The organism is Nocardia suismassiliense, assembly GCF_900269665.1.
GTDB lineage: Bacteria > Actinomycetota > Actinomycetes > Mycobacteriales > Mycobacteriaceae > Nocardia > Nocardia suismassiliense.
In genome coordinates, this window is the sequence record NZ_LT985362.1 from 1 (window position 1) to 57,671 (window position 57,671).

39 protein-coding genes and 1 pseudogene (1 of these 40 running past the window's edge) are annotated in these 57,671 nt (G+C 65.8%); 24 read left to right on the top strand and 16 right to left on the bottom strand.

What is annotated here, in order from left to right:
- The 3 genes and pseudogenes from DBO33_RS41010 to DBO33_RS41020 all read right to left on the bottom strand — a co-directional run.
- Positions 1 to 10,911 (bottom strand): annotated as a pseudogene (locus DBO33_RS41010) (hypothetical protein); the annotation flags it as partial.
- A 29-nt stretch (positions 10,912 to 10,940) separates the two neighbouring features.
- Positions 10,941 to 11,279 (bottom strand): hypothetical protein, encoded by a 339-nt coding sequence (locus DBO33_RS41015; RefSeq protein WP_159080756.1) that lies wholly within the window; start codon positions 11,277 to 11,279, stop codon positions 10,941 to 10,943.
- Positions 11,280 to 11,514: 235 nt separating this feature from the next.
- Positions 11,515 to 11,694: a hypothetical protein gene (locus DBO33_RS41020; RefSeq protein WP_107661038.1), complete on the bottom strand. Its 180-nt coding sequence runs from the start codon at positions 11,692 to 11,694 to the stop codon at positions 11,515 to 11,517.
- A 186-nt stretch (positions 11,695 to 11,880) separates the two neighbouring features.
- Between DBO33_RS41020 and DBO33_RS41025 the strand changes: the two genes are divergently transcribed.
- The 4 genes from DBO33_RS41025 (at position 11,881) to DBO33_RS41035 (ending at position 18,155) form a co-directional block, all read left to right on the top strand.
- Positions 11,881 to 12,639 (top strand): hypothetical protein, encoded by a 759-nt coding sequence (locus tag DBO33_RS41025; protein WP_107661039.1) that lies wholly within the window; start codon positions 11,881 to 11,883, stop codon positions 12,637 to 12,639.
- A 476-nt stretch (positions 12,640 to 13,115) separates the two neighbouring features.
- Positions 13,116 to 15,071, top strand: coding sequence for a hypothetical protein (locus DBO33_RS43335; RefSeq protein WP_159080757.1), 1,956 nt, complete (start codon positions 13,116 to 13,118; stop codon positions 15,069 to 15,071).
- 1,465 nt (positions 15,072 to 16,536) lie between these two features.
- Positions 16,537 to 17,547 carry a ParA family protein gene (locus DBO33_RS41030; RefSeq protein ID WP_107661040.1) on the top strand — a complete coding sequence of 337 codons (1,011 nt, stop codon included), beginning with the start codon at positions 16,537 to 16,539 and terminating at the stop codon, positions 17,545 to 17,547.
- Positions 17,544 to 18,155 carry a hypothetical protein gene (locus DBO33_RS41035; RefSeq protein WP_159080758.1) on the top strand — a complete coding sequence of 204 codons (612 nt, stop codon included), beginning with the start codon at positions 17,544 to 17,546 and terminating at the stop codon, positions 18,153 to 18,155. The genes DBO33_RS41030 and DBO33_RS41035 overlap by 4 nt, the downstream gene beginning before the upstream one ends.
- A 580-nt stretch (positions 18,156 to 18,735) precedes the next feature.
- Here DBO33_RS41035 and DBO33_RS41040 read toward each other — a convergent pair.
- A complete protein-coding gene (locus DBO33_RS41040) occupies positions 18,736 to 19,716 on the bottom strand; it encodes a replication protein RepA (protein ID WP_159080759.1) in 981 nt (326 codons plus the stop codon).
- Positions 19,717 to 20,563: 847 nt separating this feature from the next.
- On the opposite strand from DBO33_RS41040, the gene DBO33_RS41045 reads away from it, so the two are divergent.
- Both DBO33_RS41045 and DBO33_RS43340 read left to right on the top strand, forming a co-directional pair.
- A complete protein-coding gene (locus DBO33_RS41045) occupies positions 20,564 to 20,920 on the top strand; it encodes a hypothetical protein (protein WP_159080760.1) in 357 nt (118 codons plus the stop codon).
- 571 nt (positions 20,921 to 21,491) lie between these two features.
- Positions 21,492 to 23,129, top strand: coding sequence for a hypothetical protein (locus DBO33_RS43340; protein WP_159080761.1), 1,638 nt, complete (start codon positions 21,492 to 21,494; stop codon positions 23,127 to 23,129).
- Between the two features lie 291 nt (positions 23,130 to 23,420).
- On the opposite strand, the gene DBO33_RS41050 is transcribed toward DBO33_RS43340, so the two are convergent.
- A complete protein-coding gene (locus tag DBO33_RS41050) occupies positions 23,421 to 24,965 on the bottom strand; it encodes a hypothetical protein (protein WP_107661044.1) in 1,545 nt (514 codons plus the stop codon).
- A gap of 326 nt (positions 24,966 to 25,291) precedes the next feature.
- Entirely contained in the window at positions 25,292 to 26,335 is a 1,044-nt protein-coding gene (locus DBO33_RS41055) for an alpha/beta hydrolase (RefSeq protein ID WP_234391478.1), read from the bottom strand.
- A 533-nt stretch (positions 26,336 to 26,868) separates the two neighbouring features.
- On the opposite strand from DBO33_RS41055, the gene DBO33_RS41060 reads away from it, so the two are divergent.
- Entirely contained in the window at positions 26,869 to 27,129 is a 261-nt protein-coding gene (locus DBO33_RS41060) for a hypothetical protein (RefSeq protein WP_107661046.1), read from the top strand.
- Between the two features lie 59 nt (positions 27,130 to 27,188).
- Here DBO33_RS41060 and DBO33_RS41065 read toward each other — a convergent pair whose 3' ends face one another.
- Together DBO33_RS41065 and mobF are read right to left on the bottom strand one after the other, a co-directional pair.
- Positions 27,189 to 27,629, bottom strand: coding sequence for a hypothetical protein (locus DBO33_RS41065; RefSeq protein ID WP_107661047.1), 441 nt, complete (start codon positions 27,627 to 27,629; stop codon positions 27,189 to 27,191).
- 166 nt (positions 27,630 to 27,795) lie between these two features.
- Entirely contained in the window at positions 27,796 to 33,747 is a 5,952-nt protein-coding gene (gene mobF / locus DBO33_RS41070; protein ID WP_107661048.1) for a MobF family relaxase, read from the bottom strand.
- Between the two features lie 471 nt (positions 33,748 to 34,218).
- On the opposite strand from mobF, the gene DBO33_RS41075 reads away from it, so the two are divergent.
- A complete protein-coding gene (locus DBO33_RS41075; RefSeq protein WP_107661049.1) occupies positions 34,219 to 34,620 on the top strand; it encodes a hypothetical protein in 402 nt (133 codons plus the stop codon).
- 63 nt (positions 34,621 to 34,683) lie between these two features.
- On the opposite strand, the gene DBO33_RS41080 is transcribed toward DBO33_RS41075, so the two are convergent.
- The gene (locus DBO33_RS41080; protein WP_159080762.1) at positions 34,684 to 35,163 is read right to left on the bottom strand and encodes a hypothetical protein; all 480 of its coding nucleotides are present in this window, start codon (positions 35,161 to 35,163) and stop codon (positions 34,684 to 34,686) included.
- 10 nt (positions 35,164 to 35,173) lie between these two features.
- Positions 35,174 to 35,686 (bottom strand): hypothetical protein, encoded by a 513-nt coding sequence (locus DBO33_RS43345; protein ID WP_159080763.1) that lies wholly within the window; start codon positions 35,684 to 35,686, stop codon positions 35,174 to 35,176.
- A gap of 192 nt (positions 35,687 to 35,878) precedes the next feature.
- On the opposite strand from DBO33_RS43345, the gene DBO33_RS41085 reads away from it, so the two are divergent.
- From DBO33_RS41085 to DBO33_RS41105, 4 genes are all read left to right on the top strand, one after another.
- A complete protein-coding gene (locus DBO33_RS41085) occupies positions 35,879 to 37,120 on the top strand; it encodes a DUF1173 family protein (RefSeq protein ID WP_159080764.1) in 1,242 nt (413 codons plus the stop codon).
- 631 nt (positions 37,121 to 37,751) lie between these two features.
- Complete coding sequence (locus tag DBO33_RS41090; RefSeq protein ID WP_159080765.1) at positions 37,752 to 39,461, top strand: hypothetical protein; 1,710 nt, start codon at positions 37,752 to 37,754, stop codon at positions 39,459 to 39,461.
- 572 nt (positions 39,462 to 40,033) lie between these two features.
- Positions 40,034 to 40,456 carry a hypothetical protein gene (locus DBO33_RS41100; RefSeq protein WP_159080766.1) on the top strand — a complete coding sequence of 141 codons (423 nt, stop codon included), beginning with the start codon at positions 40,034 to 40,036 and terminating at the stop codon, positions 40,454 to 40,456.
- Positions 40,457 to 40,623: 167 nt separating this feature from the next.
- Entirely contained in the window at positions 40,624 to 41,031 is a 408-nt protein-coding gene (locus DBO33_RS41105) for a hypothetical protein (protein ID WP_107661055.1), read from the top strand.
- Between the two features lie 249 nt (positions 41,032 to 41,280).
- Here the strand turns inward: DBO33_RS41105 and DBO33_RS41110 are convergent, their stop codons facing one another.
- The 6 genes from DBO33_RS41110 to DBO33_RS41135 all read right to left on the bottom strand — a co-directional run bounded on the left by DBO33_RS41110 (position 41,281) and on the right by DBO33_RS41135 (position 48,252).
- Positions 41,281 to 42,729, bottom strand: a complete 1,449-nt coding sequence (locus DBO33_RS41110) for a hypothetical protein (RefSeq protein ID WP_199857083.1) — start codon at positions 42,727 to 42,729, stop codon at positions 41,281 to 41,283.
- A 297-nt stretch (positions 42,730 to 43,026) separates the two neighbouring features.
- The gene (locus DBO33_RS41115; protein ID WP_159080767.1) at positions 43,027 to 44,259 is read right to left on the bottom strand and encodes a hypothetical protein; all 1,233 of its coding nucleotides are present in this window, start codon (positions 44,257 to 44,259) and stop codon (positions 43,027 to 43,029) included.
- 71 nt (positions 44,260 to 44,330) lie between these two features.
- Entirely contained in the window at positions 44,331 to 45,278 is a 948-nt protein-coding gene (locus tag DBO33_RS41120; RefSeq protein WP_107661057.1) for a hypothetical protein, read from the bottom strand.
- Between the two features lie 20 nt (positions 45,279 to 45,298).
- Positions 45,299 to 47,116, bottom strand: coding sequence for a zeta toxin family protein (locus DBO33_RS41125; RefSeq protein ID WP_107661058.1), 1,818 nt, complete (start codon positions 47,114 to 47,116; stop codon positions 45,299 to 45,301).
- Positions 47,113 to 47,349, bottom strand: a complete 237-nt coding sequence (locus DBO33_RS41130) for a hypothetical protein (RefSeq protein WP_159080768.1) — start codon at positions 47,347 to 47,349, stop codon at positions 47,113 to 47,115. The genes DBO33_RS41125 and DBO33_RS41130 overlap by 4 nt, the downstream gene beginning before the upstream one ends.
- Before the next feature lie 159 nt (positions 47,350 to 47,508).
- Positions 47,509 to 48,252, bottom strand: coding sequence for a helix-turn-helix domain-containing protein (locus DBO33_RS41135; RefSeq protein ID WP_107661060.1), 744 nt, complete (start codon positions 48,250 to 48,252; stop codon positions 47,509 to 47,511).
- Between the two features lie 1,177 nt (positions 48,253 to 49,429).
- On the opposite strand from DBO33_RS41135, the gene DBO33_RS43350 reads away from it, so the two are divergent.
- From DBO33_RS43350 to DBO33_RS41190, 12 genes are all read left to right on the top strand, one after another.
- Positions 49,430 to 49,606 (top strand): hypothetical protein, encoded by a 177-nt coding sequence (locus tag DBO33_RS43350; RefSeq protein WP_159080770.1) that lies wholly within the window; start codon positions 49,430 to 49,432, stop codon positions 49,604 to 49,606.
- On the top strand, positions 49,603 to 50,538 hold the full coding sequence (locus DBO33_RS41140) for an alpha/beta fold hydrolase (RefSeq protein ID WP_107661061.1): 936 nt from the start codon (positions 49,603 to 49,605) through the stop codon (positions 50,536 to 50,538). The genes DBO33_RS43350 and DBO33_RS41140 overlap by 4 nt, the downstream gene beginning before the upstream one ends.
- Positions 50,535 to 50,996, top strand: a complete 462-nt coding sequence (locus DBO33_RS41145) for a hypothetical protein (protein ID WP_107661062.1) — start codon at positions 50,535 to 50,537, stop codon at positions 50,994 to 50,996. The genes DBO33_RS41140 and DBO33_RS41145 overlap by 4 nt, the downstream gene beginning before the upstream one ends.
- 113 nt (positions 50,997 to 51,109) lie before the next feature.
- On the top strand, positions 51,110 to 52,291 hold the full coding sequence (locus DBO33_RS41150) for a hypothetical protein (protein ID WP_107661063.1): 1,182 nt from the start codon (positions 51,110 to 51,112) through the stop codon (positions 52,289 to 52,291).
- A 3-nt stretch (positions 52,292 to 52,294) separates the two neighbouring features.
- Positions 52,295 to 53,140, top strand: a complete 846-nt coding sequence (locus DBO33_RS41155) for a hypothetical protein (protein ID WP_234391480.1) — start codon at positions 52,295 to 52,297, stop codon at positions 53,138 to 53,140.
- Positions 53,137 to 53,844, top strand: a complete 708-nt coding sequence (locus DBO33_RS41160; RefSeq protein ID WP_107661064.1) for a hypothetical protein — start codon at positions 53,137 to 53,139, stop codon at positions 53,842 to 53,844. The genes DBO33_RS41155 and DBO33_RS41160 overlap by 4 nt, the downstream gene beginning before the upstream one ends.
- Positions 53,844 to 55,319, top strand: a complete 1,476-nt coding sequence (locus tag DBO33_RS41165; protein WP_107661065.1) for a cutinase family protein — start codon at positions 53,844 to 53,846, stop codon at positions 55,317 to 55,319. The genes DBO33_RS41160 and DBO33_RS41165 overlap by 1 nt, the downstream gene beginning before the upstream one ends.
- 81 nt (positions 55,320 to 55,400) lie before the next feature.
- Positions 55,401 to 56,036 (top strand): DUF6668 family protein, encoded by a 636-nt coding sequence (locus tag DBO33_RS41170; protein WP_107661124.1) that lies wholly within the window; start codon positions 55,401 to 55,403, stop codon positions 56,034 to 56,036.
- A 7-nt stretch (positions 56,037 to 56,043) separates the two neighbouring features.
- Positions 56,044 to 56,337: a hypothetical protein gene (locus DBO33_RS41175; RefSeq protein ID WP_107661066.1), complete on the top strand. Its 294-nt coding sequence runs from the start codon at positions 56,044 to 56,046 to the stop codon at positions 56,335 to 56,337.
- Positions 56,338 to 56,344: 7 nt separating this feature from the next.
- Positions 56,345 to 56,611 (top strand): hypothetical protein, encoded by a 267-nt coding sequence (locus tag DBO33_RS41180; protein ID WP_107661067.1) that lies wholly within the window; start codon positions 56,345 to 56,347, stop codon positions 56,609 to 56,611.
- Between the two features lie 19 nt (positions 56,612 to 56,630).
- Positions 56,631 to 57,257, top strand: coding sequence for a hypothetical protein (locus DBO33_RS41185; RefSeq protein WP_107661068.1), 627 nt, complete (start codon positions 56,631 to 56,633; stop codon positions 57,255 to 57,257).
- Between the two features lie 2 nt (positions 57,258 to 57,259).
- A protein-coding gene (locus tag DBO33_RS41190; protein ID WP_107661069.1) for a hypothetical protein crosses the window boundary here: on the top strand, positions 57,260 to 57,671 show its 5' portion. The gene runs 401 nt beyond the window's last position; 412 of the gene's 813 nt are visible here — the first part of the coding sequence; the start codon lies at positions 57,260 to 57,262; its stop codon lies off the right edge, out of view.

Below are 57,671 nucleotides of genomic sequence, written 5' to 3' on the forward strand. Positions count from 1 at the left end.
GGATCGGTTGCCCAGCGCGGTCCTCGCCAACTCCAGCGCCCACCGGCCCGCCGGATCGGTGCAGTTCTCGGCCGCGTCGCCGAGCGCACGCGCCAGAGCGCCTTTGCTCTGCCCGAGCGCGGTGATCCGCGGTTGCGGCAGCTGCCATCGCTGCAGCACTGCCGGCGCGGGCACCGCGTCGATTTCGACCACCGCCGCCGCACTGATCGCGGAATCGACAGATTCTGCCGAAATGCCGAGGGCTGCAACAGATTCTGTGAGGATCGCGGCGGCGGTGTCGCCGCGTGCAATGGCGGTGGCGGCAGTGTTGAGCGCGCCGTCCAATGCGGCAGCGGCGGTGCCGGTCAGTTGGGGGGCAGCGTCGGTGAGGCTGGCGTGCAAGGCGGCCCGGATCGCGACAGCACGCTCGGCGATGGCGAGTTCTTCCAGCGCGCGCCGGTGCTGGCGGGTGATGATCGCGGCAGCGGGCGTTCCAACGACCAGAAGTTTCTCACTGACCAGGCGATCGGCGACCGCTCGCCGGTAGGTCAGTTCGCGTTCCAGCGCGTCGGCGGCGTCAGCGGGCTGGTGAAATATTGCGGCGTGAGCGTGGAGTTCGGTGGCCACACTCTGCCATACGCCGGGATAGAGGGGCGCGAACTCGCCGTGGAAGCTGAGCTGGGCGGGGATCGCGTCGATCGCCAGTGCGGCGCGCACCCAGTCGGCGACCTGGTCCGCGGCGAGCAGGATGTCGGTGCGTGCCGCGTCGAGTATCGCGTGCAGTTCCTCGCGCAGCACCAGTACGGGCTCGACCCCGAAGGGCAGGCGGTTCCCGGCACCGGTCAAGGCGATCGCGTCCCGGGTGGCCATGATCGAACAGCCCTCCCAGCGGGGCCGCCAGGCCAGGACGTGGGAGGGGACGGTGCCGCTGAACTCCGCGCCGAGCAGTTGCTCGACCTTCGTCGGGTCGCCGAGGGCGTCGGCGAAGCGCGTCGAAGCCACCGACGCCGCCGCGTACACCAGCAGCATTTCCTCGGCGTCGAGCTGACCCGACCCGGAAAGAGCTGCCGCGCGCACACGGTCCGGCCGCTCACCAGCCACCTCGACCGATGGAGCCGACACGTTCGGTTCCGTTGCGGCCGTGCTGGATTCGATACCGGCCTCTGGTGCTCGGTCAGCCTCGTGGGATGCGTTGTGGCCCGGTCGCAGGGCGGCGACGGCGTGGACGAGGTTGAACGCGGTGGTGACCTCCGGCAACCGGGCATCCAGCAGGATCAGCTGGTTGTCGTGGTCGGTCTCGATCTGGGGCAGACGCCGTTGGCGGCCCCACCCCTGACCGCGGGACTGCACACGGTAGCCCAGCCGGCCCAGCTCGGTGGTGGCGCGATCGACCCACCACTGCCCCACCCGCTTGAACTCTGATTGCTGCGTCGCACGGTAGGCGATACCGGTACGTGGATCTGTTTGCAGCATCGTGGCCAGTTCCAGCCACTGGCCGGAGACTGTTTCCCCGCCGGTCGCCTCTGCTGCGCGCTGGGCTTCGGCAACCGCCCGCTCGAAGATCTCGTCGAAACCATCGCCAGCCTCGCCCGGGCCCACCGTTGCACCATCGGCCTGCTCCGGCAGGGGAACCTGGTGTGCTGCACCATGTTCCGGCTCCAGCCCACTGCGTACGGCGGGTACCGCAGGCGGGTCCAGTGCAGCGGTCGCGTCGGCGGACACGGCTGGCGAGGTGTCAGGGTCGGGTTGGGCCGACACGACTGCCCGCTCGACATGGATCGTGAATCCGCCCTCGTCGAGGGTGGTGCGATAGGACGCGGCACGCCCGCGCGTCATCAGAATCCGGGTGCCGGGCGGGTGCAGGGTGTCCTTGATTCTGAACGCGTAGTGCTGGCCGTCGCCGTCGACTGCGAGGTGGGGAAACCCGAGCGGCTCGCCGTCGAATGTCGGCAGCGTCCAGCTGCGGGTAACCGTCATCGCGCACGGCAGCTCGAGTGAGGACTTCGTGCTGACCGGGCGGGTCTGGACCGCGGTGACCAGTCCGCTCAGGTCGGCGGTCTTGGTGAGCGAATAGGTGCCGCTGGTGCCGCTGGTGCGGCGTGCGAGGTGGTATGGCGTGGTGGGGCTGCCGGTGATGGTCAGGGTGGATTTGCCTGCGCTGGTGTCGATGTCGATGTCGGCGAGCGCGGTCTTCGTGCGGGCGGGGATGCAGATTTCGATGCGGTCGGTGGCCGGGTTGGTCCAGAACTGCAGCGTTTGCGGGTAGTCCGGTGTCGGCTGCCGTTTCGGTTTGGTGAGCATCCGGGCCTGGAAAGCGCGCGCCCATACCTGCAATGCCACCCTGGTGGCGAGGCGTTCGGCGTGCTCGGGGTGTGCGCGCTCGACCGTGTCGAGGATTTGGCGTGTCTGCGGGTCGTCGGCCGCGGAGCGGCGCCAGTGGTCGATGACTGCGGGGATCACCTGGTGGGCGGTGATCGGTCCGGCGAATTGCAGATAGGTGTCGAGGCGCCCGAGCTCGGCGAGCTGGAGTAGCGGATGATCCGCTGCGAGGGTGTCGATGATCGCGGCGCTCACCGCGCGCTCGAGGTGCGTGTCGGCGTCGATGTCGGTGGCCAGCGGTGCACCGTCGTCGTCGAAGGTGGTCAGCTCCGGGGCGGTGCCGTCATCGAGGTGTGCAGGTGGCTGGCTGGCAGCGGCCCGCACCTGGGCGAGGTCGGTGAGGACGTGGGTGTCGCGCCCGAAGCTGTGCCAATGCGATTGGAACGGATTGAACTCGACCCGACCATCCGCGCCCGGTGTCCAGCGTGCAGTGAACCCCGGCTCCAGGCCTGCGGTGGCCACGTATTTCATGCACAGGCTGTGGCTGCCGTCGTCGCTGGGGCTGGAGTACCACAGGCTCCATCCGGCGGCGGACATTAGTCGCTCGAGGTCGGCGGCTTCTGGCGGGGGGCTCGAGGTCGGGTGGGGTGGTGTCTTCGGGTCCTCGCCCGGGCCCGCGGTTGTGCCGTCGGCCTGCTCGGATGGTAGAAGTTGTTGGGCGCCATCATGTTCCGGTCCGCTGGTTGCGGTGGGCGACGGGGAAGGTTGACGGGCGGCGGTCGAGTCGGTGGGTTCGACCGGCGGTGTGCCGGGATCGGGTTGCGCCGACACTGCTGCTTGCTCGATATGGAGCGTGGTTCCGCCTTCGAGGCGGCGGGTGCGGTATGCCCCGCGCCCTTCAGTCAGCAGGACGCGGGCTCCGGCCTCGTGCAGGACGTCGGTGGTTGTGAACGCATACGATTGGCCGTCGTCGCCAACAGCCCTGTGAGAGCACGTGGTTGGCTGGCCTTCGGACGTCGGCAGGGTCCAGCTGCGGGTGATCGTCATCGCGCACGGCAGCTCGAGTGCGAGCTTCCCTCTGGTCGGCGGCGTTGCTGCGTCGCCACTGTCCCGGGCTTGTGCGGTGGTGTCGGCGTCGTGGGGGGCCGAGCGGTCCTCGTCGGCCGGGACAGGCTCGGTGGGATGTATTGGAGTGAGCAGGTTTTCGGTGTCAGCGAGCTCTTCGGTGAGCTGGTGGGCCAGGGCAGCGGGGTCGCGGTGCGGCAGCGGGGTCGCCAGCGCCTGTTCGGCGCGCAGCCGGTCACGGCGCGTGCTCAGGTAGCGCTGCGCGCGGGAGGTGAACTCGGTTACCTGGGGTGTTGAGGTGATCAGCTGGTCGCGGGCGGCGGCTTCGTCGGCCAGCAGGTCAACGAGCGGCTGGGGCGCACCGCCAGGGGCGACAGTGACCGGTGTCGGGAACTGCGGTAGCGGTCCGGCGGGGTCGAGATGGGCTGCCCGCCAACGCGATAGGGCGACAGCGTGTGCTAGATCGTGGTGCAGGAGGTGGTGGGCGGCGAGTTGCCGGTAGGTGTGGGCGCGGTCGCTGTCGGGATCGGCGTCCGCGAGGTGCGCGGCGACGGTTTCGGTGATGACGTGGTGGGTGCGGGCGGTGACGAGGTCGGCGAACAGGGTGGGCGGGTAGGCGAGGAACTGTTCGAGGTGGGTGTCCTCGATCGCCGCGGTCACTGCGGCCTCGACGAGGTCGTTGCCGCCGGCGGGCCGGTCGATGACGGTGGCCGCCTCGACCCAGCGCCGCACCATCTCCAGACTCGGCCGAGTGCGTTCGATGCCGCCGTCGCCGCGGATCCACACTCGTGTCGCCGCGTCGGGGCTGTAGCGGTAGTGCCCGGTCGTGGTGTCGAGGTTCCAGGGCAGGGTGAAATAGTGCCGCCCCGAGCTTGCTTGGACCCGCAGCTGCAGTTCCCACCGTGGCTGCGGTTCGCCGGTGAGATCGGCCAGGATGGTGTCCCATCCGGCGTCGACGGCGGCATCGACCAGTTCGGCCAGGCCCTCGAAGCGCTCGGGTTGCGGCGGCAGCACCGGCGCGGGCGGTGCGATGATCGGGCCCCACAGCGTCTGGAACCGCGACAGCACCGGCGTGGCGTCGCTCGACGCCGCAGCGGGTGCGGGTTGGGGTGGTGGGACCTCGGCCGGTTCGTCGCCCTCGTGTGGGACGGTGAGCTCGGGCTCGGCGCTGGCGGGTTCGGGTTCGGGTTCGGGGTCCGGTGTTTCCGCGAGCAGGTGCAGGCCGAGCAGCAGGTTTTCCAGGTTCCGGGTCACGACGTAGGGGGTGTCGCGGCTGCCCAGGTGGGTGCGCAGGATCGGGTCCACCTCCGCGGCCGCCGCGGCCAGGGTCTTGCGCGGCAACCTCACCCGTTGCTCGGACTTCGGTGCCGGACCCAATGATTCGGACAGCTGGATATCGTTGCGAGTGACGAGATAATGCAGTGGCCGCCATTCGGGCCGCAGCGTGGTCACACGCGAATAGATGGAGCCGCCGCGGTGGCTGTTGAAGAACGTGTCGAGGCCTGATTCACCGCCGGCGAGGGCCATGTCTGCCCATCCGGCGGTGGACAGCAGCAGCCGCTGGTCCTCGGACATGTGCTCGGCGAGCGCGGTTCTGGTGGACTCCAGGATGGCGTAGGCGTGATCTGCGACCTGGCCGGCCAGGCGCTGCCGCAGCAGTGTGCGTTCGGCGAGCGCGGTGGCGGCGTGCGCCAGCTCCGGGTCCGCCGTCGAGGTCTGCAGCTGGTTGAGGACGGTGTCCCACCGGTGCGCGATGTGGGTGGTGGCGGCCTGGCGGTGGGCGAGGCGGTCGGTGGCGTCGAGGCCGAACAGCGTCGGGTCGGCCAATGCCCGCCCGACCAGCACATCCAACGCGATCTCGATCCCCGCGGGGATCGGAGTCACCGGCGTATTCAGCGCTTCGGCGATGTCAGCGGGAAATGAGGTGAATCGGCGGCCCCCGCAGGTGCCGTAGGTGTGGTCGCGGTCGCGCACCCACCCGTGCGGGGTATTGCGCCATTGCAACCGCAACCAGGTCGGGTCAGGCTGCGTCTCCCCGGCCAACTCCAGTCGGTAGGTGTTGCGATCCGGGCCGTAACCGGCGTCGATCAGCCAGCCGCGCGCAGCCACAAACTCCACATACCTGCGAACGGGAGCGAGTTCCTCGGGGACCCGCGGAACCGCGCCGGGCAGCACCGGCCGCCACACCGCCTCGAACCGCCATCGTGGCGCGACCGGCCGCGCGATGTCGGGGTCGACCTCGAACAACGCCTGCGCCGCGGCAGCTTGTTCACCGAGCCCAGGGTTGAGAGTGTCCAGGTCCGTATGGCCGACAGCGATGTCGTCGGGCTCGTCGCCGTGGTTCTCGGCGCGGGAGGAGCGTCGGTAGTGCTGCACGGCGTCGTGGACCGTCATCGCCGCCGGTGCGACGGTGAGCAGCAGTTCGGGCAATGGATTGTCGGTCAACCAGTGAGGACGATCGGCGGTGTCGAGGGCGACCAACGCGCGCCGCCAGAGCTTCGGCGGGTGTTCGTAGCCGCCGACGATGCCCGTGCGGCCGCTGACCAACGACACCACTCGGTCCCCCACCGCGGGTTCGCCGCGGCGCGAACGCATCAGCGCCGACGTGCGCGCCCGACCTGGTGAGGTCAGGCGCAGCCTCGGGGAGGCCGCGGCGGGTTCGAGGTCGCCGTAGCCGATCAGTCGCTGCACGAGACCGGGGTCCAGGCGGGCGGTCGGTGTCTCATGCGGTGGCCCGACCAAATACAGCGGCTCGTCGGTCGTGCCTGAGTCCACGATCAACGAGTGGCTCGCCATGTACAGGATCGCGGCCTCGTCGCCGATCTCGGGAAGGGCACCGACCTCCAGGGCTGGCTCCTGGGCAGCCAACTGCGAACCCAGCGCGTCGGTATCGGCGAGTTCGATCCGTAGACGTTCCGGGTCGACGTGCTGTCGAGGGTGCGGCTGGGCCAGCTCGGTGCGCAGACGCTCAGTCCGTACTTCCAGATACCGCCGCGCACGTAGCCCGAGCGGTTCGCGCATCGCGTTATACATGTGCTCGGGTTCGACCAGTTGCCGACGCGCGCCGATCTCTGCGCCAAGGCGCTCGTCGAGATCGCTGGGCCGACCGAAGAACTTCACCGCCGTGCTGTCACTGCTCAGCACGCTCAAATCGGCGCCGGGATGAGTTGCCAGCCAACGGGTTTCGGCCGCCGCACGTGCCAGTTGCGCGATCAGCAGCCGGTCATCGACCACCGCGCGCGCCGCCTCTTTGAGGTCAGGGACGTCGCTGGACACAGCCACGTACAAGCTGAGGCGGAGGGCGAACTCGGCGCGGCTCGCGACGATCTCCGCGAACATGCTCGCCGGATACGCCAGGAACCGCCCGAGCAGTTCATCTTCCATCGCCATCGCGACGGCGGTGTCGATGACTCGGCGCTGCGTCGCGGTGCCTGCGACCGTGGGCCGGGGTTCGAGCCATCGGCGAACCAGCTCGGGATTGCTGGGATCGACATGGCCGAGCCCAATAGCCGAATGAAACACCGCTCGCGACAGGTCTTCCCGGAACTCGAATGCGTCGGCGGGGTGGCCGCGGGTCCAGCACAGCAAGTCCTCGCGTCGCCCGCCGCGCGGGTAGCCACGTACCCGCAGTTCCAACCGCAACCGGTCCGGGTCGCAGATGAGCTCCACCAGGCGGCCAGCCGCGACCGCCTCGGCGAGCAGATCACTGAGCCCTTCGGCCTCGGAAACCTCCGGAGCCACGACGGGTTCCGCCGGCTCGAGCAGTGACCGCCACAGATGCTCGTACCGGTAAGCATTCGACGGTGTCGGTTCGGCGGCGAGCTCGACCGGCCGATTCACCTCCGTGGCCGGATGCGGGGTTTCGTTCTTTTCTGCGGCGGCGGACGGGTGAGGTTCGGTGGCCGTGCGAGGATGGCCAGCGGCGTCGGTCGCGGGCGCGACGGGAATAGCGCCGATGTCCAAGGCGAAGCGAATCAGCATCTCACGCTCGGCGTCGGCCAGGCCGTCGGATTCCGCGAGCTGCGCGCGCAGGCCCGGGTCCAGTGATTGGGCGAACGCGGCGATCTGTTGGCGGGTGAGCTTAACCGCCGGCTTGGTGTGTTGAGTCTGATCACCGCTGCGCGCGACGAGCGCGGAATTCTCCTTGTGCCAGCTCCAGCCTTCCCAGTCCGGTCGCCGCGACCGCACCACCGGCGGAAAGCTGCCCTGATCCCCCGAGTATTGGAACATCCTGTCCAGCCCAGCGTCGCTGCCCAGGGCGCTATCGAGCCCGCCATGGGCGTAGAGCAACAATCGCTGATCCGCCGACAGCGTCACGGGATGGGGTGGGCGTCGCGGCCGACTCGCCGGTTCATCCAGGATCGGCAGGCCCAGTGCTGGCATCGCGTCGCCGGGCGCAGCGACATCGTCGGCTACCAGCACCGAGCTATCGACAGCTCCGGCGTCACTGGCGTGAGGATCTACTCCCTCGGCAGACGCGTGGTCCTGTTCCGCCGGTTCGGCGTCGGTGATGAGAAAGTTGGCCCTGCTGCTGGCCGTGGAGTCGACTCCCGCGGCGGGGATCAGGGCGTCGATGTCGAGCAGCTCCCGCATGACCCGCGCACGCGCGAGCCCGCTGTCGGGGCTTTCCAGGGCGATTCGCTGGGCGTCGGTGAGCGAGTCAGCGAATGTGACGAGTTCGGTGCGGGTGAGCACGATCTCGGCGCCGTCACCGGGCTCGAGGGAGAACTGGCCCGCGGGGCGCAGTTCGATCAGGTCACCGTCGACCACCCCCGGATAGGTAGTGATACCGATGTTCAGGTGCTGGCCGATCAGGTCGGGGCGCAGCTGTGCGAGGGCGTCTTTGGGTGCGGGCCCGAACGACGGCGCTTTGAACAGGTGGTCGATCCACTGGCCGGGGTCGGCGATCGCGCGGGTCAGGGCGAGGCTGCCGGGGCATAATGTGGCCGCCCACAACAGGATTCGCTGATCTGGGCTCAGCGCGGTCCGCCGGGCGGTGTCGTCACCGGCGGGCAGGGGCGGTAGTGGCTGGCCGGCGGTCTCGGCGATGACGCGCCGGACCAGGCTCAGCGGGACGCTGCGATCGCTGCGCGTGAGGTCGTCGCCCAGGCGGCTGATGCGTGAATGTTGCGGCGCATACGCCGGTGAGCCGTCCTCGCCGCGATCCCAGACCAGGCGCAGGTCATAGCCTGTGCCGGTCTCGGGGTCGCGGTGGCGCAACACGATCACCTCGGCATGCGCCGGATCGTCGAGACGTTCGCTGATCCACCCGGCTTCACCGGCGCTGGCGAGGATTTCGAGCGCGGTGATCGGCAGCACCGTGCCCCACCCGTCGCTGCCGCGCTCATTGGGCCACGGCCGCCGCGCAGCAGGCTGGAGGGGATGGCCGTCGGTGGCGGGTTCGGTGGTGGTGACCTCTGGTTGTGGTTCAGGTGGGCCCGGCATCGCGGCGGTGCGCGATTCCCGCTGGTCGGCGGGGGCGGTGGCTGCCTCGTCGGCGCCTGGGTCGAACAGTGACATCTGCGACGATGGCGTGGCGTCGGCAGCGGTGTTCGACAGCTCGTTGGTGGGAGTGAACGGGGTGTGTAGCGGTGGGGCGGTCGCCGGGTCGACGTCGAGTATTTCGAGATGATCGAGCAGGTCGTCGATCTCGCCTAGCAGTGGACCGCGGCTGGTGCCCGTGGGGGTGAGCAGCCGGGACGCGGTGCGGTTGTAGACGTACTTTCCCGAGTTGGGAACGAGATGCCAGCACAGTTCCGCCCGGAACAAGCCTTCGTCGGTGAATGCTTGGATCGTCAGCCGATAGGAGTCGGGCTCACCTGGAAGCCCGGACGTGCGAGCCAACACCATCCACCGGTTGCGTTCGGCTTTGTCGGCCAACCGCGAACCACTCTGAGGGGGAGACGGAGTCGATGCTGGTGGCACCAGATCTGGGTCATCGGGGACCGAGGCAGACGTCGCGGGTGTCGGATCGGAGCTTGACGGCGGCGCTGCACGCTCGTCGACCTTCTTCGCGGGGTCTTCGTCCGTCCGCGTTCTGGCTTCACCGGCGTGTGGGGTTTCGGTGGTGATGGTGACTCGGGCAGCTGACGGTTCCTCCGCGACCGGCGAGCGTGGCGGCACTTCGGTTCGCGCGTCGTGATGATGCTCGGGCTCTGTCGCTGCAGGTTCCTGGTACTCGTCGGCTCCGGCGAGCTGTACACCTTCGCTGGCAATCGCGACGTCGCTCGTCGACAGCGCCTCCGAATCTTCCCGCTGACGGTGGTCCTGCTCGTTCTCGGCCGCTACGGCGTAAGCGGCCTCGGGATCGCCGAGATCTTCCGTGGCACCGACACTCTGGGTGCGGCCCTCGTTCCATCCCGTGGCGAAGTCCTGCCGGATCACTCCGGCGGCTGCAGTGTCACCGCACAATGCCAGGGCATGTGCGACAACGGGATTGGCGTCGGGGTCAGCAGCGACGTCGGCCTGGTCCGATGATGCGGAAGCACCGCGGCCGAGCTCGCGGTAGTCAACGCTGGTCGCCGTGGTGGTGATGTCCAGTGCGGCTTGGACGACTGTTTGCCGCTCAGGCTCTGGCAGGCCCGTGAGGATGGGGGCGTGGTCGATGACCTCTTGCACCGCAGCGGCCGGGGCAGCCAAGCCTGCGTCAGCAGCGACCAGGTCAGCGAGCTCGCCGATAAGCCGTCGATGAGGGCCGTGCGTACGCGAACGATGGTGCCACGCCTGTTCAGCGGCTTCATGCGCTACCCATCGGTATGAGTCGATGCTGGCGAGGATCCCGCCGGCGATGCGATGCGTCTGATCCGCACTGGTCCCGATGCTGCCTTGGTGGATCTGGCGCAGATGCGCGGCGAACGCAGTTGTTGCGACCTGGTGGGTTCGTGCGAGGAATTGCTCACGGTCAGTGGAGGTTTCGGCGTGGTCGAGGATCTCGGTCCCGACCTCAGCGACGATGCGTACGAGCATCTGCGTGCGGACCACCTCGTCCGTCGCGAGCGGGTCCTCCGCGGTAGCAGGCGCTGTCTCGAAGGCGCGATTGAGCGGCGGCGCTGCCCAACCGCCGCCGGTCAAACGTCGGCGAGGCAGGGGCCCGCTGTCGATATCGCGGTCGACGACCGGTGTCGGACCCGACTCATCCCGGATATGTTTGCTGATGTCCAGCGCAAGCGCGGCTTGTGCGGTGGCGGGTGCCACTGCTCCCCGGTCGCCTGTCATCGCCCTTGCGGTGCCGCGGCCAACCGTGCTGCTACGCAGCCTGCTCGGCTGTGCTCGATGGCCCGCCCCCGCAATGGCGAGAGGGTGCGGGTTCCCCATGTTCAGGACTACGTCGTGGTTGATGTGCCCGGGGTCGACCCCGGCCGCGCGCAGTTGGTCCTCGAGGGAGCGAATCTTCGTGTGCAGGCCAGCCCATTGACCGCGTAGTGCATCCAGGTCGGGGTTTGGTGCCGTGGCAAGGCCGCTCGGTCCGCCGGGCTGACCGAGCGTCGCGACGGTGGTCGCTAGTGCGCCGGCCATCACGGTGTGCCCCTCGGCGCGGACCCAATCCATCTCCCGCACGGTCTGTGACCAGCGGTAGATCAAGTCGTTGAGTTCGCCGCCCGGTTCAGCGTATGGAAGGCCTCGTCGATCAAGGCTTTCAGTTCTGCTGCCAGTGGATCGGCGGCCGTCGTCGGCGTCGGGGCGTGATCCTCCAGGCGCTGAGCGATCAGCACGATCGCCAGGACCTGCCATTCCAGATCCGGTGCCCTCCCCCAGACCCGCGTGACGATCTGCTCGGCCAGCGGACTGGCCGCCACCTGACAGGACTTCCATCGGTCCGGATCCGGCACCGGCGGCCCGGTCGGGATTGCGTTCGTCGACAAACGCTTGCTGTCCATGCCGTGCTGTGCTCCCTGCCTCGGCGTCACGCCGGTCACCGGTGAGGTTGACCCTCCGCGACCCCGGCCCCTCGTCGACGATCCGCGGGCGTGGTTCCACCTCGGCCACGGATCACTCCCTTCGAACACCCTTGGCCGACGACATCGGAACGATGTCTCGGCACATCAGTGCCCGAACGATAAGGAGCTCAGCGCGCCCGATTCAGTGCTCAACCCACAGCAGGTGTGCCACCAGGACCGGCAGGACGCTGCCGGCCCCAGCCTCCGGCACTGATCAGGATGATCCGATACCCACCGCGATCGCGCCCAGGAACGCCAGCGCGATCACGCAGAGGAATTTTGCGAGCCACAGCAGTACTAGCCAATAGCTCTTCAGGCCGCTTTTCACACTTCGTGTGCGAATTCCCTCGAACAGCCCAATTAGAGCCGCGAGCAGCAAGAACGCCGACAGCATCGCTCACCTCCTAATCCCTTTCGTTATCCAGATCCGTTGCGTTGCAGACGATCTGGCACAGGCTACAGCACCTGATCTGCTGCATGCCACTTCATTGAATTGCCCACGAGGATTAGCACATGGTGTGTGAGCAGAGTTATCTCGTAGATTAATGCCATAACGAAAGGATGTGCATATAATGCGCGGGTGACCTACACCGAGCAGGAAACTCTGCTGTCAGCCGGGGAAGCCGCCGCGCTAGCCTCCGAGATCGCTGGTGTGCATATCGGCGTGGTCACATTTCGCTCAGCGATGAACCGAGCAAAGGATCAACGGTTCAAGGGCGTCAGCGGCCCCGACAAGCTGTTGAAATGGCCCAGCGCCGTGGCCCGCGCGTTCGGTATGTCCAAGTGGCCCGCCGCACTACTGGAACCCGATGCCGCTCGGTGGGGTCAGCGACACGGATTGATGACCGAACAGCAGTGCGTCGCGGCGGCCCGCCACCGCGACGACCAAGCTCGAGCCGCCCGCAACGAACCGGAACTGCCGGAATCGGAGAAGTACTCGGTCAACGCGTTCCGGATCGCGGTCTCCCGCAAGACCCGTGCGAATCCCGCACCCGACCCACTATCCCCCGCCGAAATGACCGCAGCCGACGTGCCGCTGCAATTCGTGCACCTGCGGTGGTTCCGAGCCCACGAGTACCAGCAGTGGCTGACGAACAAGCCAGGCAGCGGTAATCGGGCACTGGTGCGCAACGCACAGCTCGGACCTGACGACTGGACCGCGCGACGCTGCGCCAAGGAGGCCGGGATGCGCGACGCTGCCGAATGGCACCGTCATTGCCGCACCCATCCACGAGCTCGATCACTGGCAGTAACTCAACTCGGCGACACCTTCATTTGGCACGGGCCGACAGTCCAAACCTATTTGACATCAACAGGTCTCACTGGCGGATCCGTATGACTGTCACCCGGCGGATCAACCGCAAGCACGGGCCTAGGACTTTGCCGCAGTGCGCCCTGCACGTCCCGACGCGCCGCGCTAGTCCAATCACCCGCCGATGGCCAACCATCTTCCGTACTCCGATTCCAAGGTCGGTAGACAACTGCCGGTACGACCGAAAGGAGAAGGTGCCGACGACTTAGGCCAAAGGGCGGAAATCAAGGCTCCGCACACGACAACCGAATAAAGAGGGAAACCCCCGGAGGTGGTGGTCCGAGGGCTTTCCCAAAACCCCAGAAGAGGGATCACAGTCCTTGACAGACAGATCTCAGGGTAGCGCACGGCCTGCATCAGACGCATCCTCGTGCGCATCTTCCCCTGCGCGCATCAGCCTCCACGCCAATGGCGGGAGACCCACCACCCCAACCGAACCCGAGCCCAGTAACGATCGCACCGCGGTCTGGCGATTGGCGTCACTGATCGCTGGACGTCGATCTATGCGGATCTTCGACGCCGTGAGCAGCAAATACACTCGCGCCCGGCGACTGACGAAGGCACCACCGGTACAGCCGGCCGCCGTGACCCTCTACGACCGCTTCGGCCGCACCAGGGTCATATCGCTCGATTTCGATGCCAAATCCCATGGCGCCGCAGCAGTGACCGCTGATGTCGAACGGGTTCGGCAGTGGTTTAGTGGGTGCGGCGGCCGCATCATCGCTGACGCCAGCACCAGCGGAGGTGCACACCTCTATGTTCCACTCGCCCACGGCGAATCAGCGACACCGCGGTTGCTGGAGCCATTGCTGCGGCTGCTGGCCTCACGTTGCCCCACACTCGACATCACCCCCGCTCTCAACCCCTCTACAGGCTGCCTCACCGTCCCCGGATCGGCCTGCCGCGAGGGCGGGTACCGAATCCTGCGGGGGAGCCTCGCCGACGCCGAGCGGGCCTTTCAGGACCGCAGTCACCCCCGGCTGATATCCCGGCTGATCGCCCACCTCGGTGGCCTCGACGATCCGGCCAGCTCGAACCATCCAATGGATCGTCGGGGAACCCCAGCGACCAGCGAAGGACGCCAACTCTGGCAGGGCCAGGGAGACACCGCACGCTTGCGTCCCCAGTGGCAGCTGCGCTCCCCGATCCCCAAGGACCAGCAGTTGTTCGCAACCACTGGCGCACTTCCGTCAGAAGGGCGCTGGCCATCACGAAGCGAGGCTCGCCAAAGCCTCCTGACCGCCGCCGCCCTGCGCGGGTTCTCTCTAGCCGACATCCGCACCCAGTTCACGCTCGCCGGTGGTAGCTGGCACGGTCTCACCGACTCCTACTCCAAGTACGGCACCAGCGACCACAGCCAACTACAGCGCGACTGGAACACCGCCTGCCGCTGGGTATCACGAAACGCACACAAATTCCGAGTTACCGGACACAAGATCAAGCACACAGGGGGGACACCCGTCGGATCCGAACCCACTGAACGACCATCCCTCTACGGTCGCTGGCTTGCCCAGGCGACCGCCTGGGCAGACACCCATCCGTTCAAACCCGCGCACCGCTCCACCGTGCTCGCAGTACTGCAAGCACTCGCATACACCGCGTCGCTGACTGGCCGCCCCTCCTCCAACGGGACACCCACAGTCGAATTCGGCGTCAGATCCCTGGCACTAGCCGCCGGACTCATGCCCCGCACGACCGTCGCGCAAACCCTCGCCGAACTACGCGATCTTCCAGGCTCACCTCTACTACGTATCCGCCGCGCGAATGGCACCCTCGCCGACCGATATGCACTGGTCAAACCCTATCTCGACGGGCGCAGCTACTCCCCCGACCCGGTTTCGCGAGTGCAGGTCGCACCGATTCATGACGCCTGGCAGGTCGTGGGCCTTCGCTGCCGACGGATATACGACCTCGCCACAAACGCTGGACTCACCAGGCCCGCAGATCTCTTCGCCGCAGCGCGCATCAACCTCAGCACCGGCTATGAAATCCTCGACACACTCGCCAACGCGGGATTGATAACCCGAGCTCACGGCGACGTCCAGCCTGGCCCAATCAGCCTCGATGACATCGCCTCAGCACACAGCCTCGACGAAGAGCGCGCCGAACGAGTCCTCCGCTATCGCCGCGATCGCATTAACTGGGGGAACTGGCTGCAGGCTAGGGCTGCGATCCCGCCTGACTACTCCTCGGGAATCACCCTACAGTCTGAGATGGGCGCCCCGCCGTGGCACGAATGGCCAGGCGAATACGACGCAATGTGGCGATCGATCCTAATCACCGGCCCGCCAGCGCGGCAGGCCCTTGATGACCGACGCCGACAGCAGTCCACTTCTACACCGTCACCGAGCTCTTCTCCTGGCGGATGCACGGACTGCGCCTTCGCGGAACTGCCCGATGCCAGTCACATGCCTCCTTTGGCCACAGATCCGCCTCTAAGAGATGCACTAACGGGTTAGGCAATAAGAGACACCCATGCGTTTCGTCACAGTGACGCCGAAATCGGGCATTCCTAGGCCGATCCCTTGTCGACGCCCTATGTACCCATGAATGCTGTAGACAACGCGTCGGCAGGCGGATCGGCTCGTTGTGCATCAGGTGCGTGCCGTTGCCGACCATCACATCTACCGAGCACTGACCGCACGCATACGGCCAGGAGTTCAGGCACGATCTTACTTGGCAACAGACCAGAGAATACAATGGTTGATGATGGCCCGTAGTGCGTCGGCAATGACGAGCGAACCTAACCGCGTCGGACATCGGCAGATTCGTCGGGCAATGCATGGGAGACCTCACCTATGCATCCGATCGTATACGAACACGCAGATCGCGCCGACAGCACGGCGCTTTATTGTTGCGGCAACTGGCCGGATCATAAGTCGAATCGTATGTACGCGCGCGGTCCGGTTTGACACTTGGCAGATTACGTGTTTGATGTCGGGCCAGGTTCGCATGACAACCGTTTTGCGAACATCCTGGGCAATGCCTGGCCTGTGGTACGGGGTAGCAGCGGGAAAGACTTGTCGCCGAACGACCACACAGCTGTGGACGGTGGTGTGCAGTGCTACTTGACAGACGATTTGGCACTACACCACCTAGCACGCTTGTCGATACGGTTATCGAGGGGCATTCCAGAGTATTACCCGCACGGTCGTCCGACGAACTTCCGCACTTATTATCTGGCTCAGTAACGGAACAATGCCCGGCGACCCGTCCTGAGATACCTCGATAAAAGCGGCCCATTAAACCTCTGCGAGAATAAGCGAATTTGCCCGCCGGGCAACCTTGACCTGTACATCCATATGTACTCATACATATACGGCACCACCAATCGACAGCACAATTGCCCGGTTGATGTACTGAACAACTGCTACAGCAATCCGTGCACAGGTCTATATGGCTGCTCATCGGTCGACTAGCCCAACGCTTTACGGCAGAATCTACCGCACCGTCTGCGAGTCTACTGTCGTCAGGACCTTCAGGCACACCATGCTGATGGCCTCGTGGCCTATCACCAAGTCTATATGCCGGTAGTCGCGGTGGTATATACGATTGCGTGCCTTGACCTGCATGGATCGGCGCGGTTATCTGTGAAGTCGTGCGCGGCTTCGCGCCGCAATCAGGCATCGCATCGGCACAGCCACTCTTCGAGGCATCGCTCGGAACGCCTTCAGCGACCTTGACGGAAAGGTGCTCGGAGTCGCGCGTTGATCGACCGCCTGGTGCGCGATGTGCGCTACGATCCATCCTGCCGTCCGGCACCTTTCGGCCTTTCTTGAATCTCGCAGGTAGAGACGAATATTGGAGCTCAGGCAATGATAGTTCACAACTCCCAGGTCAGCCGCACAGACCGACAGCAACGCCTCAGCGCGCCGCCCGCGTGCGAGCCACGAACCTGACACGGAAGAGACATCGGAAGAAGTCATGGGACATCCACTGAGCGGGGTTGCTCCGACGATCAATTGGTCGGCGCTGGGTAACGTCATAGTCGTCGCGAACTGGAAGGGCGGAGTAGGCAAGACAGCAACCGCCGTCAACCTTGCGGCGAGGCAGGCCTCCAAAGCAGCCGTCGACGACGACGCCGTCGGTACGGATAGGGGCCGGCCAAAGCGAGTCCTTCTTGTCGACCTCAACGGACAAGGCACCGCATCGCTATTGCTCGGGATTAAGGGCAAAGCTGGCGTCGATGACGATGGGCTCGGCCTGTTCCAAGCAATCGTCACCCACACAGATCTCAAGCCTGCGCGCTCAGTTGGGGGACGCGCAGACCTCGACCTGCTGCCAGGCGGCACCTACGTGTCCATGATTACGGACGCAATCGGCAGTCGAATGAAGTCCGCCGGCGGTGCAGCATCGGTGATTCTCAGCCTCGCCGAGCGGCTGCAGCACTTGGCACCTAACTATGACGTCGTCATCATCGATACTCCACCGGAGAACGAAACGCTCCTCTTGATTGCTCTCGGTGTCGCACGTTTCGTGCTGGTTCCGATCAAGACTGACGACTCGACGCGACTTGGACTGCTTCAGCTGGCGAGCTACATACGGGTGGCGATGGAACACAACCCATTCATCATGCTCCTTGGAGTGTTCGTTTTCGGCTCCGGTCACAGCAGCAAAGCCATCCGAGCCGAGATCGGGCGCGATGTAGCACGAGATCTCGGCGATGCCACCTTAGTGTTGAAGTCCTTCATCAGATTCTCAGAAGGAGTGGCAGCGGACAGCAGCCGGTACGGCCGAGTAGCCGAGGAGTTGTCGCGGGAGATCGAGAACAACCCGTCCTGGGTGAAGCGGCGCAGGGGAGAAGCGAAGGATTCGATCGTCGTTTCCGGCGCGTCTAAAGGTGTGGCCGAGGATTACGACGGCCTTGGCGACGAGGTGTTTGCCCTTGCGGAGAAGAAGCGAGCAGAGCTAGTTGAGAAAGGATTGTGGCCATGAGCTCTCCCCTGACGAGGCAGAACCTCGATACCTCCGGTAGCGCGGGACTTGGTGACCTGTTTGATCCGGCGAAGAGAGCCGAGTACATCAAGAACCTCAGCCAGGGCGAGACTGCTGACAGCGATGTTGCGATCGACACTGAGACCGGGGAGCTCGATGAGTACGACGAACCAACACATGAGGCTGCAGTTGCACCCCAGAAGCCGCAGAGTCGAACCCAACGATCGAAGAGGCCCGGCGCATCAGCTGTGTACGTCGACAGTGATGTTGAGGCACGGCTGAAGAAGTACGGGAAGGACAACGACCTGAGCAATCTCCAGATAATCCTGGAGGCAGTTGGTGCAAAGGTCGACGTTCTCCAGGAGGTCGTGGAAGCACGCCGAATCGTCACTCGGCCGGTGTCAGACCTGTTCGATCCAGATCCGAATGCAGTTCGGTTCCGCGGTGGAGGACAGATCCCGATCACTTACCGTCCGACGCCTGCGCAGGCAGCGAAGCTCGACGAGTTCGGTTCGAACCTCGGGTTCCAGACGCGTTCGACATGGCTAGCACCCGTGCTCGACGCTTATCTACCCAAACTGAGGAAGAAGCGTTCGACTGCGGGGTGACCCGGGTCTGCCGGGATACAGCCATGCCACCATCCGCATGGACGGGGGCATGGCTGTGCCTGTCGGAAAGCCCCCTGCCATAAGCCTCCGGTCGTTACCTGGGTGTCCTTTGCCCAGCTATAGGCACCCGAGCTAATGACACTCAGTCCACGACAACGAAACCAACGCTACGAAATGACGCTACGGAATTCGTGGTGTTCAGATTCAGCGGCGGAGCGTCGCGCTGCTGCTGTCTCAGGCTTGAGCGCACCTGGGGGGGGGTGGAATGGCGCAATGGGACCCCATTGGCGCGCTGAGCCGTGACGGGGGACCTACACGGGTGTCGACGCGCCTCAGGTCGACCTGGAAGAGCGGTTGGAGCCGCCACTACGAGAGGTCGCAGCCCAATCGAGATTGACGAACGCATTGAACCTGCGAAGAGGGAAGTCCTGTCCGCGATTCGGCGATAGTCGTTCGCAAGGGAAGAGGACGCACCTGTCGTTTCGCCGTCCCCGCAGATCAGGGCACCCTCGCATGGTTGCGGGCTCGCGAGAAATGCGCACATCGCGTCTGTCAGCGGCCGTCCAACTTTGTGTATTGATCAGCGGGACAGCAAGTCTGGCATCGCAGGTAGGTGGATCGGGCCTGCCGCGAGTTCGCGGAGGCGAGGCTCTAGCGGCACGTGGGGCGGGCTGGGGAAGAGCCGCAGACCGTCTTTGCAGACTTCGACCTTCGCCTGGGGGTACACCTCGAGGACTGCGGGAAGCTGCCTTTTCACGTCGGTTTTCAACTGGGCCCGTCGAGCCGAGTTGTCCGACGCGGTGCTGCCGAGCTGAAGCCACAAGTCCGGCCAGCTCAGAAGGAACTCTTCGCGGATCACGGACATGTAGTACGTGAGAGCGACGTAGAGGTCCAAGCGGAGGGCGGAACCGCTGAGTGCGCGAAGGGCCGCGATGTCGACCGGCACAGGGTTTCGAGTCACCTCGTTGAAGAACGACGGGCTGAGGATGACCCGCGCTGGCAGAAGTGACCGCTGCCCTTCGGCGGCTTGGGCACCGCGGGCCCAGAAGAGCTCGAATCCGGCGGCGATGTCGATGCCGGCGCCCATCTGGCGGTGGGTTTCGCCCTCGACCTCGATGCTGAAGCGCGCGCGGAATAGTCGCTCCATCTGGCTTTGGAGTCGTGTGATCGATCCCTTCGCTCCTCCGGAGGCCCGAGAACCTTCCTTGAGCAGGCCGATCTTGCGCATGAAGTCCGAGAGGTTATCGCCCAGCTGTAGATCCGGGGTTCCGGTGCTGACGGCTTCGGTGCACATCCAGGTGAGCAAAAGGCGGGGGATGGTGCCGAATGGATACCCGACGGACTGCGGAACCCCGTTGCTCCTGACGATCCCCGGCTGGACCGTCAGGCTGAACTGGTCGTTCGAACGGATGAAATACGGTACATCCCCCGGGTCGCGGAAGGGGATCGACGCTAGGGCGAGCATGCTGGTGGAGAAACCGACTTGTCGCTTGACCGCGTTGTTTAGCTCCGTGGCCGCGCGCGCCAGGTCCTCAGACGTGCGTTTGGGACGACCGGCCATAGCGCCCAGCATCGCATGCGCCAGGAGGTTAGTGGGGGAGCGCCGGCGACCGTGTGTCGTTTCCGACTCGAATTGCGCATTTCTTGCGAGCCACCCCAGGGCCCGAGTGCTGGCCTCCGTATCGAGTGGCCAACACCGAACCACCCGGCTCGGAGCCCGTGGGACCTCGAAGATCGGCGAGATCCGCATCTTGACTGATCGGAGGCCCCGCTGACGCGACGGAACGACTACGGGTCTCGGTGGGCTCGCAAGGCATGCGCGTGGGAGGTCGGCTGACTTTGCGCATTTCTTGCGAGCGTCCGGGTTGTCCCATCAGACGAGGTCGCCTCATCAGCTGATCTCGTCGGCCGAGCGGCGTTCTGGACGTGGGTTCGTCGCGTCAGCGTGGCACCAGCCCCGTGTCGTGCAGGACAGCGCTGCTCAAGAGCCCTTTGTTGGTCGGCACTTTGCGTGTCGTGAGATCTTCGGCTCGCAAGAAATGCGCAATGCTCGCAAGAAATGCGCGTTCCGAAAAGCTTTCGCGATCGGCTCGCAAGAAATGCGCAGCCGCAATTATCCAACCTCCGCTCGCAAGAAATGCGCACGGAACGTGATAGGCGCTGCAAGCCGTCGGAAGGGCGATCGGCGGGGGAGCGAGTTCTCCTAAGTGCCAGCTCAGGAACATGATTGAGGCTTAGACCAGCAGGCGGGTCGGCCAAGCTCCGGTACGGTGTCGCATTCTCGGCGTGACCTAGACGATATGTCTCCGCTATTCGCGCAGCCGGTATGTGTGGCTAAATTACACAAATGCGATTCGTGCCGCGTGTCGAGTGGATCGTATCTGTTAATAGCGTCTAAGTTGACCGGCATGGGACAGCCCAGTAAGCACGAGAGAGATCTCGTAGGTGTGCGGCTCGCGCACGATGCCTACGAGACGGTCAAGGATGTGGCGCCGCCACGCCTGATGGGTCCGTACGTCGCAGACATCACTGCCCTGTTCCTGGGGCTCCCGCATCTGGTGACGGACTGGCACACAGTCGGGGCCTTGCCGACGAACCGACACATCTACGACGCCGTGCTCGAGGCTGCCGCCGAGTTGAAGATGAGCCCAGTGGACCTGACGGACACCTTGATCGCTACAGCGCTGGGACGACCTGAACTACTGGACGAACAGCACATTCCGGAACAGGGGGTGTTGCCGTTCGGCGACGAGAACGTCGCATAGCCGGGGTGTCCCGGTAACCCACCCTAGAAATAGCTTGGCCCCCCTGACACAGCCTGGCAGCTCGGGGGGCCACACCACACAGCCGCCCTTGGCGTACTCAAAAACGAGTCACCGCGAGGCGGCCCGGTTTTGCGTACCTATGAGGGGCTGTATGAGCACTTCTTACGTTAGCGTTGTACCTTCCACTGTTCAACTTCGACACACCGATTCAGACCAGGTAGGTCCTCCACCTCCACAGCGCACTTGGTCTGTTCTGGCGCCGTTGATCGCGGCCCGGCGCTCGCACCGCCGTTACGATCCCGCCAAAGGCCGCTACGAACGCGCAGCTCGATCCTCCCTTCCGAAAACGCCGCCACCAGTGGCCGCCGCTGTGCCCCTCTTTAACCAGTTTCGGCGGACCACCCTGCTCGCGTTCGACTTGGATGCGAAGCGTTCAACGGTGGAGCAGGTCCTCGCCGATAGGGACGGTCTACTGCAGATACTCACGAAATGCGGCGGTCGGTCAGTATCGGATCGGTCGCCCGAGAGCGATGGCCGGCACGTGCTCACACCGCTCCCGCACGGCGTAAGCGTGACCCGTGAGGAACTCACACCGATCCTCGATGCGCTGGCCCTGCGATTCCCGACTCTGGACATCGGACCGATGCTTGGCTCACGGCAGGGTTCGATCACCCCACCGGGATCAGTAACCAAGGACGGGCGCGGGCACCGGCTGCTCGACGGATCGCTCGGTGAAGCGATCAGCGTGTTCGTAAGCCGATCCGAGTCAGGGTTCTTGGAACGGCTGCGCGCAGAGCTGGGTGTCCCCGAATCCTCAGCCCTCCCCTCGCACGCCAGCAATCAGGATGGCCCGAACGCTACTGAGGGCCTCGAGTGCATTGACGGCGCGCACGAGCTCGTCGAGGTCTTTCCCACAGACGACCAGGACGTATGGGAAGGGTCTGGCCACACAGCACGGCTGCGAGCTCGATTCCGCTGGTCAGGGCCAATGCCTCGTCCAGTCGCGGAGTACGCCCGCAGCGGTCGGTTGCCACGCCATCGGCGCAACCGCCGATGGCTCTCACACAGCGAAGCCCGCCAGTCTGTCCTCGTTCACGCTGTGCTTCGCGGCTGGACCTATGCCGACATTCAGTCCCGGCGTACTGACTGGCCAGGGTTCTTTGCCTCCTATTCCCGCTACCAACAGCGTGGAGAACGCCGTCGGCAAGCCGACTGGAGTGCTGCTTGTCGATGGGTCAGCCGAACTGTTGAGGAAGTCCGGTTATCTACACACAAGTACCAACAGCTCACCGGCGGGGTGCGCGCCGCCGGTTTTCACCCGATCCAGCAGGCATGGCTGGCCGCTTCGACCGAATGGGTGCTGCGTCAGTGGCCGCGCTCAGGACATCGGTGGACGGTCCTGATGGTGTTGCAAGGGCTGGCGTGGGCATCGGTCGTAAAGGGTGAGCTGGTTGGCGAAGTACCAGTGGTGGGGCTGGGCGTCCGATCGTTGTCGATTATGTGTGGAATGCTGCCCGAAACTACGGTTGCCGCTGTCCTACGAGAACTGCGGGACCTGCCCGGCGCGCCCATCTTGCGTGTCAGCGTCGGCGTCGGGATGCTTCCAGATCGCTATGCGCTGACCAGTGCTGCCTGGGGGGATCAGCTGATCGTCGCCGACGAAGCTGCGTTGGCCCGGACAAGCGTCGAACCAGTGCATTCGGCGTGGAGACTGCTGGGTGGGCGCGGTCGGCTCGTATTCGAACTAGTCGTCAGGACCGGTTTGACCGCCAGCCGGGATGTCCAGGCGGCATCCGGCCTGGGACGTACCGAATTCCACGAGACCGTAGCTGGTCTGGTCATTGCCGGCCTACTTGCGCGTCCGGCACGAGGCCAGCTGTCTCCTGGGCCGGTCGGTCTAGATGAGTTCGCTACGGCGAACGGAATCCCTGCGGCGGTCGAGGACCGCAAGCAAAAGCACAAGGTTCAACGATCAGCATGGTGGCGTTGGCTTCGTAACCGATTCTCACAACCGGAACTTGCGGGACCGCGGTGGCACGCAGAGGATCGACACGAGTGGTGGAACTGGGCATGCCAAACCGATCCGCCGCCACTGCATCCACCGGAGTCTCAGCACATCCCACCGGACCCGTGGGACAGCAACGACCGCGTCGCCTGGTGGACCCACCATGGAGTGATCGTTGATAGCTACGATCTGCAGTCTCTCTGAAACCACAGGTCAAGGTGGGTTAGGTGCATACAACTCGGCAGGCGGCTCGCCCTGTATGCGAAGCCTCCCCGCTTCCCCTCCCATGGTGGACACGCGGCCAACTTTTGCTATCTGCCGACGTTGGCAGCCAGTTTGCGCTGGCGGTCCGAATGACCGCCAGCGGCCGTAGGCCATGGAAGCTCGCAAGAAATGCGCACGAGCGAGCCTATCCATCAGGCTGAATCGATTGGGCACCGAAACCTAATCCGTGCCCTGCCTGCGCGGGCGGACAGGGCACGTCGCGTCATCGACCTACGGTATTGACGCCGGCAGGGGGCTCTGATCGGTGTACTGGTCGATCTTGAGCGCCACCTCGCCCGCCACCCAGTCGACACGGCTGGCCGGTGGTTCGTCGCCATCGGTGTCGAGATCCCTGGCTCGTTGCGCCGCTCTGCTGATCGACTTTTCGACGCCTGCCGACATCTTGTGGTGTATCAGCATGGCGATACCGATCATGACCGGTGCAACGGCATGGACGGCGGCGTCGTCCCAGCGCCCATCATTGAGGTGGGGATAGGTGTTCAAGCCGATGGTCATCGCTAGGAGGCCCACTTCGCCCCAGATGATGTGCTTTGGGTCTGCGTCCCATTCGACCAGCTTGGGCTTGCCCACCATGACCAGGACCAGCATGACCGAGATCATTGCCTCGATCAGATAGCTGAACCAGTAGAGCGGATCGGCCATGCCGGCGGAGCCTGCGATGTTGTGCTGCACGTTGCTGGCAGACCAGCCCATGCCTGCGACGACGACGAACACCGCGCCCCAATTGAGGGCGATCTGGTAGCGATGTAGCCACGCCAGCTGAGCGCCAGGACTGACCTTGCGCCGAAGTGCTGAGAGTGCCTTGCTGGCGTCACGGCGATCACGGTGGTTGATCTTTGCCAGGGCAACCTCGGTTGTCCGCGCGAGATCCTTTGCGGCGATTTCGGCCTCGACGACCCGCCTGCGTTGCGCACGCAGCTCAGCACGGATCCATTCTGCGAGCTCTCGTTCGGCTTCCCATTCCTTGGCGGACAGGATCGCCAGTGCCGTTCGCTTCGCGTCCTGATCTGCTAGTTCGGGCGGATTCAACTTGCGAAGAAAGATCTCTCGAGCCTCGTCGCGCGATACAGTGCTCGAAACCTCACCGCCATCTAGCTCGGGTTCGAAGGCGTCGACCTCGCTGTCGTTGTCAGCGGCCTCGGATTGATCCTGCGGTGTAGGCCCGGAGCCCGGCACCGGAGCACTGCTGTCCTGCTCCATGTCGGCGGGGACGAGCACGGGACCTTTGTCCGCGTAGAGCGCTAGTTCGTCGAGCCACTGCGGCCGGATCGGCACGGTGCCCTCGCACTCGGTGCTCATCTGTTCGAGCATGGTGCGGATGCCCTCCTTGATGTCGGGCGGAGCGGGATCGCCCGACCGGACCGCGATGGCCCACCGCTTCCAGGGGTTGTTCATCGGCTCACAGACTTTGGTGTTCTTGTGGCGCTTGTCGCCGGTGAGCACAACCAGCCAGTTGGCGACCATCTTGGGGGTGAGCGTGTCTTGGAGGTCCTCGGTGGCGATGTCGGCCCCCAGCACTGAGCACGCCCAGTAGACGCGCTTGGGCTGGCTGTTCAGCGTGCTCAGCTTCTTGCGATGGGCTTGGGTGGGGTCGAGCTGGTCGGCGAGATCGCCGTCGGCGGATTCTGGCGACGGGTCGGTGGTGCTCTCGACATGGGCCGGTTCGGGCCGTTCGGTGCCCTCGAACGCGTCCTCGACATCGCCGGTGTCGAAGTAGTCGGCGAGCGTAGTCGTCGGTGCAGCGGGGGCTGCCATTGTCACCGGCTCGGCGGCGCGGTGAGCGCCCGGGGCTGCTGCTGGTGAGGACGGGCTGCGCCGGGTGGCTTCGAAGGCGGATTCGAAGTCGTGCTGAGGGGACTCAACGGCGTCAGACACTAGCATTCCAGAATTGTAGCATTCTGATCTTGTGTCTCGGGGTAGCCGAGCGTAGCCCGTCGTCCCGTTAGGGTCGCTGTGATTGACCCAGGGGTATACCCCAGTGCTGCCACCCCGGCTTACCGGGTAGGGATCAGGTCCTAACCCATTGCGCGCCGTCGGCCCTGCCCTCGCTGTACCCCGGCTGGTGTTGGGGGGAGGCGATGTCATGGTCGCCCGGTCGGGTCGGGACCCAGCAGCGCGTCCAGCAGGACGGGACGGGCCCGGGTGAGTTCGGCGTCCCAGTTCCGCCAGGTATGCGCGCCTGCCGCCGGGAAGCTGTAGGTCGCGGTGATACCCAGGCTGTCGAGGCGGGTCTTGAACTGGCGGGTCGCCAGCGCGGTGCCCGCTTCCAGGCTCATCGCTCCGACCGCCGTTGGAACCGAGGACAGGCTGTCGAACTCACCGGGGAAGGGCAGTCCTGGACCGGAGGCGATATAGAGCGCTACCCCAGCCAGCTGGGGTGCGTTCAGGTAGGGGTCGAGGTCATTCCAGCGGGGGTGACCCGGGGCAGCGAGACTGTCGGGGTTGTGCCCTGCCTGCCAGGTGATGGTCCGCACAGCCTCACGCAGGTCGGGTGTATGCCAGTCCAGCAAGCCGGAGAACGCCGCGGCGGAGATGAACTGATCGCGGTGGCCCGCGGTGAGGGTCAGCGCCGAGCTGGCACTCATCGAGAGCCCGACTATGCCGTTTCCGGTAGGGGAGACCCCGTAGCTGGCCAGATAAGCAGGTAGCTCCTGGGTCAGGAAGGTCTCCCACCGATAGGTGACGGTGCGCCCGTTTTCGACGGTGGGCGCCGACCAGTCGGCATACCAGGATCCCGGGCCACCGGCGGGCATGACCAGGGTGATGTTGTCCTCAGCGAACAGTGCCCGTGCCGCGGTCTGGTCGCTCCACCCGTTGGTGTCGAGGCGGGCGCGAAGTCCGTCGAGGAGATACAAAGCCCGCGCTCCGCAATGGCGAGCCCACTGCACCTGGACTTCGATCGGACCCATCTGTGAAGGCACAGTCAAAGTCTCGAAGGTACCGGCGCGCATTCGGCATTCACCGCCGGAAGGCACCGCGACCGCCGGCGCGTGCGATGTCGCCGCGGCGAACGCGACCCCGGCCAGTAGCAGCAGCACGTCGCGCCAGACCAGGATCGATAGCAGCCCAGCCTTCCAGTGCGGGAGGCGACGGTGCATGCAGATCGGGTGACGACGAGACTTCACGGTGAGAGCTCCCAAACGCGATGTGGCAGCGGCTGTGCGAGTACTTCTGCGGCCGAGCGCCCTCGGCCCGGGCGCTTACCGCCTTATTGAAACCGGTTCCGCGAAAGGCGATCCCGTTGATCACACGCGGGGTGTGACCTTCTCGGGTGTGGCTCGTCACGGGCCGACGGCAGGGCCACGGTTAGACCATTTACGGGTGCTCGATGTCGAGCTGGCGGTGGGTGGTTGGGGTTCCACGGTGTCTGTAGCGTGGGGTGGTGCCAGAGGGAATCTCAACCCACCAAGCAGTGTCAGATGTCGCGGAGAAACTGCTATGCGTCTATTCGGGACAGGAACCAACGGCGGTTGCGAAAGCAGTCGCGAAGACATTGACAGCGCCGGGGCTGCAGGGATTGAAACAGCAACACCCTGCGCTCGGGAACATCCACTTGGCGTTCGCATTCGCCCGGTTGCTGAGCAACGAATGCCCGCCTGACGCGCGTGATGGCCGTGGTGTCCCGCGAGTGTCTCTGCTGGTTGGTGACGGTTCGGAAATGCCTGGCCAGACCGATGCCCACATCGCGGCCAGCGCAGAGTTCGGATTGCCCGGATCGACGGCGGAGGCCAAAGCGTCCAACGCACGGTTCGCCGAGGCGATCCCAACGGCCCAGGAGTTCATGGACGTCTGGACGCTCACCCCAGGCGCGGTAGTGGACTTCGTCCAAGCCCATTCCGCCCGTTCGCCCGTGATGGTCGATGGCGTGTGGGGCGTGCTGTGGCAAGCGTGTGCGACGGTACGGTCGGTCCAGGCATAAACGCTGGCTGATGTGTGTTAGCTGCTCGCCCGTGTCGCGCACTGGTGCGGGTTGCGGGGCTAGACAACCCCGCCCTCCCGATGGAGGCCCGAGGTCACCCGCCGCAACCGTGATCGCCGCGGCGGTGCGGGTCGTAGCGCGCGAGGACCGACCGAGGGGCGGATGGCAGTCGCGGGAAGCCGATGAATGGTCGCCGACGTGCCAGGATCGGCCATGTCTTCGACGTGAGCGGCAGCGGACAGCATCGCGTGCGCGATCTCTCGCAGAGTTCGGCGCGACATGGCACACCAGTCGGGCCAGATCTGAGCAAATTGCAGCGTCGTCGACACGAAAACAGTCGCATCAGTGGTGTGGATCTTGAGGCCGTTGGCGTCGTACCAGACTGTCAGGGACTCGCCGGCTCGCCCTAGTTCGTAGCCGACCGGCGTGCGTGAGCAGTCCGCTGCTGCGGCGGCGGACGCGAGATTCTCGAGCTCGCCGCGCAGGACTCTCAGCGCCATTTGCCGATGGAGGGCTCCCGCAGTGGTCGCGGTATTTCGCACAGCTTCTCCTGAAGGTCGAAGGGGGTGACAGCTGTTGCGGCTCAGTCGATCTCATCGGATAGACGGCAGCGTCGCAGGTGGTGCGGGACCGACGATAGCGCTGCGGTCCGACACCCACGCGGCCTCAGATGCCCGGCCCTGTTTCGGCTGATTCGGCGGCCGGGGCGACCGCCGGCGTGGGCGCACCGAGCTCGTCGGCCTGGTGAATCGGCGAGTCCAGCGGCCCGGTCGCCCGAGCGAGGCGTTCAGCCTGGGCCTCGACCGGGGCCAGGGTGCGGCGTCGGCGCTGCTCGATCAGCGCCTGAGCGAGTTCGTCTGCGGCACGTGCTGCACGTGCGCCGCTGCGTTCACGTAGCTGACGGTCCCGTTCGTCGTCGCGTTCAGCGCGCGCGTGTTCGGCGGCGCGGGTTTCAGCGTCGGCGGCGCGGGCCAGCAGCAGCGCCCATCGGTGCGGGGGCGCACCGATTGCGGCGGCGGACTCGATGGCTTGCTCGGCGATCTGGTGCAGACCTGGCTGCTCGGGTTGAGCGTCGGCGGCGACCAGGGCACGTTGGGCTGCGGTGATCGCGGTGGCCTGTCGGTCCAGACGAGCATGGGCATCGCGGACTCTCTCGACGTGTGATGTGGGCGCCGTCGGCACCGCCAAGCCGCGGGAGTAGGGGCTCCCCAGCGCCCGGATGGTCGCGGCCAGCTCGGCGCCAGGTCGCTGTCGGATCGGATCGGCGCGGATGGGCAGGGTGACCTCGTCCTCGTCGACGCCTTGGTCGTCATGAGAGTCCATGGGCAGGTCTGTGAAGCTGGGTAGTCGTAAATCCAGCGTGGGCAGTGGTGGTGCGGTGGCCTCATCGAAGAAACTGAACCCGGTCTGCGTGATCTGGTCGATCTCGGCGAGGGCTTCGTCGCGGGTCAGCGAACGGTTCTTTTGCAGATCTTCGGCGGCGGCCCAGCGTGCACGGTTGAGGTACGGCGGCAGCCGTCTGGCGTGCTCACGGGCTTGGAACATCTCGGTCATCGCGATTTCGTCGGCGAGGTGGCGCATGTGATGCACATCGGCTTCTTCGACCACCCCGCCGGCACCGGCCGCCTCCTCGAGCCGCTGGCGTGCCTGTTCGGCGGTGCGGTGCAGCTGCTCGGCCCAGCAACGGGCGTCCTCGGCCAAAAGCCGGGCTGTGGCGATGTCGGCGTCGACCTCAGTCTGCGCCCGGTCAGCGGCCGCACCGCGATACTGTTCGAGTAATGCGTTCAATTGGGAGCGAGCACCGGGATCGGAGGTGCTGGCCTCGGCCTTGCTCTGCAGAAACCTCAGGAACTTCTCGTCGGCCTGTTCAGGTTGCGCACGCAACGCCTGGGCGTAGCTGTCCTCGGCTACGGCTGCCTGCCCCCGCGCGTGCTCGTAATCGTCATGGGCGTCACGCCATTCCAGCAGAAGAGGCCGCAGGGCATCAACGCGTTCGCGGCAGTCAGCAACCATCGCAGCGGCGGCAAGCTGATGCTCGCTGCGGTCCTCCCGGAACGCATCTCGCAGCTCGACATAGCGGGCATGGGCGGCCAAGACCTCGCCGTGTACCCGCAGCACCCGCGCGATCGGTTCCATCTGCGGGTACAGCTGGTCGGTACGGGCATCCTGGACGCGGATCGGGTCGTCATCATCGGCGGCGGCATCGAGGGTGTCGGCTCCAGCCGCGGACCCGGTGCTGTCGGGGTCGTCTGCGCCATCGAAATGGCTTGTGTCCCAAGGGAAAACAAAGGGTTTCACCGATGATCCGGCCAGGTCACCGAATCCACCGCGTGCGGCGATGGTGTCGAGATCGTCGGATAAGACGCTGACGGTGTCGTCGAGATCGCCCAGCGCGCGGCGCAACAAGCCGGCGTAGTCGGCGGTGACCGTGTCACAGCCCGGATGCGCCGGTGGCAGCGGGCGAACCGTCGCAGGCCGGGCCAGATCACGCAGAGCCCGGAACGGGCGCGTCGCGGCCGAGCCGACCGCGGTGGGTGCCGCTGTGACAGAGACCAGCGGCGGCTCGGCCGCTGCTGTAACGCCGAGGTGGGCGGCGAGCCAGATGTCGGCGCGCTCGCACAGCAGCGCGGCGGCGTCGCGGGCGTGCAGCAATACCAGCAGATCGCCGCGGGTGATGTCGGCGACCAGACGGTTCGGGTCCAGACCGTGCCAGTGGGTCAGGGCGATTGTTTCCAGCAGCCGCGCCCAGCTGGCCCCGCTGGCGAGCTGGCGCGCAACAACCGCTGGCAACGCCCTGTCCAGAAGGTAGCGGGCGTGATCAAGACACAGCTGGTGTGCGTAGTAGTTGTAGTCGGCGAGCAGCCGGGAACGGCGGTCGGTGCCGATGTCGGGATCCGGTGCGGAACCGAATCCGGCCCCCGGGCGCGGGGCCGGGGGCGGATCGGCAGGTAGCTCTCCGAGTAGCCGGGCTCGCAGCCGTCCGGCGTAGTCGGCGAGCTCGATGTCGACACCGGGATAGCGCGGTGGCAGCGGCGCCACCGCGCTGAAGACCAGATCCCGCACCGACGGCACGGCATGCTGGGCGGCGGCCAGATATGGAGCGAGCTGGCCGTCGGCGCGCGCACACAGCAGCGCGGCGGCGTCGCGGGCAGTCAGCAGACTGTGCCCGTCCTCGTCCGCGCCATCGTTGGTGACGATGGCGCGGATCAACTCCCCGGCGCTGACACCGAGCTGGCCGGCGCCGGTGATCGTGTCGGCCAGGGCGTCGAACGCTTCGGCATCGCGGACCTGGCGGTACAGCACCGTGGGCAGGGCGCGGTCCACGAGACGATCCACATGGCCTCGGCCCAGGAGTTGACAGGCACGGGTGTAGATCTCGGCGAGCCGTACTGGATCCTCGATGCGGGCCTGTTCGGTGCGCATCACCTCGGTGGCGGCGATGTTGTCGTCCTCGCGGGCACACACCGACGCGAAAACCTCTGCGGCGCTGACAGGTTCGTCAGGTTCGTGCTCGAGCGGTGGTGGGTCGGGCAGGGTGTCGGTCGACAGATACAACCCGTTCCAGAGCCGTCCACGGGACAGACCCACATACGCCAAGGCGCGACCCAGACTCGTGCCCATCAACAGGTGGGCGCGGTCGACGGTGACGCCTTGGGCGCGGTGGACCGTGCACGCATAGCCCAGCTCGACATCCGCAGTGACGTACCAGGCAGGCAGCCGGACGCGGCCGCAGTGTTCAGCGCCAGCGACGGTCAGTGATCCGTCCGAGTGCACCGCGATCACCCGCCACCGGTCGCCGTTGGTGACCGGGCCGCCGCCGCGAGGGCCGCCAAGGATGCGCAGCTTGCCCTGGTTCCGGCGGGTCACGATGATGTCGCCGACATACCCGTGGTGCCCGTCGGAGAGCCGCGCGCAGGCTCCGGTGCGGTCGACAACGCCGCGCTCGGCGTAGGCGCTCTGGGCTGCTCCATTGAGCCGGTACACATCCTCAACGGTGGCGGCCATCATCAAGCTCGACACCCCCTCGTCGAGGTCGCGCATGTGCGCGGCGAGCATCCGGGTGCGCAGGTCGCTGGTCAGTCCGGACTGCACGCGGCCGCGATCGGCGTAGAACTCCCACGCTCGGTTCGGGTCGCCGTTGCGCACGTGCAGGCTGGCGGCGGCCTCGTCGGGGTCGGCGAATCGCACCACGGTGTCGAGTTCGGGGGCGCGGGTATCGGCGCACACCAACCGCAAGGCGCCACCGGCTTCCACCGCGGACAGTTGCCAAGGGTCGCCCACCCATCGCACCACCGCGCCAGCGGTTTCGGCGAGCTGCTGGATTGCGTCGAGGTCTGCGGTCGCGGCCATCGCGGCTTCATCGATCAGGATCATCGAGCCTCGGGGTATGGGCGCGGCGGTGCCTACTTTGTGTGCCCACAACAGCGCGGCGATCGTGTCCGCGCGGATGCCGATCTTGGCGGAAAGCTCACGGGCGGCGCTCTTCTGCGGACTCAGCGCGATCACCGTGCGCCCGGCATCACGCCAGGCCGCCACCACCGCCGCCAGCGCCGTGGTTTTTCCAGCGCCTGCCGGGCCGACCGCCACGGCCAGGCGGGTGCCGGTGGTGCACAGATGCTCGACCACCCGTCGCTGACCGATGGTCAACCGGCGCATGATGTTCTGCGTGGTCGACTCCGCATGCTCGACCTTGGCGATCGCCGCGCTGACTTCGGTACTGGTCACGAACTCCGGGCTGGGTTCGCAGGAGGCTTGCTGCAGTCGCGCTTCCGCGGCCAGAACCGCCTCGCTGGTGTAACGCACGGTGGTCAGCGCCGGTCCGTCGAACTGGCTCTCACCGCTACTGCGTTGCAGCGCGGTGGGCACCGGGTCCGGGTCGATCGACAGGCAAATGCTGCGCTGGTCGCGCACCATGGCCACCACTTGTTCGACCGCGGCCCGTTGAGCATGGTCGCTGTCGAATACGCAGATCCCGAGCCGGTCTTCCACGGCGGCACGGATATGGGATTCGGTCCAAGTCGCGCGGCGCCGTGCGACGGTCTCGACAACCTCCTGGGCGATCACGGTGGCGTCGAAGCGAGCGCGTTCTTCGGCGATCTCGCGGTCGACGACCTGCGCGGTGACCCCGTCTCGGTTGTGCGGGTCCAGCAGGTGCAGCATCTGCTCACCAGCGATGCCCCGCTGCCGGGCGGTGGGGAAGTGGTAGCGGTCGAGCTCGGCGTCGATGGCTGTTCGTAGCGGTGCCAGTTCGCGTGCCTGGACCGCTGCGGATCCGGCGGCGAGACCGGCGGCCAGTGCGGCTGAATCGGGCCGGAATGGGCGTGGCTGATCAGAGCCCGGTTCGTCGAGGAGGTCGGCGACGAACCGGCTGGCGCTGCGATCGTCGCCGACCGAGTTCAGCCAGGCGGTGGCGCGGGAATCCCATTCGGCCAGCATCTCGGTCAGCGTCCGCGGCAACGGTTTGCCGCCGCGGGTTGCCATCGTCGCTTTGTCGGCGAGGCGGATCTGCATCGCTTTGCTGGGGGAGCGACCGTGGCGGCGAATGTAGGCAGCGACCAGCTCTTCTGTGGCAGTTTGGATCTCGGGGCGTCGCCGGGAGAATTCGTCGTTGAGGCCTTGGGGAACGCCAGCGATCTCGAGGACCGGTTTCTTGCCTCGACCGCGCGAGCGTTCCTCGATCCGCACACCGAGCCGCCGCGACAGCTTGCCCATGATCGTGGCGTTGTACCGGCACGACAACATCGATGCCGCGGCATGTAGCGCCCGCGCATCCAGACAACTCCATTTCCCGTCGGCGCCAAGAACTTTGGCGCTGATCACGGCATGGGTATGCAGATTCGGGTCGCCGCACCGATTGTCGAAGTGGGTGTAGAGCGCCACCGTCCAGCCAGCGGTGTCGATCTTGCGTGCTCCGCCCCGTCCCCGCCGAGCCAGCGCCAGGGTCGGCTCGGCGTAGGCCAGAACTTCACGGATCGACTCCATGTGGGCTTGCCAGGCAATCTCGCGCGCCGACGGGCTGCCGAGGCCGAAGACGAACCCCGCCACGCTCTTCGGGGCGGTGAACACGCAGTCCAAGCAAGTCACCGGTTTGCGCGTCTGTCGCCCTTCCCCGGCCAGAGCCGTCTGCACCTGCTGCCCGGTCGGGATACCGCCGGTGGTCTCGGTCAGGAACTGCCGCGCCGCCAGGCCCCGCAATCGCGACCACTCCTGGCGCGTCGGTGCCCGCAGATTGCTCTCGGTGAACGCGCCGACCAACTGCTGATGCAGTCGCCCAATGCGGGTCTTGGATGCGCGCAACGAATAGAACGGCGACCCGATCCGCCCGGCCGCCAACGCCTTGTCCGCCGGTAGCCCCTCCGCGAGCGCCGCGCCGATCAACTCATCGGCGTTGGGGTGCATCCCAGCACCGAACAGCGCCCGCATCTGTGCTGCGCTGACCTGACCTGACACTCCCATGGCGGCCGCGCCGCGCCCGAACCACTCGCCCGGCGGGGTGCCGGTCAGGTCGTAGAACCCGGAGAAGTCGGGCTGCGCACCGAAGTCGACATCACCGACGGCCACCGATTTGCTCAGATACGCGTACCCGTCGCCCCTATGCACTACGTGCAGCGTCATCATCACTGAGACGCTACGAACCGCCGCACTGTTTGCACCCTGATCTCGGACACCTTGTGTGACAACGGCTTTCAACCATTATCGCCCCTACCAGACGCTCGGCGGCTGGTATGGGCGGGTCGCACGCGGTGTCGGTGGCCAGATGCCAGCTCGACCCCGAAGAGAAGCCGACGAGACCGCACCGCAGCGCGACAGCACCGATGAAACCACCGGTGCCGGAGCACCGATTTGGTGGGCTGTCGGGGTTGGCTCATCCCCGGCCCGCTGGGGCTCCGGGGCGCAGCGACCGTCCGTAGTTGGTCTGGCAGGTGGAATTCGGTGCAGTCGACGAGCATTATGGGTCAGCGGGGATACGGGGCTGCCGCCCGAGGGGCAGGCTGTGAGCAGCCGGAGATATCGATCTCTCTCGAACCCAGGGTCTGGGGTGCCGGGCGGTTCTATAGTTCGACCTCAGTCGAAAGCCGAGGCAAGACGATGACCGAGAACTCAGAAGAGCAACCGCTGCCGGACATTATTACGCTGGAGGAGCAGGCCGCTCGAGCGCTGGACGAGCTGAGCGCCGAGCAGCTGCACGAGCTATTGCGCCGAGTCGGCGACGGCATCGCCACGGCCGAGGAACGCAAACAGGCCGCTCGATGGGGGCATGCGGCAGCCAACATCGTGCACTCGATCCGCAACGTCCTGGACAACGCCGGGCTCGTCGATAACACCTTGCGTCAAATCTGCTGGATCATGGGTCTCGATGATCTTCCGCCCGGCACGTTCATGTTCGCTCCGCCCTCCGACGAGGACCTCGCGATGCTCCGGGAGCAATTCGATCTCGCCGACGACGAGGACGATGGAGCCACCGGGGCCCCGGGCCGAGGGAACTCCTGAAAAGGTCACGGCCGTGCAGGTGACCGAGCCTCACTGCATACCGCTCACTGTGCCCCGGTCCGATCAGTCCGGTGCCGGCAACCATCCGGATGTAGCGTTCGGCGGCAGGGTCACCGGCGGATTCCATCCGGGCTGTCCGGTGTCCTCGTCGCCATAGACCGAGATCAGTTCTTCCTCGGCGGTCAGGGGCAAGGCGGTGAACTTCAAGCCGAAGTGGACCGGCAGCCCGGCCGCGGCCACCGTGATGGTGCGGCGGGTGGTCTCGACGTGCACCGCCTTCAAGGTGGGATCGAACTGCACCAAGACGAACATCGGCAGCCCGTCACATTCGCTGTAACCATGGTGCACGCGAGTGCCCGGATACAGTTTCGGACCCGCCCAGCCCCACGCATGCTCGACCCCTGGCCCGCTGATGTGCAGTGTGGTGTTGAGGGTCTCGACGCCCGGTAGCTGGTTGCCGACGGCAACCGGAGCGTCGTTCGCGGTGATGTGCCAGCTCAGCGATCCGTCCGTATAAACCTGGCTTACAGGGATATCGTCCACGACCATCTCCTCAGCGTTTGATGCTCAGGCACGGTACTCCGCTGCCCGGAATCCATTCAGCGCAGGCACGGGAGCCTGCGGCGAACACCCCGGTCGGACCCTCGGTGTCGTAATAGACCCCAGGCCGGCCTACCTCATCAGGACCAGGCGCGATGTCGTAGTGGAACACCGACTGCGGTACCCCAGCACCGGCCGGTGTCCACATGAAGTGGGCATGTTTGGGGCCCTCGCTGCCATTGCTGTAATACGTCGTCTCGAACCGGTCGACGAACAGGCCGTCGCCGACGATGCGCACACAGGCCTGTCCATCGCAATGCCGCCCGCCGCGGGCGGTGACGAAACGCGCCTGCCCGTCACGCATTTCGATGCCGGGCAACACCTCCGGATGCGCACGGAGATAGGGCACCGATACCCACACACGGCTCCCGACGCGGATGATGTCGGGCGCGGGCTCAGCTGCGCCCGCGCCGGTAGGAATGAACGCCATCACGGTGGCGACGAAAACGACGAGTCCCCTGCGCATTGTGGCCCCCTGCCAGCCACCTTCGAGGATATCGCCGTAGCGCCATCCGCGAGTGCGATACCGGCCAAAGACAAGGCTCCCGAAGACCTTTCGCCTCGCCGCACCAGCACACTTGATGCGTTCGCCGATGACCCAAGTATGTCGCCGCGCGGCGCTACGGTGAACCGAGCAGCACCGGGTTGGGGAGACGCCATGGAATCGCACTATCGCACGTGGGTTCAGCTCGACGGCCGCGCCGTACCCTACGACGAAGTCCGCGACGATCCAGATGGATCGGAATGGCTGTTGTCGCGGGCCTGGGCAGACAAGTCGGCACGGTGTCTGTGCCAGCGGCCATCCCCACTACCGTTGGTCACCCGCTGCCGAAGCGGGCGGTATTCCTTAGCCTGTTGGCCCCGCACCGGCGCCAGACATGACCCGCGGTGCGCCTTTCACCGCCTGGACCCAGAACTGACCGGGCAAACCGCCTACCAACTGTCGGCCATCCGACCCACTGACGACGGCGGCGCGCTGATCAAGTTCGCGGGCCCATTGACGAGCACCCTGGCCGAGGCCACCGACGAACCGATCACCCGCTCGACGAATCCGGCCCTTGGGCGCTCCAGTATCGGGCCGACGGGCTTACTGCACTACTTGTGGGAAGAATCAGGACTGACCACATGGCATCCCGGAAACCATGGCCGCACATGGGCGTTGGTGACAGCGATGCTGCGCGACCACATCGCCGGGTGCACCATCAACGGACAACCAGGCAGCGACGTGCTCTACGTGGTTCCGCCGTACACGCGCGGCACCGACAACACCATCGCCTTCGACACCTGGCTGGGCACCCTGAACAGCACACCCACCCACAAACGGCGCGGGTTCGTGCTCGGCGTGCTCGAGCGAACCACACAAACCACCTACGGGCACCGCTACCAACTGGCCGGCCAGCGCGCCCGGCAGGTGTTCGTGCGCACCACGCTGCACGAGCGCCTCCTCTCCTCCTACCGCAGTGCGATGTCGAAGGCGGCCGCGGACGCAGACGGGCGCAGGGTCCTGTTCGCCTACGTTGAACGCTCGGCCAAGGGCTACACCGTCGCCGTCGACGCCTCGCTCATGCTGACCAACCACCTGTGGATCCCAGCCGATTCCTCACACGAGGTCCGTGCCGCCGACGCCCTGGTCAAAGCCAAGAGAGCGTTCGTCAAACCACTGATCTACGACCGAGAGGACCTGGTACTGCCCGATTTCGTCCTGACCGACGAGGACCCGTACGCGGTGTTCGAAGTTTGGGGCCGAACCGACAAGGATTATCTTGCCCGCAAACGCGACAAGCAGGCCTTCTACGCAGGCAAGCATCTCTACGAGTGGAACGTCGATGGACCCATGCCATCGCTCACCCATCCCCGCACCGCAGAACGCGACCGCCGATCCTCGCCCCACGAGAGCTGACCGACCACACCCTCACTTGGCCAGCTGGCGTCCACGTCGCGGGGTCGTGTGAGGCGGCGCAACGCTTGGGCCGATGAGACCCCGCTACTTCACCCCTTGCGGGGAAGGCCAGCCGCCACGGCCCCCAGTGACTCGAAGGCAGATGCGGTTCGCGCGTGTACCCAACACGCTCTCTGATTTCGAGAACTTGAATGCGAGCTTCGATACCTAGCGGCACCCGGGAACACCCGTCCACCAAGGATGCGCAACGCCTGCATGCTATTTCATCCTCATCGTCCCACCCGGGCACGGGGTCCGACCAATGGCCCATCATCATCGCCGCGCCGGATCGCTGATCCCAGACCAGGCGCCCGGCCTACCGGAGCACACCTCCCTGATCGATGAAGGCGCACGACTGCACGCGAGCTGTCAGCCGAGATCGGGTGAACATCCCTACTGCCTCTCCGTCAGCCGGGAGCAGTCAGGGCCGATGCGATGCCGTTGTGACCAAGTAGCCATATTGGTAGTCAGCGGCGGGTGCGCCTTATCGCCGTGCTGGTTCTTAATTGCTATAGCTCAATTGAGTGTCACAGTGACGTAGTGATGCGATTGGAGTAGTTGGTCGAGTAGTTCCGCGCGCGGCGTCGGATCCGTGACATCGGGCGTACTGGCTGCCGCCCTGGCGAGCGGTATGCCGCTCGCGGAGATGGTTCCCGCGCAGCATCTTTCGTGGCGCGGTCCGCTGTCTGACGGTTCGCGCCCATGCGTCCCATCGGCTCGGCGGGAGACCGCAGAGCGCGCTGCGAGTCTCGTATTATGCACATTATTTCGTTATGATTTGCAGAGAAGTCCGGCCGGTGATAGCGTCGATTTCACATCGCGATCTATTCATCACCGTCGCCCCCCCATCGGTCGAATCCCTGAATTATGTAAGCCCCGTTCGCCCCTCCGGCAAGAGTTCACGCGAACGGGGCTCAGGCCCATCACCAGGAGTGTCATGAAAGCCCCCTCGGGTCGCGCAGCGGACGCCGCCCAGTCTCTGGCCGACAAGATCAAGACCTGCCGACCGCAGGGCCCCTCGTCTTCGCTGACCTTGATCGACGCAGACCCAGCCATGTGGGGTGAGGCCATCAGGATGATCGTCGCCCTGCTCACCGAGGACAACCGTGTCGGCGCGGGATTCTGGCTCGACGCTCCAAGCCACCGCGACGGCAACGACCACATTCCCGCCGACTCTGACCGGTGCCAGCTGCTCGACCATGACGGCAGCTGGCGCTGCATGCTCGATCGCATTCGCGAAGTCGCCCGCTATGCCGCTGCAGAGGCCGAGGCCAATCGCGCGCCGGTCGTGCTCGTGATCAACTCGGTGACCGCGCTGTCCGACATCACCAGAGCAGGCGCAACCGTCCAAGCACTGTGTAGCGAAACCGCACAAGGCAGGCTCGATGTCGACCCATACGCCGACGTGCATCCGGAGAGAGGGCATTGGACCCAGCCAAACAATCGATGGCGGCTGCTGATGCGAACCCTCAAGGAGTTCCGGGGGATCGTCGTCGCGACCTCACGCGCGGCTACCGTGCCCGCCGAGGAGGGGGCCACCGAGATCGAGGCACTGCTGCAACGTCGCGACCTTCCCCGTGAACTCCTCGGCCAGGTCGACGCATACCTGGTGTTGCGAGCACTCGCACCGCCAAGGCTGGTCGCTGCGCCGCAACTGCACGGGCCACTACCGCGAGCGGTCCCCGACCTGACCGTGGCGGCACTCATCTTCGACCAGCTGCAATTCGACCCAGCGACCCTTTCGACGCCCTACACCATGCCGGTGCCGATCGAGATGCTGGCGAACGAACTGTTCGCTACCGCATCAACCCCCGATCTCGAGCGCCTCTACGCCGAACATCAACAGCGGCCAGGCGGCAACGATCCACTCCTGGATGCAGCCTATGAAGCGCAGCGTCACTACCTGATTCATGTGGTCGATTCGCCCGCATTCCTGTCGAACGCGACCACTTTGAGTGACCTGAGGCTCAAGCGCGACAAGCTCGCCGATCGCAAAGTCGATCTCGACCACCCCGCCGTCCAGCGAGCAGGGCGCAAACAACGCAACATGCTGCTCGACGCGATGTTGCGGACATTGCGAGCAGCGGCGACCGTGGACGATCTCAACCGGGTTTTCGAGTCCTGCCGCGCCGATGTCGGTCGGGCCGAGGAAGCCGCACTCAACGCCGCCTACGACGACACCATGTCCCGATTGGTCAGAGAAGCCAGCGACGAATCAGCGTCAACGGAACTCAGCCAGACTCCGGTAGCCGACCAAAACGGCACCGCCGCAAACGAACTCATCACCACCAGCGGAGTCTGAATCGACCGCTGGGATGGCAGCGCGCCTCGCGCGTCATGCCCAGCGGTCGATAGCCGCCGGAGCCCAGCACTGCACCCACCTGTGGAGCACACCTTCACCGACTGCCTTCTAACAACCCAGCTCCCCACCGAATAACCGACTCGGCTGTCGTATGTTGGAGGCATCCGGTATCCACGGACGATGGCAGGTTCACTCCCGCGCCACCGCCTCCGCGATGGACACCACGTAGGACACTCCGAAGGACATAGGACACACCGAAGGACAACAACCTCATGTTCTGCACACGCGTCACTGCCGCCGACATCAACTCCCATATGAGCGGCAACGACGGGGATTGCACGCTGTGCCTAGGAACCGGTCATCCCGTGGACACCCTCGTATGCTCTGCTTGTGACGGCGGCCGCCACGATGAGCAGGTGTGTGAACATTGTGAGGGCCGCCAGGTCGTGCTCGTCACCCGGCCTCACCTCAGGTGTATGGCGGCCGCAGCTGCGCAGGCCACCGCAGCCATCGCCGACCAATAGCGCCCCACCCGCACACGAGGACGGACACCCCAGAACATGGCATTACCTATGCCCGCCTCCTCCGGGCGTGCCCAACTGGCTGAGACCGTTGCTGGTCTACTCGCCCACCTTGACCCCTACGATTCCGATCAACGCGAAGTCTTGCGCCAGCGTCTTACCGCCGCAGGGATCACCCCCCACATGCACACCGAAAAACTGCCGAAGATGCAGGCAGCCATGCTTCCGGATAACCTGACCCCACAGCAACAGTCCAAAGGCCTCGACGAACTCAGGGTCAACTACTTCGTCGCGCGCGAGCTCCCGCTCCTTGACTGGCCGACGGATCAGCGCATCGAATATGAACTAGGAAAACTCCACGCACAACTCGCCGACAGCCCCGACACCGGCGCCTACCGGCCACTCGCCCCCGACGTCTACCACGACCACCTCACCAGCAGACGTACCCAGCTCCACAACCTCAGCCACCCCTGACACCCCGAAATCGTTGCCGCAACTGTGAGGCAATACGGCGTCGTTTACCGGTCGACCGGGCAATCCGGTGCAGATGATGTGGTGGAGCGTTGCTGGCGGCGCAGCGATGTGATTAGTCTTCGGTCCGGAGGCCGAAATAGGTGAATGGCTATCGGGAGGGGTGCGCTATGGAATCGCCGCTTAAGTTTGTTCGACGGCGTCGTGACGAGCGGCTTCTGAAGGACGCGATCCTGATCGGCGACCTGGCATCGCTCGCGTCGCGGGATCTCGCGGACAAATTGTGGTCACGCGTTGGCCAGACGCCGCGGTGGCGTCGAGCCCGGGTGACCCCTCACAATGCGCGGGAGAGACTGCGCGAATCCCAGGACGGTCTTCGCTACGCCGATGACGGCCGCCGACTGCTCGTCGATCGCCGACTCCGGCGCATGATCAGTGGGTATGTGCGTGAGGCGATCTTGGCTGGCAACCGCGATGAAGCCGAGCATTTGCAGGAACTGCTGGACCGCGGCAGATCGGCACCTCCGGACTGGGAGAGCAGCGGAGCCTGGTACGAAGCGCAGCACATCGCACCGTGATCGGCGGGGCGTGCTCAGCCTCCTGAAAGTCGCAAACCATCCGAACTCGCTCAACTCCGACGCTGCGTGAACGTCCACGTTCTCAGGCTGCACTCACCGCGTCGTCGTCGACTGCCGGAGCTGTTGAGCGTCGCCAAGCGTGCGGGCTTCCACTGTCGCCGCGCAGTCAGCGGTGGGCGCAGCCAGCGGCCGACGAGTGTGAGCCGGATGCCTTGTGTGGCTGTGGTGTTGGACCGCACTCAGGTCGCATCAGCTGGCTCCGATCGCGGTCCCGGCGGTAGCGACATCAATATCAATGTCTGGGAATCCAACCGCCGGTGCATCAAATCGGGCCGCACCAGTTCCTGCGGGTGTGGACTCGGTGCGTGTCGACACCGTGGCGAGCAGGTCGGGTGGTGTGAATAGTGACATGTCGGTGTGGGTCACCATTTCCCACCACGCACCGAACCCGGCATCTGTGACCTTGTCCTGGACATGAGCAGGTGCGACGACGAAGAAGTGCTCGAGCTGATGGGCTCCAGTGCGGTCACGCTCGGCGACGTAGGCGCGTGCGATGCCGTCCTCACCGAGTACGGTCGCCGTGGGTGCAAGAACAGGCTCTCCGTACGCGTCCAGACCAACCTTCACCTGCAGCGGCTCACCGGTCAGCCAGGCGTTCATCTCCTCGACCGAGCCAACGTCGATCGCACGCACCGACCGGGCCGGCTTCGTCTTGGCCGGGTTCTTCTTCGTGGGGCGCGCGCCACGGCGCAGTTCATATAGCGCGTGCGGTTCGTCGGCGAGAGCCTGTTCGAATCGGTCGACAATTGCCCCCAGCCCGGCAGCGCGCAGGTGATCAGAAAGCCGTTGGCCGCGGATCAGTCCTTGTCTGGGGTTGAGCGATATCGCAGTTCGCTCCATCAGCAGCGCGGTGGCTGCCGCATCGGGGTTCTTGGCGTACTCAGCGAAGGTGGCGTCACGACCGCGTTGTGTCGAGAGAGCGAAGGGACAGAAAGTGCAGGCCGACTTGCGAAATTCGCGCCCGGTCGTTTCCCGAAGGTATTGCTGCGCTGTCTCTCTCGTCCAACCCCATTCGATCAGCGGATACTCGCCACGGCGTGTTGCGGTGTTCTCCTTAGCGTCCTTGCGCGCACGGGAAAGCTCAGCGGCTTCGTATCCCATGGCGTGGCGAAATGGCAGCCCGTGAGTGATCGCGGCGATCACAGGGTCGAGCACCTCGCCCTTTGACGAGATCGAGCAGGCCCTACGTCCGCCGGTCTGGGGGACCGTTGCGGCGGAGTGCATTTCGGTAAGAAGTGTGTAGGCACCCGCAGCGTGGAGTCCGTGAGGTGTTCGTGAATCGGCGAAGATCACGACCCCGGAGCCGTCATTGCCAGCGCGAGAACGACCACGACCGGCTTGAATGAATCGTATACCGTGCTCGGCGAGCACGGGCAGAATTACTTCGGTGACATCGCTGATCGTCTGATCCCATTCGCTGCCGACCATCGCAACAACGACCGCGAGATCGTCCAGTTCGAAGTCACGGCAACTGGGGTCGTGAATCCAGCGCAGCAGCAACGCCGAGCTGTCGACCCCGAGGCCATAGGAGAGAACGACTTTGGCGGGCGGCTCGTTGGGGGAGAGTCCGTCAGCGATCCCGGGCCATGTGCCTAACGATGGCAGCGCCGCCGATAGCGTCAAGTCCGTTGGGTTCACCCGAATCACGCTATGGACGAGTCACCGATCCCGAGATGCGCGATCTCACCCGCGGGGGGCCTACCGTCGGTGTGTCATACAAAAGCGAAATGGGGTCGCCAAGCCCGACGGGGCGACGCAGCATGATCAACGAAATCGTCCGAGCCTGAGGGGTTTAGGTGGACGTTGGTCCCGATGAATGTGTGGTGCTCGTGCGAGTCTGAAATGGCGGCAGTATCAGGAAGTGAGTGGACCGGCGTCCGTGAGTGGCCTGGCTGACGCCGCATGGCCGCCGGCAATCGAAGTGTTATGCGGCAGTCAGGCACCAACCGCCACTGCGGCACCGTCGTCGACCATCAGAGCACCGGGCTGCACAGGCTCGGACACAAGGCGGCTGCCCTTGTCGGCAATGGTGGATTGTGCTGCAGCGCGGGTTGTTTGGGTCATCATCGCTGCCCCGAGCGCTGAGTCGTCGGCAGGACTGTCCGATTCGGCCTCGGCCAGCTGAATGCGGGTCGTGGCTTCCCAATGCTCATAGCGGGGTTCGTCGAGCTGCATCAAATCTCGGGGATCATCAGCGAAATCGACGTTGAGGAGCCTGTGCTGGATGATCTTGATACCGATGCACAGAGCACGATCCTCGACCTCTGGAGGAGCGCCCTCGAGGCTTTTGTGCAGCTTTGTGAGCAGGGTGCTGGGGAACTGCTCGCGGGCCGCAAGCTCAGGTAGGCGTGCGAGCCAATCGAGGGCCCGCTCCTGGTCAAATTCACGGTCGTCTCCGGGGACCGTGAGGTCAGATGCATCGACACTATCGGGTGCCGACTCGGCGGGGACTACCTCGGCATCTGGCTCGGCGTCAGCCGCGAGGCCTTCGCCGGCATCGCGGCCGTCGGCTTCGGTGCCGGCACTCTGGCCGGCAACACGAGAAGCGAGCGTGGCTGCGGTGCCGCGCAATTGTGATAGCCCGATCCCCATCCGCTGCTTGAGCTGGTCGATTTGATGGCGCAGTACGTCACGTCGGAGTTTGAGATCGATCGGAAATACTCGGACACCGAGGTCATGGTCGAACTGCAACAGCATCAGTGCGTGGGTGCGCTCGTAATCGGTGAGCCCCCGGATCGTCTCGATCGTGTTCTTCAGGTCGTTGCGCTGCTCGACCAGGTGCTGCGGCAGTTCGATGGGGCCCAGGTCCTGTTGTGCGGCCGCGTCGTTGGCTTGTACAGCATTCTGGTGTCGACGGTCGCGCTCAGCGATCTTGCTGGCGCTGGCCGCCGCCCAGAAATCGCGGAGCAACATCGCAATCGTCGAACGCGCCGCGGCGCGTTCGACTTCCATCACGCGGCGATGTTTGCGCAGCTCACGGCTGATGCTCTTGCGAACAGAGGCAGGCGGTGAATCCTCGTCGGGATTTGCGTCCTTCCATGTCGAGTAGATGGCTTGCACCCGACGCACCGTCGCGTCGGAGTAGGTAGGGCCGCTGGTGCGCGTGCCGGTCACCGCGTTGACGGGACGTTGGGTTACGGAAGAGTCAGAGTCGATGATGTCAGCCATTGCGGGTTCCTCGTCATGAATTATGTTGTCGCGGAATGGAATAAGGGAACGAACACGGCCAGCGTGGGCCCTCAGATTCCGGCGGCCGGCGCGGCGTCCACCCCCGCCGCCAGCTCGTGGGCGGCCGGTGTGATGTCGGTGCCGGCGCTCGGGTCCTGACCGCGCGACAGGGTGCTCGGGCGTGCCAGGGCCGCGATCTCGGCACCGGATTCGAACACTGCCGAGAGGTCCATCGGTGTTGTGGGCGTGTCGAGTTCGGGCGTTCCCGGCAGATACGGTCGGGCCTCGTGCCACATATCGAATTGGTGCGGATGGACGACCAGTGCGACTGGCTCCCTGGTGAACTTGATGTTGGCCTGCGCGTCTTCGACAACAGCGCCGACGACGATTCGCGCCCGGTCGGCCATCTCGTTGTCGAGGACGCCGCGATCCAGGGCCTCGATGATTTTCTCCGCTGTCCGCGAGCGACCGATCTGGCGGACTTCGGTGAATGCGGCCTCAGGCAGGATATCGAGCTGGCGCATAATCTCGGCGCGAGTCGCACTGGGCACCGCCTGGCGCGGTGGCGCTGGGCTGGGCCGTGATGCCGGGACAGGTGCGACGGTTGGCAGGTGATCAGGCCCTGGCGCCACCGGTTGCGCTGTGGCCGCACGGGTGAAGACGGTCGTGACTGCTGCTCGGAGTCGTTGCCACACGGAGGGCTGCGGCGGGGCGAACAAAGGCAGTTCGTGGCTGTCGGCGCGATCGAGTGCGTCGAGCAACCGCGTGCGGTCGCGGTCGTTGATGATGTCGTCGGCGTGATTGATGTCGAATCTGAGTTCGGCGCGCCGCCTGGCTATGAAGTCCTCGACGATGGGTGTGCGGCCTGCACCTGCTTCTGCCTCACGGGCATCTCCGCGGAAGGCGAGAATCAGCGCAGTGAAGTGGTTGAGGGTGCCGCTGGCAGCCGAGGATGGCCAGCGAGGTATGTCGCCGACGGGATCGAGCCCGCGGCCGGGTGTGCCGGTGAGGTCGGCCATGTCTTTTCCTTTCGCGGGGGTTAGGGGCCTGACTGCCCGAGTTCGCCGATGTCGGGTTCGGGGCCCGGCGGGGCAGGGTCGAATCCGTGGGGGTCATAGGCGTTGAATCGGGTGCGGGGGTCGAATCGCGGCCTGTCGTGAGCGCCGACGGCGGAGGCGTGTACGTCTTGGGCGCTTGGCGTTGGGTCCGCTGGTGGGGGGCCGAACATCCTTGCCGGGCCGTCGATTTCACAGAACACCTCGACAAAGCCTGCCGCGAGATCCGACAGCGCGCGTGGATCGCGGCGATGGTAGGCGCTGGCCAGATCCTCGAGCCGCGGTCGCGGGCGCGAGAGCTCTGCTTCAACGACCTCGTGCGGCAGGAGCTGGCGATAGATCGCGTTGCGGGCCCGGTCGGAGAGGTCGAACGGATCGGTCAGAGACACCACGGTTGTCCGATAGGTCGGGTGGGTGTCATTGTCGAGTGCAGAAAGCGCCAGCTCCGGCGCGGTCGCGGCGATGACGGTGATGTCGGATCCAGGCAGGCCATAGGCTTGGATCGCGGCGGTCACTGCCCGAATGCGTTCCTCAACGGTCAGCGGGTTGCGCTCGGGGGCGAGGCGGGCCTGAAGTTCTGCGTAGAAGTCGAGCAACTCGTCCGAAGGGTGGACGCGCGGGCGGGACTTCTCATCGATCACCGCGATCTCGACGTGGGTGAACTGTTCCATCAGGTCCGCGATGGCCAGCACGTCGGCGGTGGTCAGTATCTGAAAGTCACCGAACACCACGGCTTCTCGGATCCCGCCCCGCTGTGTTGCCGCGTCGGGACGGTACTTCGGATAGGGCAGGATCACGCCGGTGAGGATCTGCTCGGCATCTTCACGAACCCGGGTCAGTGCTGGTGCCCATTCCGGGCGCATGTGATCGCCCACGAACGCGTAGAGCTGTTGAAAGGCAACGCTGTCGGGATAGCTGAGCGGCCGGCTGCGGACGAACTCGAGCACCGCGCGAGTCGGTAGTCGCCGATCGTCGTGTTCGATGGAGTAGCTGTAGTCACCCCATTGGCCGGTGCCGAGCCTGGTCTTGCGTGCCACCGCGCCGGTCAGGTAGCTGAAGGGAATGCCGGTGCCCGCGGCGTGCGGGTCATAAACCGGGCTTGCCCCGGCCGGCGGAATCGCTTCGCGACGGTAGACGCTGATCGCGTCGACCTTCAGGTTCTCGTCCAGCCAGTCCGCGACAGTGGGCTGGTGGGAGTATCCGCGATCGTGATCGCGGGTTTCCGGTGCAGGTTCTTGTGTGCGGCCGGGGATTTCGTAGGATTGCTGGTGAACCGAAAGGCACGTCAGCAGGCTTTCGGCGCGGTGTGTGCCCATCAGGCCCGCCTCGATGTGGTAGGCCTGCAACGAGCCCGGTGACGAGGTGAACGGTTCCAGCACCGTGTCCAGGTCGGTCTCGGTGTCCGGGTCGGCGACGATGATCACGTTCACGCGTCGCCGCGCGGCTTCGGTGAGGATCCGGTGGGTCCAGCCGGCCTCTCTCACCGCGTTCGCGACCTTGTTCCGTGCAGCCCGAGGGCCGCGCGGCTGCAGGGAGAGTGACCAGTAGTCGCGGTGGAATCTGTGGAACATCGTGGTGTCGATAACTGCTGTGGTGGGCCGGGTTTCGTCGTCTTCGAGGGCTTTGAGCTCTTTGGCGACCGCGCTGTGCCCCGCGCCAGGGTGCCCGGTCAGAACCAGCACCCTCGGTTGTGCGTGCGGGCTCAGGCCCGCGAGCATCGGCAACAGAAGGTTGCGATAGACGCGGTCGACCTCGTGTGAGGGGAGGATGTAGCGGGCCAGCGAGGGCTCCGGGCGAGTCACAGCAGCACCAACTTGGCCAGAGTGACGGCATCGACGACATGGACTCGGGCCACGGCTGCGCTGTCGCCGGGTGCCAGGGCGAGGAGCTGTTGTGTCCACTGGTCGAGCTGTCTCGCCCAGCGTTCGTCACCAGCCGCGAGCGGTCCGGCGTACCCGATGAGTGTCGAGAGGATGAGCTGGGCCGTTTCGAAGCGCGCGACCGCACCGATATCAATCGGGGTGCGGTCTTTCATGATTGCCTCCACATCTCGGGTCCGCAGATCAGCGTTGAGGATCGGAGGCCGCTGAGGATGCCAGCCCACACCGATGGTGTGGAGCTAGAGGAAGTGGCCGGCGACTGCGGCACCGCAGATCAGGGCGAGTACTCGTGAACAACACCGTCGGCGAACCCGTTAGCGCGGGGTGAGCATCAGCAGGTCCCAGTTGCTGCGAGGCGCTGATCGATAGGAACTGGCGATGTAGGACACCCATCGGGTGCGCGAGGGATGCAGCATCGTCAGGTCGGTGTCGTGGATGTCGTCGCTGCTGACATCGGTGTCCCACATCTTCTGGAACTCACCCGCGCGGCTGCAGGAGGCGACCACGGCGTCGAGGTAGTCCTGCGGCACGACGCCAGGGGAGAGCACCTGCAGCGCGTTGACCATCACGTGCGCGTGACGGGCCCACTCCTGGGTTATCTGGCGTGACAGTCGTGACAACATCATCCACTCGATGATGTTGGTCGGACGTGCCGCAGCGGGCGATGCTGGTGCGAGACCGGGGAATTGGCGCCGAAACGCGGCGTTGGCGGCCATGAGATCGTAGGTGGGCAGTCTGCGGTAGCAGGCAGGAAACGGCAGCAGTTCCAGGTGCCGCAGCTCCGACACGCTCGGTTCGGGCAGGCGCGCCCCGGCCCCCAAGTGCATCTGCAATTCGAACAACGCGGGCTGGGACAGACTGATGATCCGTTCGCGGTACCAATCGTTGGCGTTCAACGAGGCGAACCAGAACTTCAGCTTGTCCAAGGTCGGCATTCGTTCGCCGGTTTCCCACTTTTCCAATGTGGATGACGTCACGTACGCGCGAGGAGCTAACTTGTCGCGCGATATGTTCGACCGTTCGCGGCATTGCCGCATCGTCTGGCCCAGCAGTAGCATTCGTTGTGGCGCCGCCACGGTTACGGTTTGGTCCCCCGGCACGAGATGATCCCCTTTCCCCGATCCGCGCAACCTCCGCAATCGCACATCGGGCTTCCGAACGAACTGCCCTTCTTCACATCCGATGACGACTAGAAGCGGTGCCCGTCTCTGGATCGAGCGGAAATGCTCGGTCGCTGGAAACGGTCAAATCAGCCTGGGATCAGCGATCAGAATTGGAACACAAACCCGCAACACAATCCAGGACTCATCGAAGACCCTCCCGTTGAAAAAAATGGGCCTGAGCAGCAACGTCGCTGATCGGCATGCACATGGTGTGAAGAAAATAGAAAACTTCGACACCGAAGCTGCACACGCTGTGAAAGATTCGGTTGTTCCGTCGGATACCCCTGCATTGCTATCGTTTTAATGTCTGCGCGCTCCCACCCCCGGAGTTGCAAAGACCGCGACCTGTGAGACCCATCTCCCCCTGCATGCGGTAGCAGGTCGCGATTCCCCCGAAATGTGGCCGTGACGAAGATCCTTCGTCACGGCCACAGCCGTTTCCAGACCTTTTCCCGCTGCTCAACGGGCATCGAAAAATCGATGTCCCACCGGCTGTGTGGGATGCAGGACTACCGCGACCGGGCCCCGGTGAGACTGCTAACCGATATCCCCCGGAGACGCCCTGAAAGCGCACCCGGGCGATATCCGGAGAAATCGCGGGAACAGATCAGATTCGAACACGGGGGAGCTACGCATGCCCGGTAACGCGGTCAGCAGACCACCGCTGCCATCAGCGACTGCCGAACCCGCTGCCTCGGCTGTGATCCGAACCTTCTGCGGCGGCTCCGCTACCACCCCCGCGCCTACCTCGGCTGAACCAGCTGCGGCTCGGCGCGGGCCTCACCAGGACGGTGTGCGCCCGGCATACCGCATAAGAAAGGAACACCCTCCTCATGGCCGGAATCCTCAGCATGGTCAATCTCTTGGCGTCGATCGCGGCCAGCGCGAGCGCCACGGTCAGCAATGTCGTCAACATCGTGCTCAACCTGTTGCCGCACTGAGTGATCCAGGTGGCTGATCCGGGCGCAACGCCCGGATCAGCCACCAACGGACGGCCTCACCGCCGCGGCTGTGTCGCGTTCTCGCCCCCACGTCGCACCACCACCACCCCTCCTCCTCATTGGACGAATCTGTGCAATCGCAACGCCTTCTGATCAGCGCAGCAGTGCTGGCCATGATCGGCGCTTTGACCTGCTACTCCGCCGTCGACGCCACCGCAGACTCCGTGCTACCGGTCGCGCAGGCTGACGACTTCTACCACCCGCCAGAGACGTTGAATCCGGCGGAACCCGGCCAGGTGCGCCGATGAATCTCCACAATCTCGACAGCGCTGTGACCCCACTGCCCCAGCAGGTCCGCACTCTGGACGTCGGCGACGGAATGCGCCTGGCGCTCAACCAGACCGGCGACAGCGCCGCAGCGCTGACGGTGCTATACGTCCACGGCCTGTTGTCGGGCACGGACTTCTGGGGTCCGCTGACCGAACTGTTGCATCCGCAAATCGGGTCACGGGCAACGCAATTGGCCTTCGACGCACGCGGTCACGGACGAAGCGGCTGGCCGCACCGCCGCGCGAAGACAGATTTCTCGGTGTTGGCCGACGACTTGGCCCATGTCGTAGACAGCATTCGCGGACCGATCGTGCTCGTCGCCCACGGCATCGGCAGCTTCGTCGTTCTCGAACACGCGCGCCGCCATCCCCGCCAAGTCCACGCCCGCCTCGCCGAGGTCGTGCTCTTCGCCGCGGCGGGGGAGGAGTACGAGGGCGAGGCGCTGCGCGCCTTCAAGCCCGCCGCCGCGGGCGTGCGATGGATGCGCCACCGAGGACTGCTCGACAACGTCAACGCCGCAGGGCACCGCTACCTGTCCCAAAGGCTGTGCACGCTGGCCACCCACGCCAAACCTGGCCTTGCCCAACTGATCCCGAGTCAATCGCCAGTCGATCCCCGGGTGACCGCCGATCTCTGCACCCACTGCACCACCTACAGACTGCACGAAACCACTGTCCGCACCCTGGCCACTTCCCGGGTCCGGTTGATCACCGCCGAATTCGACACGCTCGTACCCGCCACCCAACCCCAGCAGTTGGCCGACCGGCTGCCCGGAGCCCGCGTCGAACACGTAGCCGGAGCGGGGCATTCGCTGCCGTTGACCAACCCGCAGCTGGCCGCTCCGGCAATCCTGTCAGCCGTCAACCGCCTCGCCCGGCCCATCCCCGCAGCCGCCGGGAGTCAACGATGACCGCGAACCCGACACCAGCCAGCACCCTGGCTGCCGCGTTCGCGGCAGCGCAGCAGGCCGCTGGTCATGCCGGAGACGGCGTGATCGTGGTGGCACTGCGCTCCCAACACACCCCGCTAGTCCTGCACCAACCGGTCGAAGGCTTCAACGACGACGCCGCGGTCGCGGTCGGCTCGGCAGGGCTCGGCGTCGTGGTCATCGCGACCTGCGCCGCCAACGGCGCGGGGGCGGCATTGACCATCCTGCACCGCATTTGCCGTCGGCTCGCAGCGGCCACCGGCGTGGAGTGCACGCAGATCTACGCGCCCTCGCTACGCGCCGGATCCTGCTGGACCAACCTGCGCCTGAGCGACGGCCCGACGGCCGGATTCATCCCGCCGGTGCGCCTGGGCGGACGTCTACTCCACAACCGCACCCGATGGTTGCAGACGCGCTTGACCTCGGGAGGGCACCGCTGATGGCTCACGTATCGACCACGAAATCCATTGTTCCGCAAGCACTTCAGTCTCGCCGAAGCCCGTGCGACGGTCACCGACGCACGGGCACGGCGGGCACCGACAAGGAGACACCTGTGCCCAAGCACACCAGCACCCGACACCAGCGCATTGCCCTGATCGCGGCCGCAGCAGTCATCCCGGTGGCGATGGCGGCCGGACCCGCTGTAGCCGTTGAACCATCACCGCAGGCCGGAGTGACCCCTCAATCCAGCCCCGGCCAGCCCGGCGTCAGCCCCGGCGGCAACGGCCAGCAGCCCGGGGTCACCCCAGCACCACCGCCGCCGCCGGCCCCGCTGCCACCGGACGCGGGCACACCGCTGGCCAATGCGCTGCCCGACCCGCCACCGCCGCGCCCGGACCGTCCGATGCCGAACTTCTGGAAGCCCGCTCCGGCACAGCCCGCGGTCTACGCCAGCCCCACCCCAGACGGCGGCGCCGGCGAACCCGAAGAAGAACAGCCTGCCGAGCCTGCGGCGCCGCCACCACCGCCGGAGGTCCTGCTGCACCTCGGGGCCGAGACCCACCCGCGCCCGGACTGGGCTCCACCCTCGCTGGTCACAGAGTGGAACCAGTGGAACGACTACGGGGTCTACCAAATTGCGCTGGCCTTCGACGCGGCTGGTCTTCCCCGCGACAAAGCTGATCGGCGAGCACAGGTCACCGCCGGTGGCGCGGTGGCCGGAGGTATAGCTGGAGCCAACGCCGTCGCATTGACTGTCGGGTTGGGCAGCTGCTTCGCGGGCATGGCTGTCGGCGGCCTTGTCGGCGCGGCCGTCGCGGCACCAGCTCCGGTGTTCATCCCGTTGTCGGCGACCATCGGCGGCACTGTCGGCTGCGTGGCCGGTGCCACGGTCGTCGGTATCCCCGCTGCCGTCGCAGGCGCGGCCGTGGGCGCGACGGTCGGCGGGGCACTGGCGGCGGCGTTCGGAACCGGCGACAGCGATCAGCCCGCTCCGCCACCGGATGCCCTGCAGCCTCCCGCCCCCGAGCCCGCCCCGGAACCTGCCGCCGAGCCTGCAGCCGAGACCGCCGAGGGCACCAGCGAGCAGGACCCGGCTTGTCCACCACCTGCAGAAGACACCGCCCAGGAGGTCGCGGCTGTCCATGAAGCAGCAGCCCCCATGCCGGATCCGCAGGCGCCTGCGCCCTCGCCGGTCGAGGCGATGGTGTCGACGGTGGTCTCGACTGCACAGGCGATGTGGGCTCAACTGACCGCGCCGCCTGTGCCGCAGAACCTGTTCGAGCAGCGGGGCTAGTCGATGGGTGCGGATGGTGAATGGGTCGTCGCGGGAGTACATCCCGCGACGGCCGCGCCCAACGGCGGATCGATCGTCTACCTGGCCCCCAAGGCTCCCGCACGGGTGCCGCCGGTGCTGGTGGTCGGTGCGTGCGGCGGCAGCGGAGCGACCGTCACCACCCTCGGTCTGGTCTCGGCGCTCGCTTCGGCGCAACGGGTGGTCGCACTCGATGCGACCGTCGCCGGGGGAGACCTCGCGACACGTGGCGCGGACCGGCGCCTCGCGTGCTGCTCGGTCCAAGCCTGGCTGGCCGCATCGAGCGCATCGACTGCGGCACCACTGTCAGAAGCGTTGTCGCTGACCAGCTCCGGCGCCGGACTGCTGTGGCGAGATCCAAGCCCGCTGCCCCATCGCGCCACCACGGCCACCATCTGCGACCGTCTTCTCAGCGCCGGCATGACCTCGGTGGTCGACGGCGGCAGCAGCGTCGCCGCCCGGCATCTGCGTCCATTGCTCGACCAGCCCGACGTACGCCTGGTGCTGACCATCCCGGCCCGCCGCGACGCGACGAACCGTCTGCGCTGGACGCTGCAGCAACTCGACGCCGAATTCGGCGGGGAGTTCATCGGCTCCTCGGTGCTGGTAGTCAGCCACCAACACCCCGACAGTGCCTCGGTGGCACAACCGTTGAGCAACCTCTATCGCGGATGGGTCCGCGCGGTCTGCGAGATCCCCTACGACGCTCATCTGGCCGACGGCCGCACGATCACCTACGACCACCTACAGCCGCGCACCCGTCGCGCCTACGCCGACCTCGCCGCCGTGGTGGCACCGGAAAGCGCTGCGAAATCAACGGATTCGACATGAGCGACGACTGGTTCGACGAGTCCCCCGACCCCACCTACGCGCCGACGCCGTCGCTGTCGGTGGTGTCGCGCCATGAGCAGGACGATCAGGACTGGTTCGACACCAGCCCCGAGCCTGCCACCCCAGCGCCGGAGGCGAGCAAACCCCCCGTTGCTCGCCTCCGGCGCCGCCCGCGTCGACGCCCACCGCTGCCAGTGGTGATCATCGGCGCGCTCACTGCGACCGGCACCATCGTCGTCTGCGCCGCGATGCTGATGCGTCCCGCCAGCCCGGCACCGCCGAATCTCGCGGACCCGACCACCACCGCAGCCACCTCCTCCGCGGTCAAGCCGTGGTGCACCGAAATCGGTGCCGGACAACCGGTCTCGATGACCGCAACCGAACCCGGACTGGCCGCGATCGCGGCATTCGAGAAGGCCTACTACCTCGACCGAGACGCCGTCACCGCACGCCTGCACGTCGCCGCCGACGCCCGGGTCGGCAGCGTGGACCAGCTCAAAGCCGGGATCGACACCGTCCCCGCCGGGACCACCCATTGCGTGCTGGCAACCCCGGTGCAACCAGGCATGTGGTCGGTCGAGCTGTACACGCGCCGACCCGACGGAACTCTCGAGCACTTCCCGCAAACGATCACCACGATCGCCGCAGCCACCGCGCCCAAGGGCGCGCTGATCACGGCGATCCTCCCGCGAGGAGACAACTGATGCGCACCCGCACCATCCTGCTGTGCACCCCTATCATCGCCTCGGCGATGCTGCTGGGCACCACCACCGCATCCACCGTCGCGGTCGCAGAGCCCGAACCCGACTGTGCCGGTTTACATCTGCTGATCGCCAACGGCACAGGCGAAGCGACACCAGGCACACCGCCAGAGGTCGACACCGGCTTCGGTGCCGCGATAGCGGTGCCCGCGCGACTAGCCGCGAACCGCGACAAACCGCTACTGAGCCGCTCCTATCTCGCCTACCAAGCCAGCGACCCTAGCGCGACCTCGATCGTCTCCGGCGCCACGAACGCGACAACCTTCCTGGCCGAGCAATCCAAACGTTGCCCCAACCAGCGCGTGTTCCTCGTCGGCGCACAACAGGGCGCTCAGGTGATGGCCACGATCGCCCGCGACGTCGGGACAGGGCGCGGAGCGATTCCGGCTGACCGCCTCGCCGGAGTCGCCTTGTTCTCCGATCCCACACGAAGCCCTGGCGCGCCGATCTTCTCCGGCGGGCAGAACGGTCCCGGCAACATCCCAGGTGTCACCGGAAACACTGTGGCCCAAACCATTCGGCTCAACGGCGCGGCACCCGCTGACGGGGGAGGGATCGCACCGGCCACCACACGCGCCAGCTACGGATCGCTCACCTCTCGCGTCGCATCGTTCTGCGTGCACGGCGATCTATCGTGCGACATCCCCGCCGACGCTGCTCTGGCAAAAGTCGTCGCCGGTGTCGGCTCGAAGATCAAACAAGACGGATCCGATCCGCTCGGCGTGCTGGCCAGTGTGGTGACCTCCCTGAGCCAAAGCGTGCTCTACACCGGGGCGAGCTTCATCAACGATCACCTGTCCACCACCTCTGGCGGGCAACTGCAGGTCAACACCTCCGGGCCGAGCGTGACCGACCGGCTCGTGCAGTCAGCCAACCCCAACCTCAAGCCCGAAGACGTTCTCACCCAAGCATTGAAGGCGATCACCAAGATCGCGGGCATGGGGATCAGCGCTGCGGTCGCCGTCGGCCGCGAGATCCTCACCCCCGCCAATATCGCCCAGATCGGGGCCGCGCTGGTCGCCGGACCCGAAGCCGCGCTGGGTCTGGTCGCGGCGAAACTCGGTGGCGCGGTACTGAAGCTGATCCCGCCGGTGACCCTGGATCGCGTCGCCAAGCTCGCCTTCAACGAACTCTCCGACGGCCTGACCGACAACACCGGGCTCGTGCGGATGGCGATGGACACCAGCTACTGGCAGAACACCCGCGCCACCGGCTACACCACGGTGCCCGTCGGCGCGAGCGGGCAAACAGCGGTGCAACTGGTCGCCGACTGGGTCGCCGCAGCCGCCCAAGACATCGCCGGAGCCTCCGCGACCCCCGAGGGGAAGACCTCTCCCACCAAACCTGGCCCCCTGGCCACAGTCCCCGGTCAGGAGGTGCTGGCGGCTTCGAAAATCCTTGCTGGTCAAGCGAACTGACAATTCGCGGTGCCGACCTCGGGAATCGGTCACCGCGTCCCGCACGACGGTGGTGGTCCCACCACCACAGGAAGGACCGACATGGTGGCGCCGATAGCGCGCGGCACATCCACAGCCGGGCCCACCACTCCGGCCGGGCTGAAAGTGCCCGCGCCCGAGGAGCAGGCACCGGTATGGGACCGTGCGCTCTCCACCGCCAGCCCCCCTCCGGCGATCTGGCTGCTCGGCGCCCACGGCGGCGCCGGGGTCAGCACCCTGGCACGAACCTGGGCACCGGCTGCGGACTCCCAACGCGGCTGGCCCGCGGCGGACCGCTACCCCAACGTCGTGGTGCTCACCCGCACCCACCGCATCGGGCTCACCGCCGCCCATGTCCTGCTCCGCCAAGCCGCCGCAGGCCTCATCGGCGGATGCACCCTGCTGGGACTGGTCTCGGTCGCCGACCATGACGGTCACCTGCCCGCGACCTTGCGCCGCCAACTGGAGCTGGTCGAAGAACTCGCCCCCGCCAGCTGGCGCGTCCCTTTCCTGTCGATCTATCGGCGCTTGAGCGTCGAGCAGATGCCCCGGTGGTCCCCGCGCGAGGAATCCACCGAGACCCAGCGGCGCTTCGCCCGCACCGACCCCGCCGCGACCGTGCATCCCGACCTCGTCGACATCGGGCGCGCTGTCTTCGACTCCGCCCGCACCGCAGCCATCAGCCGAAAGCAGAGGTAACCCTGTCATGTCCCCGCTCACACAGACCTACCACGTCGCGCAGGCGAGCGTTCTCGCCCAAATCAGTACGACCCCCGGCGTCCCTCCCGGCTCGGAAAAGTACCTGACAATCCTGTCCTGGGTGATCTGGGCCGCTGTCATCGCGTCGATCGGAGGCTTCGTCGTCGCCGCTGCCATGTTGGCCTATCAACGCTGGTCCGGTGGTGGTGGTGACGCCCAAGGCAAATTGGTCGGCGCGATGATCGGCGCGGCCTTGATCACCATGAGCGGGACCATCATCAACACCATCGTCTGGGACTGATCGCGTCATGACGGTTCTCGCGCAGCCACCCGCTGAGCCTCAGCAACTACCCGAGCAAGTCTTCGGGCCGCTGAGCACCCTGTTCGGGTGGTTCGTCTGGTTCGCGACGTTGCTGGCGATCGCCAGCTTCGTGGCGACGGTCTCGATGATCGTGTGGCAGCGCCGATCAGCGTCCTCGACTCACCTGCTCGAGGAAGCTGCTCTGATCCGTATCTGCATCGCATCAGCCATCTTGAGCGCCGCGATGCCCATCGCCCAAGAACTCATGCGCTGAACGGCGAAAGGGAAAACTGTTGCTTCACAAGAAGATCAGAGTAAGTATCGCCGCCGTTCTGGTCGCGCTCACCATGCTTGTGGTCGGCTGCGGTGAGGGCGACGATCCAGCGCCGGTGACAACCAGTGCAGCCCCCGACCCCACCGCCGCACCGGCGCGCCTGGTGTGGGAAACCCGCGCCGGCGTCCGGCTGCCCCGCTCACCGATCGACGGACCCACCAACTTCGGCGACGCCGTCGCGACCGGCTATTCACGTACTCCGCAAGGCGCAGTGCTCGCCGCCATCCGCGGCCAAGTGCTGCTCGCACTGGCCACCGACAGCGAATGGGGGCGAGTCCTGTCCATCGTCGCCGCACCCGGCCCAGGCCGCGAGGAATACGCTGCGAATCGAATCGCGCTGTCGATCAACGGACCCGTCCCCGTGGGCAAATCGCCAAAGTTCCTGGCGTTCAAAGTCACTCACTATACCGACAGGGCTGCGGCAGTGCTGGTCGTCGCCGAAACGGCCGACTCACGCGAGCGCCTGGCCTTCCCGGTCGCCCTCGCCTGGATCGACGACTGGCGCATCGTGCTCCCCACAGCCGCTGAGAACGTCGACGGGATCGAAGTACCCACCCTCGACGGCTACACACGCCTGGAGGGCTGACGATGACACGAGCTCGCATCGCGGTGGCGACCGTCTTGACCGTGCTGTGTGCCATCGTCGTGGTCCTCTTCGCCAACCGCGACGACAATCCACGTGAATCCGGCACCGCGGCCCCGCGCCCGACACGCACCGCGCCGGGCGGACCCAGTTCGGCGGGCGGGTTCGACGATCCCACCACCGACCGCCTCGGCCGCAAAATCATCATTCCCCGTAATGCCGCGGGCCAACCCCAGCCCCAGCGCGATCCCGGGCCGCGCGTGGAATGCGGTGGGGGCGCGGTGGATTCGCCACAAGGCATGCAGATCCAACGCAGCTTCGAGATGCCGATCCTGACCTCGGCCACCGACGGGCCCACTCGTATCGAAGGAACCAATCTGCTGGGCTACCGGCGATCGCCACAGGGCGCGGCGATCG

What these genes read in the sequence shown, in the direction of transcription:
- DBO33_RS41145 (WP_107661062.1), top strand. Translation starts at nt 50,535, where the DNA reads ATGACCGCGAACCCGACACCAGCCAGCACCCTGGCTGCCGCGTTCGCG.
- DBO33_RS41050 (WP_107661044.1), bottom strand. Translation starts at nt 24,965, where the DNA reads ATGGCAGCCCCCGCTGCACCGACGACTACGCTCGCCGACTACTTCGAC.
- DBO33_RS43345 (WP_159080763.1), bottom strand. Translation starts at nt 35,686, where the DNA reads ATGCGCAGGGGACTCGTCGTTTTCGTCGCCACCGTGATGGCGTTCATT.
- DBO33_RS41135 (WP_107661060.1), bottom strand. Translation starts at nt 48,252, where the DNA reads ATGCTACTGCTGGGCCAGACGATGCGGCAATGCCGCGAACGGTCGAAC.
- DBO33_RS41170 (WP_107661124.1), top strand. Translation starts at nt 55,401, where the DNA reads ATGGTGGCGCCGATAGCGCGCGGCACATCCACAGCCGGGCCCACCACT.
- DBO33_RS41175 (WP_107661066.1), top strand. Translation starts at nt 56,044, where the DNA reads ATGTCCCCGCTCACACAGACCTACCACGTCGCGCAGGCGAGCGTTCTC.
- DBO33_RS41130 (WP_159080768.1), bottom strand. Translation starts at nt 47,349, where the DNA reads ATGAAAGACCGCACCCCGATTGATATCGGTGCGGTCGCGCGCTTCGAA.
- DBO33_RS41030 (WP_107661040.1), top strand. Translation starts at nt 16,537, where the DNA reads ATGGGACATCCACTGAGCGGGGTTGCTCCGACGATCAATTGGTCGGCG.
- DBO33_RS41075 (WP_107661049.1), top strand. Translation starts at nt 34,219, where the DNA reads ATGACCGAGAACTCAGAAGAGCAACCGCTGCCGGACATTATTACGCTG.
- DBO33_RS41100 (WP_159080766.1), top strand. Translation starts at nt 40,034, where the DNA reads ATGCCCGCCTCCTCCGGGCGTGCCCAACTGGCTGAGACCGTTGCTGGT.
- DBO33_RS41040 (WP_159080759.1), bottom strand. Translation starts at nt 19,716, where the DNA reads ATGGCCGGTCGTCCCAAACGCACGTCTGAGGACCTGGCGCGCGCGGCC.
- DBO33_RS41115 (WP_159080767.1), bottom strand. Translation starts at nt 44,259, where the DNA reads ATGGCTGACATCATCGACTCTGACTCTTCCGTAACCCAACGTCCCGTC.
- DBO33_RS41065 (WP_107661047.1), bottom strand. Translation starts at nt 27,629, where the DNA reads ATGGCGCTGAGAGTCCTGCGCGGCGAGCTCGAGAATCTCGCGTCCGCC.
- DBO33_RS41045 (WP_159080760.1), top strand. Translation starts at nt 20,564, where the DNA reads ATGGGACAGCCCAGTAAGCACGAGAGAGATCTCGTAGGTGTGCGGCTC.
- DBO33_RS41020 (WP_107661038.1), bottom strand. Translation starts at nt 11,694, where the DNA reads ATGCTGTCGGCGTTCTTGCTGCTCGCGGCTCTAATTGGGCTGTTCGAG.
- DBO33_RS43335 (WP_159080757.1), top strand. Translation starts at nt 13,116, where the DNA reads ATGCGGATCTTCGACGCCGTGAGCAGCAAATACACTCGCGCCCGGCGA.
- DBO33_RS41105 (WP_107661055.1), top strand. Translation starts at nt 40,624, where the DNA reads ATGGAATCGCCGCTTAAGTTTGTTCGACGGCGTCGTGACGAGCGGCTT.
- DBO33_RS41035 (WP_159080758.1), top strand. Translation starts at nt 17,544, where the DNA reads ATGAGCTCTCCCCTGACGAGGCAGAACCTCGATACCTCCGGTAGCGCG.
- DBO33_RS41060 (WP_107661046.1), top strand. Translation starts at nt 26,869, where the DNA reads ATGCCTGGCCAGACCGATGCCCACATCGCGGCCAGCGCAGAGTTCGGA.
- DBO33_RS41120 (WP_107661057.1), bottom strand. Translation starts at nt 45,278, where the DNA reads ATGGCCGACCTCACCGGCACACCCGGCCGCGGGCTCGATCCCGTCGGC.
- DBO33_RS41085 (WP_159080764.1), top strand. Translation starts at nt 35,879, where the DNA reads ATGGAATCGCACTATCGCACGTGGGTTCAGCTCGACGGCCGCGCCGTA.
- DBO33_RS41165 (WP_107661065.1), top strand. Translation starts at nt 53,844, where the DNA reads ATGCGCACCCGCACCATCCTGCTGTGCACCCCTATCATCGCCTCGGCG.
- DBO33_RS41160 (WP_107661064.1), top strand. Translation starts at nt 53,137, where the DNA reads ATGAGCGACGACTGGTTCGACGAGTCCCCCGACCCCACCTACGCGCCG.
- DBO33_RS41140 (WP_107661061.1), top strand. Translation starts at nt 49,603, where the DNA reads ATGAATCTCCACAATCTCGACAGCGCTGTGACCCCACTGCCCCAGCAG.
- DBO33_RS41180 (WP_107661067.1), top strand. Translation starts at nt 56,345, where the DNA reads ATGACGGTTCTCGCGCAGCCACCCGCTGAGCCTCAGCAACTACCCGAG.
- mobF (WP_107661048.1), bottom strand. Translation starts at nt 33,747, where the DNA reads ATGATGACGCTGCACGTAGTGCATAGGGGCGACGGGTACGCGTATCTG.
- DBO33_RS41155 (WP_234391480.1), top strand. Translation starts at nt 52,295, where the DNA reads ATGGGTGCGGATGGTGAATGGGTCGTCGCGGGAGTACATCCCGCGACG.